The organism is Tsukamurella soli (assembly GCF_039541155.1).
GTDB lineage: Bacteria > Actinomycetota > Actinomycetes > Mycobacteriales > Mycobacteriaceae > Tsukamurella > Tsukamurella soli.
The window spans coordinates 1-56,620 of sequence record NZ_BAABFR010000023.1; the positions used below are offsets into that span (position 1 = coordinate 1).

Here is a 56,620-nt window from a genome sequence, read left to right on the forward strand (position 1 = left end):
GTGGAACCCGACGCCACCCGGCGACACCGGGCCACCACACCATGCCCAACCCGCGCGAACCGCGCCAGAAACAGCAATCCGAAACCGATCAGGCCGACGCGTGCCCCTCACGAAAGATCGAGGCTAGCCGACTGAAGGATCCTCCGGAATACCAGGGGTGGCCCAGTTGAGTTGAGTGTGACCGCTGGTCCGGATAGGTCCGACTGCCATGAGTGCTTGACAACCGCTTCATGTGCATCCTAGGCTGTGTAAGCGGGTAATCGATTACATCGCCCCGCATCCGTTCCATCCTGTGCGCCTGGTCCGCTGTCGGCGGCCTACCGGGCAAGCCTCACCGTCGAGGCTGAACGAAAGAGGGATACGTGAAGAAGCGCATTCTCGCGCCCGGCAGCGCTATCGCAGCTGTGGCGCTCGTCCTGGCCGGGTGCAGCAGCACTCCGTCGTCATCAGCGGTCAATGGGAAATCTGGATCTGCATCCGGCGGAGTTCGCGTGGCGTTCGTGTCGCAGGTGGAGGGTATTCCGTACTTCAACGGCTTCCATGCCGGCGCCTCCAAGGAGGCGGCGAAACTCGGAATCACTTACACGCAGTCGGGTCCGTCCACGTCGGATGCGACCCAGCAGGTGCAGATCCTAAACAACTTCGTGTCGCAGGGCTACAATGCCGTGTCGATTTCACCGCTGGACCCGACGTCGATCAACAACGCGATCGCAAAAGCGCAGGCTGCTGGAACGAAGGTGATCACCGCCGACGCAGACGCGCCGAAGAGTAGTCGCTCCGTATTCGTCTCACAGGCTACTGATATGGCGTTGGGTGCAACCGTGATGGATGAGCTCGCAAAGGCCGCGGGCAACAGTGGCCAGTATGCGATTGTGTCCGGTGGCGCGAACGTGGCCACGTTCAACAACTGGATCGCCGCGGCGAAGTCCGAGGCTGCATCGAAGTTCTCGAATATGACGCTCGTCGGCGGTATCCGATACACAGAAAATACCGCGGACGCGCTTACTCAGGCACAGAACCTGATGACCGCGTTTCCGGATCTGAAGGGGATCATCGCGGTCCCGTCGTTCGCGGTGCCCGGAGTGGCGCAGGCTGTAACGAACGCTGGGAAGATCGGGAAGGTCGCGGTCACCGGGTTCGGTTCCCCGCAGACTGCGGGCCCGTTCTTGAAATCCGGAGCTATGACCTCGACAGTACTGTGGAACGTCGATGATCTCGGCGCACTGACCGTCTGGGCAATGGATCAGGTGGTGCGTGGCAAACCTTTCGAGACGGAGAACACGGTGCCGGGTCTGGCCGGACAGTACTCCTACGATGCCTCGACGAATACCCTTCTTCTCGGCCGCCCCAGTGTCTTCACCAAGGATAACTACGCGAAATACAATTTCTGATCCCTCCCTTGATCTCCCTCTGACCCCAGTGAGCACGATCATGCCAAATACTGATATTTTGACCATTGAAAGATTGACGAAGCACTTTGGCGTCACCAAGGCACTCACCGATGTCGACTTCGCTTTGGCTGCCGGCGAGCGCGTCGCCATCATGGGGGAGAACGGGGCAGGGAAGTCTACCCTCATGAAGCTCATCGCCGGAGTATACGCGCCTGATTCCGGTACGATGACACTCAGTGGATCTCCGTATGCTCCTGGGACGCCGAACGATGCGATCAACGCCGGAGTATCGACGGTCTATCAGGAACCGTCTGGGTTTCCGCATCTCTCCGTGTTAGAGAACCTGTATATGGGACGACAGAGAACCAGGGGCTTCGGTTGGTTGGACAAGAAGACAATGGCGCTGGAAGCCGAGGAATTGCTCGCGCGCCTCCAGCTACCTAGCGGACTACTCAAGCGCAAGATGGGTGCGCTGTCTCTTGCCGATCAGCAGCAGGTCTTGATAGCCCGCGCCGTGGCGAACGACGCGAAGGTGCTGATCCTTGACGAGCCGACCTCGATCTTGACCGACACCGAATCCTCGCGACTGTTCGACCTGGTCGACCAGCTCAGCGCTGTCGGCACTGCCGTGTGCTACATCACACATCGATTCGACGAACTCGAGCGTGTCGCCGACCGGTTCGTCGTCCTCCGCGACGGCCGAAACGCCGGTGAGACCGATGATCCTGACCGAGAGAATCTGCTCAGAATGATGGGGTCTCCGGTGTCGGAAGAGGTGATCGAAGGTGACGCTGTCGCTGCGTCGCACATCGCAGGCGCGGCCGCTGTGTCGGCTACGGCTGGTGAAGTCGACTCGCCGGTGCTTGTCGTCGACCAGCTGACGTCGAAGGGCGACTTTCGAGACATCAGCTTCGAGATCCGTCCCGGACATATCACCGGCCTCTACGGGCTGGTCGGTGCCGGTCGCAGCGAACTCGGGCTAGCGATCAGCGGTGCCCTTCCGATCGATTCGGGAACGCTCACCTACCAGGGGCGTCGATACCAGCCGCAGTCCAGCCGTCACGCGATCAAGCAGGGCATCGCATACCTGCCCGAAGACCGCAAGACCGAAGGCATCTTTCCGCACTTGAGCGTCGGGGAGAATCTCTCTGCTTCCTCCCTCGAAACTGTCAGCCGCGGCGGATTCGTGTGGACCGCCGGGGAACGAGACCTGATATCGAAGTGGACCAAACGTCTCTCCATCAAGGCAGAGAATGCGAACGCCCCCATCACATCTTTATCCGGCGGGAACCAGCAGAAGGTGCTTCTGGCCCGTCTGATGGCGACGAATCCACAGCTGCTGATCCTCGATGAGCCGACACGTGGCATCGATGTCGCGACGAAGCGGGAGATCCATCGCCGTATCCGCGAGCTCGCCGATACGGGCATTGGAGTGCTGCTGATATCCAGCGAGATGGAAGAGCTTCTCGAGCTCTCCGAGACTGTTCACGTCCTTCACGAGGGACGGCTCGTCTGGAGTGCGGATAGACCAGACATAAACCAGGCCGCTATCCTTCGAGCAGCCACTGGAAGCGCAGTATGACCGCAGATACGAAAAATCCCGACCGCGCTCGTCCACTCGCCGAGGACGGCCATTCGACGCGTCACGGTGCCACCCTTCTCGACGTCGTCCACGCCGTGGAGAATTGGTTACTGCCTGGCCTTCTCGTGATCGAGTTCGTCGTATTCGCACTACTGTCGAAGCAGTTCCTCAGCCCTCAAAACCTAGTCAACGTCGCTGTCAACGGTTCTGATCTGGCGCTTATCGCTGCCGGGCTGACCCTCGTGGTCCTCATGGGCGGCATCGACGTCTCCACAGGATTCGCGGTCGGCATGCTCACGTGGGTCGTGGCATCGATGATGAATGCCGACCAGGCCCCGATCGTGGTGCTGGCCGCTGCTCTAGCAGGAGGAGTCGCATTAGGTCTCCTCAACGGCGTTCTCACGGCACGATTCGCTATCCCATCAATCGTCGCCACCCTTGGGACGAGCGCCTTGTTCCAGACCGGGCTCTTCGCGCTCTGGGACAACCACGATCTGTTCTCGGGACCTGTGTTTCCGTTCCTGTCCGGGCAGGAACGTTTCGGCGGCGTTCCGGTTCTCGTTGTCATCGTCGTCGGCATATATGTGATAATGCATGTCATCCTCAGTCACACCACATTCGGGCGGTCCATATACGCGATCGGAAATAATGTGGAGGCGGCGAAGCTCTCGGGCATCAATGTGGCCCGGGTTCGATTGGGCGCATCGGTGATTCTCGGGTTGTTCATCGGCATCGCTGCTTGCACGTATCTTGCGCGTGTCGGTTCAGTCCAGGCGACATCCGGGAACGAGCTGACGCTTCTGGCAGTTGCTTCCGTGGTGGTCGGCGGCACGTCGATCCTCGGCGGGGAGGGTTCTATTCCCCGCACTCTCGGCGGCGTTGCATTCATCGTCATCCTCGACAACGGCACCGTTCTGGCCGGGGTTCCGTCTCTATGGAACGGTGTGATCGTCGGGCTGGTGATCCTCGTCGCTGTTTCCATCAATGGAATCGTCGTAATGCTGAACCGTCGCGAGAAGAGGAGTCTGTAATGATCGTGATCACGCGCATGTTCCGTGACCGCCGCATCGCCTTGATCGCTCTGATCGTGGTCACGTTCATCGTGATGAGCCGGATCTCCCCATACTTCCTACGGGTAAGTAATCTACTCACCTTGGTGCAGTATTCGGCGGTCATCGGCATTCTCGGGCTCGGGCAGACCCTGGTGATCCTCGGGGGAGGAGGTGGAATCGACTTGTCGATCGGCTCCACCATGTCCGTGTGCTCCGTCACGTTTGGGCTCCTCACGGTTCATGGTGGCGCGAATCCATGGGTTGCGGCCGGAATCGCTCTGCTCGTCGGCGCCGCGCTCGGTCTGGTCAACGCGCTGTTCATAACGCTGCTGAGACTGCCGCCCTTGATCGTTACACTCGCGACCTTGTACCTGTATGCTTCGGCTGCGAACGTGCTCTCCAACGGAACCGACATAAACGGATTCGACGGGGACGGATTCAGCGTCATCGGACAGAGCTCCATCGCCGGAATTCCTGTACAGGTGCTCTTGGTGCTGCTGCCGCTATTTGTTGTCGGAAGCTATGTGATGCGTCGGACCGTATTCGGTCGGCACGTCTACACCACCGGCTCGAACGCCGCCGCTGCGACTCTGGCCGGGGTAAACGTACGTCGTATTCGGACCATCCTCTACGTCGTCTCGGGAGTCATGGCGGCCGTCGGAGCAATCGTCACCGCCTCGTGGCTCTCTAACGCTCAGCCCACTTCGGGTACCGGACTGGAATTGCAGTCGATCACCGTCGCCGTTCTAGGCGGCACTGCGATCACCGGCGGCGTGGGAAAGCTCTCCGGTACGTTTCTAGCGCTCTTGTTGGTCGCGATCTTGGACTCTGGACTCCAGTTGGCAGGCGTCGGTAGTACGTATCAAATCGGACTTCTCGGTCTGGTCCTGATCGTATCGATGCTCGTCCGCACTCGTTCCGTGGTCCGCGAGAGCGCAGTTTGACACCGCATCCGAACTGAGAGGAACGACATACTGTGTCGGAAACGACAGATCGCATCGTCCGCGCCGTGGAAGCTCGCGCCGAGGACACCTTGGCGCTGCTGCAGCGGTTGTTGCGCACTCCAAGTGTGAACCCGTGGTTCGGGGACCGCGCGGAGATCTCTGGTGAAGGTGGCGTACAGCAGCTCTACCAACAGCTTCTCACCGAGCTCGACCCTGACGAATTCGACGTGTGGGAGCCAAGCGCCGAAGGCCTGGCTCATCGAGCCGACGGTCCGGGTTATTACCCTGATCACGTCTTCACAGGCCGTCCGAACGTCGTCGCCCGATTCCGGGGCACGGATCCGACTGCTGGCGCTCTGATGATCCAAGGACACTCCGACGTGGTCAGCGTCGGATCCGGGTGGACGGAGGAGCCGTTCGGCGGGGCTAGGAGGAACGGCCGCGTGTATGGCCGCGGATCTGCCGATATGAAAGGTGGCATGGCTGCAGCGCTCGGAGCGATCGGTGCGCTCCGCGATGCCGGCGTCGTGCTCCGCGCGGACCTCCTAGTCGCATCGGTGGTCGATGAAGAGGCCGGCGGCATGGGGACACTCGCCCTTGTGGATCGCGGCCACATCGCCGCTCTCGGCACCATCGTTCCGGAAGCGACGGACTTGAACGTTGCGCCCCTGTGTCGCGGGATCCTGTGGGGCGAAGTCACCGTCCACGGTCGTGCCGGGCACATTGAGCTGAAACGGATGCTCTGGCAGGATGGTGGCGCCGTCGACGCGATCGAGTACGGCCGCCGACTGTTGAACGCATTCGCGGAGCGTTCGTCTGCGTGGGTGGCGGACCCTTTGAAGAATCACGCGCACATCCCGATCCCGTGTGCGATCAAGGTCGCCCAGATCGAAGGTGGTGAATTTCCCACCACGTACGCGTCCAGCTGCAAGATCACGTTCAATGCGCAGTACCTCCCCGCACAGAAAGACGAACACGGCCTCGGTGGGGTTGTCAAGCGAGAGCTCGAACAACTTATCGCGGGTTTCGCACCCGAGGACGAATGGTTGCGCCAGCACCCGCCGACTGTGCGATGGCTCGTCGATGCGGACTGCGGGGAGACGGCTGACGATGATCCCGTCGTCACCCGTACGCTCGCTGCAGCGAAGTCCGTAGGAATCGGCAGTGCGCTGGAGGGGTGCATGTCCCATGTCGACATGGGACTCACGATCGATGCAGGCAGCCCGACCATCTGCTTCGGCCCCGGCCAGATGGCCGTCGCCCATCAGCCCGACGAGTACATCAGCGAGACCGATGTTCTCGCCGCGACGAAAGTACTGGCTCTCACCATCGCTGACCTATGCGGCTGATGTCGCGGGGTAGCGATTCCGACACCACAGATCGAGAAACAAGGAACCTCATGACACGCGTGCTCGTTGCCGGCGAAAGTTGGTCCGTCACTTCTATTCACACCAAGGGCTTCGACTCGTTCACCACCGTCGATTACGCCGAGGGCGGCGCGGCCTTGCTGGGTGCGCTGAGAGCCGGCGGCTACGAAGTGACTTACATGCCCTGCCACGTCGCGGCCGCCGACTTTCCATGGACCATGGAAGAGCTGAACGAATATGACGCCGTACTGCTCTCCGATGTCGGTTCGAACACGTTCCTGCTTCCGGCCGACACCTTCGTCCGAGGCAGGCGAACGTCCAACCGCCTAGAGGTCCTCCGCGACTGGACACACGCTGGCGGTGGCCTTGCGATGATCGGCGGATACCTGTCGTTCCAGGGGATCGAGGCGAAGGCGAACTATCGCAACTCTCCGCTCGCTGACGCCCTTCCGGTGGAACTCGAAGTAGGCGACGATCGGGCGGAGGAACCCGGCGGCGTGGTCGCGCGACTCAGTGATACACACGAGATCACGGACGGGATCGAGCCCACGTTTCCGCTGCTGCTCGGCTACCAGCGGTTGGTGCCGAAGGACTCCGCTCGTGTCCTGGCGAGGTTCGACGACGGTGCGCCCCTACTCGTCGTCGATCAATACGGTCGGGGTCGCACCCTTGCCTACGCCAGCGATATCGGCCCGCACTGGGCTCCCGAAGAATTCACTGACTGGGATGGTTTCGCTGCCCTGTGGCAGCAGGCCGTTGCCTGGCTCGCCGGGAAGTAATCCCATGGGAAGACTCTTCGTCGTCGGGTCGCTGAATGTCGACACGGTCATCCGGGTCCAGAGCCATCCGAAACCCGGCCAGACCGTTCTCGGCGGCGCCCCTACGACAGCGTGGGGTGGAAAGGGCGCGAACCAAGCGATCGCCGCCGCCCGGTCGGCGCCCAAAGGAGTCGGGGTCTCGCTGGTGGGCCGAGTGGGCGACGACCCGGAAGGTACCACTTATCGGGAACGGCTCCGTAGTCTCGGTATCGCGGTGACCGCTGTGCTCCGCACGCCCGACGTCCGTACGGGATCGGCGGTAGTCGTCGTGAACGAGGACGGTGAGAACATGATCATCGTCTCCCCCGCGGCGAACGAATGTCTCGGTGTCGAGGATCTCACCGCGCTTCGTTCGCTCGATAGCACCGATGTGATCGTCACGAATCTCGAGATTCCGACAGCTGTCGTCGAACGAACAGCCGAGTACTGCGTCCGGTCTGGAGCGCGGCTGGTACTCAACCTCTCTCCTTTCGCAGTGGTCAGCCCCGCAGTCCTGCTGTATGCGGACCCTGTGATTGTCAATGAGCACGAGGCTCGCGACCTCGAATCGCGCTACGGGCAGCTACCTTCAGTGCTCATCACCCGCGGTGACAAGGGGTCCGAATGGGGCGCGAACCGAGTGCCCGCGCTGCCGTTGGCCGATGTCGTCGATACCACTGGTGCAGGAGATGCCTACTGCGGAGCGCTTGCGGTCGCTCTCGCCGGTGGCGCGACACCGGTCGGTGCGATGCACCGTGCCACCAGCGCAGCCGCCGAAGCTGTTCGTCGGCACGGCGCGCAATAAAGGTGGGGTCGGCTTCACGGCGAGATCTCTATGATTCCGCGAGCCTGGTTCAACCCGAGTTGGGACATTCGGATTAGGTCATCAACGCGATCGACCTAAGCCGAGAGCATGGCTCACCGGCTTGTGTTCGGTCATTTCTGTTGCTGCGCCCTCCGGCGCCACTCAGGTGAGAAGACCTCGGTACTCTCACGTAGTACGAGTTCGCCGCGCAGGGCGAATCGAGTGGTTGGATGATCCGTTGCACGAATCCTCTCCTGCAATAGTCGCACTGCTTCAGCGGCGATTTGTGACAGCGGCTGCCGTAGCGTGGTCAAGGCCGGTGCGTTCAAGGCCGCGTACTCGATGTCATCGAACCCGGTGACGGCGACGTCCGTTCCGACGCGGACGCCGCGGCTGGTGAGACGGCCGACTAGTCCGATGGCAATGAGATCATCGGAGCATATGATCGCGTCGGGCAGAGTTTCGCGTCTGAGTAACAGGTCCGCTGCCGTTACTCCCCACCGGAGTGTAAACTCGCCGTCGAAGATGAGCTCTTCTGCGAGCTCGAGCCCGAACCGAGCACACGCGACGCGCGCGCTGTCCAAGCGGTCGCGGGCCGACGAGGACCCCATGATCGACGTTACAAAACTCACCGTCCGCGCGCCGAGGCCGGCTACGTGCTCTGCAATCAATGTCATCGCGTGGGTATCATCGAGGCCCACCCAGTCTGTATCGATCCCTGCCACGCAACGATCTAACAGCACTACCGGTGCTATCTCCATCGCCCGCGCTAGCGCGGATTTCGAGTCGACCTCGTCGACAGGGCTTACGAGGATCCCATCGACCGAACCTTGCGTCAGCGACCGTAACCGTCGAGCCTCCACGTCGACGTCACTTTGTGAGTCGCATAAGAAGAGATTGAGGTCGGCGCCCGCGAGCTGATGCTCTACTTGCTCAACGAGTGCTGTGAAGAACGGGTTCGAGATGCTCGGTACCAGCATTCCCACGTTTCCTGTCGAGTTCAATCGCAACGCCTTGGCGATGGAGTTCCCCGAGTACCGCAGCTTCTCGGCTGCTGCGAGTACCAGGTTCGCAGTGGCGGGGGACACCGCCTTAGAACCCGTCAGCACTCTAGACACGGTTGCCGTGGACACGCCGGCTTCGGCTGCCACGGCAGCCACGGTGGCAGCGGATCTAGCCAAAGGGTTCGCCCCCTATTGTGATCAGTGTCCGGCCAGGCAGGTGATCGACGGCCACCTCGTGGACATAATACCCGCTCGAGCCAAGTTTATTTTGATCAGTGAATTGCTTGGCGGTGAGCAGCCGCAGACACCGCGGCGGCCCAGATCATTGCGGGACCGTGCAGCCGCTGACTGAGCTGACTGTGAGGATGGCTTCACCGTCATCCGCGTGGCTGCCGGGTCACCGGTGCCAGCGGTGGTGGGCGGTAGCTGATGGACTGCGAGTGTGACCCTTGGCCTGACTGGCTTCGTACCCTTGAGGCGACTTGTCTACTCGTGGTCCGTCGGCCCCGGCCCGGTGGAGCGACTGGCCTGATCAGGAGCTCGACCGGCGATGTTCGCCGCATCGCCGTGTCCCATCTACAGTCCTGCCGAACCTCCGATCCGGACCGGAACCCTTCGTCCCACCGGAGCTATGGAGGAACGCATGACCAGTCTGACCGATGTCGTGGACATCGTCATCGGGTCGACACGCATGTCGACACCCACACTGCGGCGGTGGTGCACACCGGGACCGGCGCCGCCGCCGACGAGATCACCGTCCCGACCACCCCCGACGGCTACCAGCAACTGATCGAGTTCGCCGACCGGCACACACCACTGCGAGTGTGAGCGATCGAGGGCACCGGCGGCCACGGCGCCGGCCTGACCCGCCACCTCGAACACCACGAGGAACTCGTGGTCGAGCTGGACCGCCCCGAACGCGCCGCCCGCCGCCACGGCGCCGAGTCCGATCCCCTCGACGCCGTCCGCGCAGCGCGGGAAGCATTGTCCCGCAAGAACGTCGGGACACCCTGGGCGGCCGGTGACCGGCAGGCCCTATCCGTTCTCCTGGCCGCCCGCCGCTCCGCCGTCGACGGGCACACCGTCGCTCAGCGGCAGCTGTTCAGCCTCGTCATCGCGGCCCCCGAAGTACTGCGGGCGAAGCTGCGTGGACACACCCTGCCGGAGATGACCGTCATCGCCGCCGCCCTGCGCCCCGCCAAGGGATGGGACGTCGAGACCGCCACCACCGCGACCGTCCTGAAGACCCTCGCCTGCCGCATCCGCGACCTGCAGAAGGAGGCCGACCGACAGGAGAAGGCCATTGCCGCGATCGTCAAACGCTGGCGCCCGGACCTGCTCGCCCAACTCGGCGTCGGACCGATCGTCGCCGCGACCGTCCTGTGCGCCTGGTCGCATCCCGGCCGGATCCGCTCCGAGGCCGCGTTCGCCCGACTCGCGGGCGTCGCACCGATCCCCGCCAACAGCGGCCAGGTCACCACCCGCTACCGCCTCGACCGGCACGGCGACCGGCAACTCAACCGCGCCCTCCACACCGTCTGCCTGTCCCGGCAACGCTACGACGACGCGACCAAGGCCTACACCGCCAGACGCACCGCGCAAGGCAAAACACCACGAGAGATCAAACGCTGCCTCAAACGCTACATCGCCCGCGACCTCTACCGACTACTCGAGCACCCCGAAGGGATTGACAGACCATAGGAGCGTCGCTATGGCCCTGCTCACCCCGGTGCGCTGCGTAGACCGGTCTGCAGGCACGCGAAGATCCGTTGGCGTGCGTGCGTCGAACGGTGTCGCCTTGCGACGTCTGCGCGGGCCGAGGCACACACCGCGGTGCACCGGCGCCCTGTGTCTTCCCGGTCTTCCCGGCCGGCGAATTGGAGAGTGTGGCGATGCCCCCCGAGCTGTGTCAGCGCCCCCGCATCCCGGCGACGCCGTCGATGAACAGGTCGACGCCGGTCGCGAAGTACTCGTCCTGGTCGTCGCAGCGCAGCAACGTGGGTGCGAGGCTCTTGAGGATGGGGAACCGGTCGTCGGGCAACGTGAGGAGGTCGGCCAGCTTGTGTCGGCGCGTCTCGTCGCGTTGTTCCTCCGGGATGGTGAGCTCCGCGCCGGGGACGGTCACCACGAGGGTGACTGCGGCCTGAAGTGCGCTGCGCGCCACCGTCGCCGCCGCTGCGGGTGAGTAGCCGTCGCTGATCAGTCGTGCCAGGACACGCTCGGTGATAGTGCGACCGTTGTCGCACTGGAGGATTCGCGCCGGGACCAGCTCGGCGGCCGCAGGGTGGCGGCGCATCGCGTCGATCAGTGCCGACAGCGTCCGGCGGATGAAGTCCTGCGCCGACGCCGCATCGTCGGGGGCGACGACGGTGTCGATGATGCGGTCCCCGAGCGCCGCGCGCATCTCGTCGCGATTCTTGAAGTGCCAGTAGAGGGCCATGGGCGTGACGTCGAACTCCTGCGCCATGCGCCGGATGCTCACTGCATCGAGCCCTTCTGTGTCGGCTATGACCAAGGCCCGGTCGACTACCGCGTCTCTGTTCAGTCGAGCCCCGTCGGCCTTCTTGCTCGTAGTTCTCCCACTCACACTTGACAACTATACATCGTATGGGGATACGCTATATGACGTACATATACGCAGTACATGTCTCTCGTATAGGAGTACCCGATGTCCGACCGATCCGCTATGACCGCGCGCCAGCGCGGCGCGCTTGTGGCTGTGTCACTGGCCACGTTCATGACCTACCTGGACAACAACATCGTCAACGTCGCGATCCCTGACATACAGCGCGAACTGCACCTGAGCACCGCGGGGCTGGAGTGGGTGGTGAGCGCCTACATCCTCACGTTCTCCGCGCTGATGCTGCTGGGCGGCCGGCTCGCGGATCTCCTGGGCCGGCGCAGGCTGTTGCTCGCCGGTCTGGTCGTGTTCGCCGGATCCTCGCTGATCGCCGGTCTGGCCGGGACCGCCGCCGTCCTGATCGGGGCGCGGGCTGCGCAGGGTGTGGGCGCAGCGATGATCACACCGACAACGCTCGCCATCATCTCGGCCGCCTTCACCGACACGCGCGCGCGGAACGCGGCCATCGCGGTCTGGGGGTCTGTCGGTGCGCTCGCTGTCGCGGCCGGCCCGCTGCTGGGCGGTGTGTTGTCCCAGTACGTTTCGTGGGGGTGGATCTTCTTCGTGAATGTGCCGATCGGGGTGATCACGGTGGCGCTGGTGATCTCGTCGGTCGACGAATCGCGCGCGCCGGCGACCGGCGTGGATCTTCCCGGTCTATCGCTGTCGGCGGTCGGCCTGACCGCGCTGACGTTCGCCCTGATCCAGGGGCACGACCTCGGATGGACCTCATGGCCGATCCTGGCTGCGTTCGCCATTGCCGCGATCGCCGCTGCACTGTTCATCGGCGTCGAACGGCGTGGTCGCGCGCCCATGGTCGACCTGTCCCTCTTCCGTAGCAGAATCTTCACCGGCGGCCTGGTCGCGCTGATGTTGTTCGCGTTCGGGCTGTTCGGGATCTACTTCTTCACCTCGCTGTATATCCAAGGGGTGCTTGGCTTCTCGCCGACCAAGGCGGGGTTGGCCTTCCTGCCCATGGCGATCTGCATGGCGGTCGCAGCAGCCCTGTCCGACCGGATCGCCGAACGCTTCGGGGCTCACCGCGCCGTCGCGGCGGCATTCGTGCTGATGGGGGCCGGTATCGCGTCCGTCTTCCTGCTCGGTGCGCACACCGGATTCGCCGGCCTGATGCCGAGCCTCGTGGTGACGGGTCTCGGTGGGGGACTGACCATCACGTTGACCGCGACCGTTCTCAGCCAGATGCCGCCGGAACGGGCCGGCGTCGGTTCGGGCCTGTTCAATGCGAGCCGGGAGGTGGCCGCACTACTCGGCATCACCGTCCTGGGTGTCGTGCTCACCGGTCGACAGCAGTCATCACTCCGTCTGGGTGTGGCTCCGGCTGAGGCGTTTCTGGACGGGTTCCGGCTCGCGGTGTTGATCGCGGGTGTGCTGGTCGCCTCGGGCGGGGTGGTTGCGTGGTTCGCCCTGCGTCCACGGTCGCTGACGGTCGTCGAGAGCCGGGGCCCTGTCCCACCGGTCCAGACCTCGGCGTCGGTGTGATGCACCGCGTGGTCTCCCGGTCCCGCTCGGTGCGGCGTGATACCTGACCCACGTCGGGCTAGCGTGGACATCATGAAACCCGGAGACAAGGCCCCCGATTTCGAACTGCCCGACCAGGACGGCAGCCCGCGCAGGCTGAGCGATCTGCTCACCACAGGTCCGGTGGCCCTGTTCTTCTATCCCGCAGCGTTCACGCCGGGCTGCACCAGAGAGGCCTGCCACTTCCGCGACCTGGCAGCGGAGTTCGCCGCGGCGGGTGTCCAGCGCGTCGGTATCAGCCGGGACGCGGTGGCCAAGCAGCAGGACTGGACCGCGAAGCACGGGCTCGACTACCCGCTGCTGGCGGACGTCGACGGCACAGTGGCGTCCGCCTTCGGTGTGCGGCGTGACGGGCTGCTCAAGCTGGCCGGGATGCCCACCAAGCGCACCACATTCGCGATCCGCGCCGACGGCACCGTCGCCGACGTGATCTCCTCCGAGGTCAACATGCAGGTCCACGCCGACCGGGCGCTCGCCGCGCTACGCAACTGATGGCAGGTGCCCGGAGCGGCACGCTGTGGGATGAGCCGGTCGATGACTGGGGACGAGCATTCACCGGCCGCTCAGCAATCAAGGCTGGAGCGATAAGGAGCTCATCGGCTCCCTGGGCACGCTCACCGTCGAAGAAGTCGAAACAACCGGCAGCACAGTCACCGTCATCGGTGACTGGCGATCCGACCACGCCAACGGCCGCTCGAGGTTCACCTTCCACGTCGACGGCGACAAGCTCGCGAAGATGTCCATCCGCGAAGGTTGACGAAGTCCTCGCGCTCCTTGCGAGCCGGTCCACGACGGTGTGTGCGTCGGCTCCGGCCCTTTCGCCGTGTAGGCGATCAGTCGACGATCGGGGGTATGGCAGAGGAGAAGTGGTCCCAGGACGTTACCGAGCATTCCGACGCTCTCGACCTCGACGAAGGGGTCTTCACCTGGTCGGATCCCACGGAGATCGCGCGATCTCTGCTCCGTTCTGCGCAGACCTCGACGCGGCGCAGGGCCACCTCGCCCTATCGGTCGGCCATGTCCATGCTGACCTTCTACATCAGCTCGACGCTCCGCGCGCTTCACGCCGCGCCGTGCCGGACCAGCCAGTCGAGGAGCGGGGTCGCCTCTCGCCAATGCGCGCGGACCTGCTCGACCAACTCCGGCGAGCCGATGATGTCGCCGAAGCCGTAGTCACGGCCGACGGTGAGCGACTTGTGTCGCAGCAGGGCGATCCGCGGGTGGTCGACGTCCCAGCCCCGTGGCGCGGTCTTGAGGGTCTCGCCGCCGAGCTCCCAGCCCTTGCGCTCCAGTCTCGCGACGATCTTCTCCAGCTCGCCGCCACGGCGATCGTCGTCGATCGCCTGACGGAGGGCCGCGAGCCGCTCGGCGCTCGCCTCGTAGAACCCGGCTCCCACCCGGACGCCCGGCGCGCCGAGCTGCACGTAGTACCCGGTCGCAGGCCCGACCGGGACGAACGCGCCCTGATGCGTCTTGTACGGGGTCTTGTCTTTGGAGAACCGCACGTCGCGGTACGGCCGGAAGATCTTCGCGGGGCCGAACTCGCTCGCCAGATCGTCGGTCAGTGCCGCCATCGGCGCGGCCACCGCCGTGCGATAGACCTGCTTGTGCGCATCCCAGAAGGTCTTCGAGTTGTCGACCTCGAGGTCGTCGTAGAAGTCGAGCGCAGCCTCGGGGAATCCGGTGAAGCCCATGCGCCGAGGTTACCGACCGGGCGCCGAGGCCCGGATTCGCAGCATCGGATATCGGAGGTGGCCGAGTCGGTCGATGGGGTGGACACTGGGTTGTAATGGTCGACCGAGGCGAAGGAGCCCCATATGGCACAGAACGACGGCCCGTTCGGGTTCGGCTCCGGTGACTTCGACGACATCGCCCGCGAGGCCCGCGACATGCTGGGGCGGTTCGTGGCGAATGCCGGTGGCCGCGAGGCGTGGTCCGGATTGTTCGATGATGCCCGGCGGAGTCCGCGTCGCGAGCCGGAGACGACCGGCGAGACGGGCGACGGAGTGTGGGCGATCGTCGCGACCGACGATGACGGTGGCGCCAGGGTCGAGCAGGTCTTCGCGACCGAGCTCGACGCGCTACGCGTTCATCAGCACAACACCGATGTGCATCGGCGAGTGCGTTTCCTGCCGTACGGCATCGCGGTAAGTGCCCTCGACGATTGACTTCGGTGCCTCGCCGCAGTTGCAGCATGGAAGCGGGTATGCGGACGCGCTACGCAGACTGACGCCCGGCACCGTGTCGTCGACCACCGAGCGGACGGGCGTCGGGATCCGCATCGTGCTGGACACCGGCGCGGTCGTGATCCACCCGCGGATCGAGGAGGTCTACGTCGAGATCGCCGAGATCATGGGATTCGCCGACCTTGCCCGGATGGTCTGGTATCCCGGCGAGTCCAGCTTCGAGGACGTCGTGTGACGGGGCCGGCCGAACACGGCCCCGGGGGCGCGTCGCCTCACGACGAGCGCAGCCTGCGGGAGATCGCGTTGCTCGGCGATGCGGTTCTCGACGAGATGCGGTTCATCAATCACTTCCGCGGCCTCGGTGTGCCCGACGATGCGTTGGAGAGTCTGGCCGAGGCCGTCACCAGCCGCATCGACTATGCGTTCGCGGTCACCTGGTCGCCCGATTGGGTTCCATCCGGCCGACCCCACACGTGGCGAGACGAGGTCGGTTGGCACGCTCGCTGCACCGAGTGTCTCGCGGAGAGCGCGGCAGTGGGGGGCGAGGACGGGGCTCTCGCGTGGTTCGACGACCACGCGGGCCGGAAGCACTCTCAGTCGTGAGAAGATGCCTATCCCTGCGTCCGCGCGGCACCTCACCCGCCGACGCGGATGGCGCCGAGGCTACGCGCCGGCCCGCAGCCTGGCGACGGTGGCGACGTACTTGTCTTTGGCGTCGTCGGCGGGGGTTCCGGCGAGCGCCGCCCACGCATCGAACTTCGCGCGCCCGACGAAGTCCAGCCGGCCCGGCCGCTTGCCCACCGCGTCGCCCTTGGTGGCCTGCTTGAACGTTGCATACAGCGCCAGCAGGTCTTCGTTGGACGGCTTGGTCGTCAGCTTCTTCACGTCCTCCTGAGCGAACGCGAACTTGTCATCGAGCTCGGACATCGACACTCCTTCGTGTGGTCGTCACTACCGCGCCCACCGTACCGGCGCGGGCGGCGGGGTGGGCTCAGCGGAGGTGCGCGACCTCCGAGGTGTCGACGTGCACGGCGCGGCCGTCGTCCAGTCGCACGGCGACGGTGTCGCCGGTCGGGACGGACCAGACGGTCCCGTACGTGTCGGACTCGTGGAGGAGTTTGACGCGGTCGCCTGGGAAAATGACGGACTCCATTCGGCCAGATAAATACCTTGGTTCACTATTGCACATGGTGTGCCGTAGCACCACCCGTCCGCGTGCGGTCACTCGTCGGTCACGTGATAGCCGTTACGGCCCCGCCGCTTCGCCTCGTAGAGCGCCTGGTCCGCGCGGTCGACGGCGGCGGGGAAGCCGTCGTCTGCGAGCGCGGACACTCCGATGCTGACGGTGCCGGACAGCGTCCCGCCGCCGGGCACGTCGACCGTCTCCGCGGCGTACGCGACGCAGATCCGCTCGGCGACCGTCGCCACCGCCTGGGGGGTCATCCCGGGCACCAGGGCACAGAACTCCTCCCCGCCCCATCGCGCGAGCGCCGCCCCGGGTGGTAGGCAGCGGCGCGCGACGTCGGCGAACGCCACCAGTAGGCGGTCTCCGGCGGCGTGGCCGTGGCGGTCGTTCGTGTCCTTGAAGCGATCGAGGTCCATCATCAGCACCACGGCCGCGCGAGGCCGCTCACGGATGACGCGCTCCGCGGTCGCCATCATTCCCTGCCGATTCAAGGTTCCGGTATGCGCATCCGACGCGGATGCCTCGATGAGGTTGCGGGCGAGACGCTCGTTCACCATCAGTACCAGGGTGACCCCGGTGGCGCCGGTGAGTCCCAGGATGAGCGCCGTGACCGCGGCATTCGTCTGGTCCGGGTAGAACAGGTCGCACCGGTCGCGGTCCGCGACGCACCGGATCGGGCGACCCAACAGGGGGATCAGCCACAGGGTGCACAACCCGAGGAGGATCCAGCGTTGTAGCAGGGGCTCGCGCCGTTGATCGCGAGCCCCGTCGACGATGATCGCGATCGCGAACCAGGTACCGGTCAGGGCCACGATCAGGGTCCGAATCGTGGGATCCTGGGCGACCCACGGCACCGTCTCGAACGCCAGGGCGACGACGATCGGCGGCGCGACCGCGACAGCCGGCGGAGGCGGTTGCCGGGAGAAGGTGCGCATCCCGAGCCACAACGCCACCCAATACACGGTGATGAGGGCGTTCGCGACCGGGTAGCCGAGCACCTCCGGCAGGCTGTCGCGGAAGGCGAAGAGGCCGGATCCGGCTCCGCCGATCAGACAGCTCGAGCCCCACACCAGGAGCGCGCGTTCGGTGTGTCGACCGAACCACACGACGAGTTGGGCGATCCCGCACACGGCGCAGATCACTGAGGTGGACAGCCAGAGGGTTCGCGCATCCGGGACGAGCGTTACACCCGCGGACGCGACAGACATGAATCGACTCTACTGAGCGACGCGGCACCGCGACCGCGGCCACGCCGATCGGCGGGTCATTGTTTGCGGCAAGGTTATTCGTGACTTCCGCGAAGGATGTGTGCGGTGGTCAGCACGGGTTGGACTCGCTGTTCTTGACGACGGAGAGGATCGCGTCGCCCTCGCCGAACGGAGTGCCGGCAGCGGGCGTCTGGGCGACGACGATCCAGTCCCGATCCAGGATCTGATGTCGTCCCCTCCCGGTGGCATCGGTCGAGCGGGAGAAGAACACCCCGGCCTGGTGGATGCGGTTCTGGGCGGCCTGCAGATTCATGCAGACGACGTCCGGCATGACGGAGGCGACACGCACGGGCGTCTGGGTCGTGGTCGTCGTATCGGTCGCCTCTCCTACGGTGCCCGACGCAGCAGGCGCAGGCGGGACCGTCACCGTCGCCTCCATGGTCGGTACGGTCGTGACCGCCGCCGGCGCTTCTGTCGACGTGGACGTCGTTCCGCCGCAGGCCCCCACCGCCAGGATCGCCGTCGCCACCGCTGTCATCGTGATCACCCGACCAGACCTCATCGCAGCCTCCTTCGTCCTGCTGAAGCGTAGTGCCCGGCATGCCCGATGTGTGCGTTTTGTGTCGGGCGATGGTCTGTTCGCACCAGGTGTGCTGCGTGGTGTGGAATGCGTGGCGGTCGCACGCACCGCGCGGGTCCGGCTCGGCGCGGATGAGATGTCCGACGAAAGGCTCGCGCTTGCAAGCGAACTCGGTGCGAAGCACGACGATGTCCAGCGCGTCATCGCCGACCTCTGACCAGGCGTCGGGCTGCGAACGGACCGCGTGCCGTGGCGGACCGTGCCGTCGGCCGTGCGCCGCAGGAGGCCGTAAACCGATGTGCGGTGGGGCGAGGGAGTCCGCTCGGTGACCGAGGAGTCGTCGGCGACATGCGTCGACACCCCGCCCGGTCATGCGTACGTTGGGAAGAAGACCGAGACCGGAGTCGATCCGAGGAGGTCCTATGCACGCTCACTGGTCCGACGTCGTGGCCGAGGCCGCCCGAATCCGACACGACGGGCGCGCCGCCACCCTGCTGGCCGTAGCCCGCTGGCCCAAGGTGCATGAGGCCGCGCTGCCGGGCCCGGTCACCCTGCTGTTCCAACCCGCGGAGGAGGGCGGGCACGGCGCGCGCGAGCTGATCGGCGGCGGTTGCCTCACGGGTCCGCCCCACGGTCGGGCGGTGGATGTCGTGTTCGGCCGGCACGATCGGCCGGGCCTGCCGTTGGGCCGCGCGACGTGTCCGGGTGAGTCTGCGGGGTCGGGGCGGACACGCCTCGGAGCCCGAATCGACCCGCGACTCGGTGCTGGCCGAGTCCGCAGCCACCGTCACGCCCGACGATGCCGAGCTCGCCGCCACCGTCCGGGTAGGCGATGCGGAAGCCCGGGACCACGTCTTCGAGTTGATCGAGCAGATCGCCGCCGCCACAGCGGCGGCGCACGATGTGACCACCACCGTCGAGAGGACCCCGCGCCACGGCGCCACGGTGAATCACCCTGGGCCGGCGGCAGGGTTGCGCGGCCGGCTCGCGGCGGAACTCGGCGGCGGCTGGGCGCGGCACGCCGGCCGAACGCCCGTGATGGCCGCGGAGGACTTCAGCTATCACCTGCAACGGATTCCGGGGGCCTTCGCCCCGATCGGGGGCGCCATGCCCGGCGCGGATCCGGCGCCCCTGCACAGCGCTCGTTACGGACCTCATCGACCCGGCCGCTCGCGTCCGCATCGGCCTGGCTGGCGCCCCACGACCCCCTGGTGGTTCGAAAGAGAAAGAGTGTCAACATATCCAACGAGGAGGATGACCCGATGAACACCGCTGCGTTCGAACAATGGGAGTCGGAGGTCCGCGCATACAGTCGCGCATTCCCCACGGTGTTCCGGTCTGCGTCCAACGCCAGACAGGTCGATGAGCAGGGCCGGTCGTACATCGACTTCTTCGCCGGCGCAGGTGTTCTCAACTTCGGGCACAACAATCCGCGCATGAAGCGCGCGATGATCGACTTCCTCGAGGCCGACGGGATCGCCCACGGCCTGGACATGTACACCACCACCAAGCGCGACTTCCTCACGAAGTTCCATGATGTGATCCTGGCGCCGCGCGGGATGGACCACCGGATGCAGTTCACCGGTCCCACCGGCACGAACGCCGTGGAGGCGGCACTCAAGCTGGCGCGGCTCGTGACAGGCCGCCGCGAGGTGGTGGCCTTCAGTCACGGCTTCCACGGGATGACTCTCGGAGCGCTCGCCGCCACCGCCAACGAGGCCTTCCGGAAGTGGGCCGGCGTGCCACTGCGGGACGTGGTGCGGCTGCCGTACGAGACCGCACCGGGCGGCAAGACCGCACTCGCCGACTATGCGGCGGCGCTCTCCGACGCATCCAGCGGAGTGACCGCGCCCGCGGCGTTCCTGGTCGAGGTGGTGCAGGCCGAGGGCGGCGTGAACGTCGCCGGCGCGCAGTGGCTTCGGGATGTGCAGGCGCTGGCCCGCGACGTCGGAGCGCTGTTCATCGTGGATGACATCCAGGCGGGGTGCGGACGCACCGGAAGCTATTTCAGCTTCGACGGTTTCGGTCTGGACCCGGATGTGGTCACGCTGGCGAAGGGGTTGGGCGGATACGGCACCCCGATCGCGATGAACCTGAACAAGCCCGAGGTGGATAGGCATTGGTCTCCGGGCGCCCACACGGGCACGTTCCGCGGGCAGGGACTCTCCCTGGTCGCCGGGGCGGTCGCGCTGGACTATTTCACCGACGACGCGCTGATGACCGCGGTCGCGGCGAAGGGGGAGCTGATGCGGGAGCGGCTCGCCACCGTCGCCGCCGACCACCGAGAGCGGGACTGGGAGGTGCGTGGCCGGGGCATGATGCAGGCACTCGATGTGGGCGACGGTGCGCTCGCCAAGCGCGTGCAGTCGCTGGCGTTCGAGAAGGGCCTGCTGATCGGGCCGTGCGGCACCGACGGCCGGGTGCTCAAACTGATTCCGCCACTCACCATTCCCGACGACGATCTGAACGAAGGGCTGGAGATCCTGGGGGCGGCGGTCGCGGAGGCGGTGCGAGTCGGGGCGGGACGATGAGGGTCCGCGAGGATATGACGTTCCCCATCGCCGAATACGAGCGGCGACTCGGTGAGCTGCGACAGCGGATGGAGCGGCGGCGGCTCGACGCGGTGGTGATCACCGATCCCGAGAACCTGATGTACCTCACCGATTACCAGACCACGGGCTACTCGTTCTTCCAGGCGTTGGTGGTACCGCTCGACGACGAGCCGGTCATGATCACTCGGGCCATGGAGGAGTCCAACGTGATCGCCCGCACCTGGGTGGAGCGGACGAGACCGTACCCGGACACGGGTGACGCCATCCAGGCACTGGTACTCACCCTCAACCAGTCCGGTCTGGGCACCAAACATATAGGCTACGAACGCAACAGCTACTTCTTCCCCGCATATCAGCAGGACCGCGTGCACACCTCGTTCCAACACGGTGCGCTCATGGACTGTTTCGGCATCGTGGAGGCCGGGCGGTCGACGAAGTCCGACGTCGAGATCGAGGTGATGCGCAAGGCGGCCCGGGCCGCGGAGGCCGGGATGGCGGCGGGCCTCGCGGCCGCGGTGCCCGGTAACACCGAGAACGAGGTGGCAGCCGAGATCAGCGCGGCGATGTTCCGTGCGGGCGGCGAGTTCCCGGCGGTGATGCCGTACGTGACGTCGGGTCCGCGCACCATGATCGGTCACGCCACCTGGGAGGGGCGCACCATCGAACCCGGCGAGCACGTCTTCCTCGAGGTGGCCGGCTGTTACCGGCGCTACCACGCAGCGATGATGCGCACGATCGTCAACGGCGAGCTCACCGACTCCATGCGGCACGCGCAGGAACGGATGAAGCTCGCGCTGGCGGAGCTGAAGTCGCTCATGCGGCCGGGGATGACGGTGTCGGACGCGGACTCCATTGTGCGGCAGGTGATCTCGGACAACACGGTGGGGGCGCGCCTGGTCACGCGCTCGGGCTACTCCATCGGGATCGCGTTCCCGCCGTCCTGGGACGAGGGCTACATCATCAGCCTCAATCCGGGCGACTTCACCGCGCTCGAGCCGGGCATGACCTTCCATGTGATTCCGTGGATGTGGGGCGTCGACGGGGACAAGACCGTCGGCATCTCGGACACCATCCGGGTCACCGACGAGGGATGCGAGTCGTTCTTCACGCTCGGCGAGGACTTCACCGTGCACGACGCCGGAGCGCCGCTCGCCCCGGTGTCGTCGGCCGGAACAGACACGGAGGTGACGCAGTGACCGTCCTGGCCGCGACAGATCCCACCACCGGCCGCGTGGTGTGCGAGGCCACCGCCGCCACCGCGGCTGAGATACACGAAATCGTCGATCGCGCGGAGAACGCCTGTAGTGGTTGGCGCAGAGCCTCATTCGCGGATCGCGGCGGGCTTCTCCGCGCCGTCGCCGAGCGGCTGCGGGCGGGCGTCGACCATCTCTCGGGCGAGGTGATCGCGTCGGATGCCACCCGCAGCTACGTGCAGTACCTGCCGCTCGGTCCGGTGCTCGGCGTGCTGCCCTGGAACGCCCCGTTCTGGTTGGCCTTCCGGTTCTGCGCGCCCGCGCTGATGGCCGGCAACACCTGCGTGATGAAACACGATCCGCACGTGGCGGGGTGCGCAGCCGCGATCCACCGCGTCTTCCAGGAGGCCGGAGCGCCCGACGGTGAGCGAGATCAAACCTTCGGTGATGGAGCTGGGCGGCTCCGACCCGTGCCTGGTTCTGGCCGACGCAGACCTGGAACAGGCGGCGGAGGTGGTCGCCCTGTTGCGGATCATCAACGCCGGGCAGTCGTGCATCGCATGGCGGCCTGCGCCGAGGAGACCTTCGGGCCGGTCGCGGCGGTGATGGCGGCCGTCGATGCCGACCATGCGGTCGACCTCGCCGACTCCACCCCGTACGGGCTGGCCGCCAGCGTGTGGAGCACCCCGGAACGCGGTGAGCGGCCGGCGCGGGAGATCGTCGCCGGGCAGGTCGCGGTGAACGGCATCGTCACGACCGACCCGCGGCTGCCCAGCGGCGGCGTCAAACGTTCCGGCTATGGTCGCGAGCTGGGCAGGGCCGGCATCCACGGGTTCGTCGACGCGCAGCAGGTCTGGATCGGCCCGAAGCGCGAGTGAGGCGCTGAGCCGCGCCGCCCGCACGTCCGATCAGTCTTCGCTTGACCGTATGAACTACGGTGTCCCACTGTCGAACCCGTCGAGAAACCGGCGCTTGACGTCAAGATAGTCGCCGGTGACGATCGACTCCCGGATGCGGGCCAGCAGTGCGACGAGGAACTCGTCGTTGTGGGCTGTGCACAGCGCGACCGCAAGCCGCCGTCGAGCTGTGAACAGGTGGTGGACGTAGGCCCGTGTGTAGCGCGAGACGCCGCTCGCGGACTCCGGGGCCAGCGGCGTGAAGTCGTCGTGGTATCGAGGATCGGTGACGGTCAGGGGGCCGTCGACCGTGTATACGATCCCGGTTGCGGCGACCCGCGCGGCCGCGGCTCCGCCGAACGAGTCCACGCCCGACTCCACCAGCCCGAACACCTCCCGCGGGTCCTCGAGGTCCGACAGATGTATCGGCCGGGCGTCGCCGAGTTCCTCGAGGACGCATTGCGCCGGGTGAGTCGCGTGAGCCATCCCGCCGGGCTGCGTTCCCTTCGTGCGGACGATGTCGGGTGCGGCGATCATGAAGCCGCCGAAGCCGAGTCCCCCGGCGGCGACATCCTCTTCGTGCACCTCCCGGAGCGCTCGGGCCGCCCGCCTGCCGGAGGGGCCGGACGGCCAGTCCGGAACCGACGCCCAGAGTGATACGGGGTGCCGTCCCTGGGCCGCGAGCCAGTCGTGTTCGGCGAGGCTTCGGTGCACCCACCGGGCGGTGTCGCGTGCCTCCACCGGATGCGGCGGAGGCGGCGCGACCGCGATGTCGGGCGCCAGCCGATGTTGCAGCCGCACCCATGACTCCGGGCCGGGCTCGGCGTCCACGTCACCGAGCAGCTCGGCCGTCTCCGGCGACTCCGTCCCCGTGGCGGTGATCGTCACCCCCGGGTAGTTCATGAACGCGCCTATCCCACCGGCGTTCTCGATGACCTCGACGCCGGGCTGGAGACACAGCCGGGCGGCGTCCGCGAACACGGCCGGCGTTCCGATCCCGCCCATCGCGCCCGGCAACAGACCGCTCACAGCCGCGTCCGGCGCAGCCGGGATGTACGCGGGCGTCGCCACCTCGCCGTGCGGGGTGCACAGCAGGGCGGCACGACCGCGCGATCCTCCCTCGAGACGGGCTTCGACGACGAACCGCGTCGGGTCCGTGATGCCTGCGCGCTGCAAGCGGCCGCGGCCGGCGACCGTGCGGTAGCCCACCCGCAGGTCGGCCAGCTCGGCCGCCAACACCCGGTTGGTGGCGCGCAATTCGCTGATCTCCGCGGGTGTGACCCGCGGGACCGAGGCGATGGGAGCGGGGGGCGTGTCGGCGGGTGTCGCCGGGGTGGGTGACGACTCGGCGATCGGTGCGTCCGACGATGCGTCCGACGGTGTGGACACGGGTGGCTCGTAGCGGAGCAGGAACGGGGTGGCGGCGAGGAAGCCCACGGCGATGATGATCGCGAACCAGAGCAGTACGTCCCGTGTGTTCGCGTGCTGCAGGGCGATGCCGACCGCGATGACCGGTACCGAGATGCCGACGTAGCCGGACAGGAAGAAGCCGGCGAGCGACTCGGCGAGCCGGCCCGGCGGCGAGACGCCGATGACCACGGACAGGCTGCCCTTGAACATCGCGCTGCCGCCGGCGCCGATGAGAGCCCCACCGACGAGGAACAGTGTGAGGCTCGGCTGATCCAGCCAGGCGGAGACCACGAGTGCGGCGAGGCCGGCGAGCGTGAACCCGATGCCGACGATCAGCACGCCGCGCGGCTTCCACGCGGAGACCACCGTGGTCACAGCGACGCCGACCGCGAACAGCAGGAAGATCGCCGCGCCCGCGAGCGCCAGGGACGCGTGATGCAGGACCACCACCAGGAACGTCCCGGCGAGGCCGATGAACACACCGAAGACTGCGAACGCCAGGCATATCCCGACCAGTGCCGAGAAGAACTCGGTGCGTGCGTGCGGCGGCGCGGACGCGCGTTGCGGCCGGTACCGCGGCACGGGGTCCAGACGTGGGCGGGTCTCCGCCGCGAAGGCGATGCCGATCGCTGACACCACGAAGGCGGCGAGCAGGATCAGGTACGGCACCGTCAGCGGATGGGCCACGTACTGCGCGAGCAGACCCACCGCGAGGGCCCCGATCCCGAGGCCGCCGAGCGTGACCGTCGAGATCAGCAGCTGTGCTCGATGGATCGACTCCGGCGGCCGGTGCGCGAGGTACAACTCGCTGAGGTAGGCGGTGGCTGTCGAGGACGTGACGCCCACGGCCAGACCGCACAGCACCCGGGCTACGTACAGGCCCGCCAGGTCTGGCCAGACGATGAACACCGCCGCACTCACGATGTCCAGCCCGAGGGCGATCAACAGGAACGGTCTTCGGCCGTGATGATCGGACAGGTGCCCGGCGAAGATCAGGCTCACCACTACGCCCGCGGCGTATGCGGCGTAGATCAGCGTGATGGTCAGCGATGAGAAGCCGTCGCGTCGTGCATAGAGGCCGTACAGCGGACTCGGTGCCGTCATGAACGCCTGCAGGACGAGGAACGTGAACGCGGTGATCCAGTAGCTGAACCGATACCGGCCGCGGCTGAAGGACTGGGCGGCGTGGAGCATAGTCATGTAGGTAACCCTAACTCATTTAGTATCCAATGGTCACCAAAAACGTCGGAGTCGTGGATCACGTGGTCGGCGGCGCCCGTAGAATCGCGCTGTGCCCACCGATGCCCAGCCCGTCGCCACCGGTCGTGCGGACGGACGCGGGAAGCGCGGGCGGCCGGCGCAGCTGAGTCGAGATCAGATCGTCGCGGCCGCGCTGGAGTGCAACCTCGACACGCTGACGGTGCGCGAGCTGGCGGCCCGACTGGGGGTGACGCACGGCGCGTTGTATCGCTGGGTGCCGAGTAGTGATGCGCTGCTCGACCTCGTCAGCGACGTGATCGTGGACCGGATCATGCCCGCCGATGCGCCGAGACCGGGAGAGTGGCTCGCCTGGCTGCGACAGCTGGCCTGGTCGATGCACGACGAGTTCCTCGCCGTGCCGGGCTACGCCAGTCGCACCGCCCGCCCGCATCGGCACAACCCCGAGTCCTTCGGTCGGCTGCGTGACGGTGTGATCGCGGCCTTCATCGCCGCGGGAGCCGAACCCGCTCTGGCTGAGCAGAGTTGGTACATCTTCGGCACGTCCGTGGTGAGCTGGCTCGCCGCCGCGGAGAACTCGCTCGAACTCGGTGATGCCGAACCGCGATTCGATCTGTTCATCGACGCCCTGTTGCGCGGTCTGCCGGCGCGCGAACCCGCGACCGCCCGGCCGTCGCGTGCGCGCGCCGCCCGTCCGGCCGACCAGGCCGGGAGGCTCTGACCGCGGTGCCGTGACCGCGATCGTCCGGATCGGCTCACCAGATCGTCGTTCCTCGCCGCCGGATCCTCACCGCGTTCGGGTCAGCCGTGAGTGACCTGCGAATAGATCAGGTCGGGTCGCGCGCGGGCGATGCGGATCGCGTACCGCCCGCCCCACCACCACGCGCCGGCGCCGAGCACGGCGGCAACGGCGATCCCGACCACCGCGAGCGCACCGGGCAGAAGTGCGAGCAGCGCGCCGGGGAGTACTGCCACGGCGAGCACCGGGACGAACAGCAGCGCCAGGCCGACGGCCCCGCCGCTGGCGCGGTTGCGCGATCCCAGCGAGATGCTCTTCACCGCCTCGGGCACGGGGTAGGCCGCCTTCACCGACGTCACCATCGTGTACCCCGCGCCGGTGCCGAGCGCCGCGACGGTCACCGCGATCGGGACAGCCACATGGTGCAGCGGGTCGGCACCGAAGACGCGGACCACGACCGCGGCGGCGATCGCGAACGGCGCCGTCACCAGCACCCATGCGAGCTGACGCCCGCGGACGTCGGCACCGGCGGCGGTGGGGATCATCGCGAGGTGCCAGAACGATCGCCCGTCGTAACCGAACGAGTTCGACGCCGCCGATACCGCCAGGTACAGCACCATCCACGCGCCGTACTTCGCGGAGAACGGGATCGAGCTCACCAGCAGCGGCCCGACGCCGCTCACCAGAGCGAACACCGCCACCATCAGCAGTTGTGAACGTCGCCGTGTATCGCCCCGCCACAGTGTCAGCTCTCGGGTGACCACGGCACCCAGAGCCGATGTCCGCCAACCCTTCCCGGTATCGCGACCCGAACGCCTACGCTGCCCGGCGCTCGCGCCCGCCGACGGGGACACCCGGCCGCCCAGTTGCCGGGCCACCAACCGGTGCCACGTCACGAGGCAGACCGCGGACAGCGCGGCCGATCCGGCGAGGGTGAGGACGGCGACCGCCCAGTCCCCGGACGCGGCCGCGTCGACCGCGGTCACGCCCCAGCCGAACGGGATGGCGTGGGAAACCGTCAGCGGCCACGTCACGTGGTTCGTCAGTACCGTGCCCAGACTCTGGCTGACCAGTGACTGTCCGACGTACACCAGCGCGGCGAGGCCGCCGAACAGGAGGAAGGCCAACTCCCGACTGCGCCGGCTCTGCAGCAGTTGGGACAGGCCCAGCGCGGCGATCCGCGAGACCGACACGACCAGCAGCACCGTCAGCGGCCACGCGACGATAGCGATCGGCAGCGCCGCGGGCGCGTGCACCGCGGCATAGGGCACGACCGCGAAGCACATCGCGGCGGTCACCGGCACAGTTAGGCCGAGCAGCGACGCCGCGAACAAGCCACGCGCCAGGGGGCCGGGCCGCACGGGGAGCAGCTGGAAGTGCCGGGGATGCAACGTATCGTCCGAGAACCCGGAGAGTACGGGGAAGATCAGCCAGGCCACCCCCAACCCGGACACCGCGAGCGCCAGCCACCCGCCGACGATGGCGTGGCCGGGGCCGGCCCCGAGCGCTCGGTCGTCACCGACGGCGACGGAACACAGCCCGACCGCCGCTACCAGCCCCATGATCGCCGCGATGACGTTCGCCGCGCGGCGCCCGCCGGTCGCCCGTCGCTTGTACAGTGCCCAGTGCATCGCGGCGAGGGTCCATGCTAGCGAACGGTCCTCGCCCGCGGGCGCCGTCAGCGGCCCAGCCATGACAACCCCTCCGGCCCCGGCCTCGGGCCGCCCACGAGGCGGACGAACGCCTCGTCCAGCGTGCCGCCTGCGCGGATCTGATCGACGGTGCCTGCGGCGACGACACGACCCGCCGTGATCACGCCGACGTGGGTGCACAACTGCTCGACGAGCGCCATCACGTGGCTGGAGAGGACCACCGTGCCACCGCTCTGGACGAACCGCACGAGGATGGTCCGGATCGCGGCGCTCGAGATGGGATCGACGGCCTCGAAGGGCTCATCGAGGATCAGCAGCCGTGGGCCGTGCAGCAGTGCGGCGGCCAGCCCGATCTTCTTGGTCATGCCCGCCGAGTAGTCCGCGATCACCGTCCCGCCCGCGCCGGCCAGGTCGAGCACGGTCAGCAGTTCATCACGGCGCTGCGCGATCAGCGGCTCGGGCATCTGCCGGATCCGACCCAGATAGGTGAGCAGCTCGTGACCGGTGAACTGCGCGGGCAGCGACAGCCCGTCCGGCAGGACGCCGATCTGCTGCTTCGCGGTGACCGGGTCGACCCACACGTCGGTGCCGAACACCAGGGCCCGGCCACGCATGGGGCGCAGCAGGCCGACCGCCATCGACAGCGCCGTCGTCTTGCCGGCGCCGTTCGGCCCGACCAGCCCGAAGAGGGATCCGGGCGGCACGGCGAGGGAGACCCCGTCGACCGCGACCTTCCGGCCGAATGCGAGGTGGAGGTCCTGCATGAGCAGGGCGGGGACGGGCGCCGCCGCGAAAGGCTGGTCCATGTGCAGAGGGTAGCGAAACTCCGACGCTGGGAAGGCGCCCGCGGTGTAACACCTGCCGTCTCAGATCGTGGGATGGCCCGGCGTGTCCGTCCCGCGCTCGACGTACCCTCGCGCGGGTAGGCCCGTGGGGCGCTCGGCCCGAGCGGGGGACCAGCGAAGGGATCCGACCATGACCGAGGAGACTCCCCAGTTCGACGGCAAGTGCGCGTTCGGCGTGGGCCTGATGGGCTCGGGCAAGGCACCTGTGGGCGACCCGAAGCACAGCGTGGTGAAGGACGGCAAGACGTACCTGTTCAGCGGTGTCGTCCCGAAGTTGCTGTTCGAGCTTGTTCCCGGCTCGGCCGGCCGGGCCGAGGCGAAGTGGGCCAAGCGGGGTTGAGCCACACGGTATTGAGCGGTAACCCGTCGGGCACCAGATCGACGCCGGTCCCGTAGGCGTTCATCGCCTCGGTGGCTTCCCGGAAATAGCGTGAGATCCGCTCGGCCGCAGCGGTATCGATCACGACGCCGACGCCGGCGCGGTCGAACAGGCGCAGACACGCCTCATCGAGCTCCCGGTGAACGCCGCTGCCCGCGTGCATTCGCCGCACGGACGACTCGTCGCCGTATCCCGCGGTGAACAGCGGTGGCCCGCCGAACGCCTCCGCCAGGTACGCCGCCAACCGCTCATCGTGTCGGGGATGCTGACCCGAGTGCGAGAACGGATGTGCGGCAATCGGGTCCACGAGACACAGCTCGTGCCAGCGGCGACACAGCGGGAGCACTACGTCGAATCCGCCAGCCTCGTCGTAGCGGGTCATACCTCCGAGCATGACACCCCCGGCGGCGGCAGCGCCCGCAGGAATCGGCACGAGACCCGCCGCCTCAGGGACGTCCCGTGATCCGCGCGAGGTAGTCCCGCGCCGCGTCACCGTCGCCGGACACGCCGGCGAAGCCGATGTAACCGTCGGGACGCACCACGAACAGCCCGTCGCTCCCGTATGCCTGCCGGGCGTGCCCGGCAGCGTCGGTCAGGTCACCGTCGGGACCGCCGACGGTGACGACAGGCACCCCCGTGTCGCTCAGCCCGACACCGTCGGCGGCCGCGTCCCCGAGCGCGACGACGGTGGCGTGTGGCCCCCGGTAGGCGTCGAACAGACGCGTCGCGGCACCGTCGGGCCCGCGCAGCGGTGCGTCCGGCGCCCGATCACCCGCGCGCGCAGGGGAACCCGTACGCGCAGCGAATCCAGGTGTCTCGCTCGACAGCGAGCTCCACCGGTAGCCGAGACCGAGTTGCTGGCCGTCTTCGTGTGGCGTCATCAGGCGCGTGGCAGCGGGGTCCGTGACGGCCTGGGACATGTCCTCGAGCCCACGATTGCTCATGCCCAGCGTCCACTGCGCCACGGGGATCCGCTCCTCGGCGTAGGTGTCGAGCAGCGCGGCGTCCGCGTCGCCGCCCAGCACCGCCGCCAGCTTCCAGCCGAGGTTGTAGGCGTCCTGGATGCCGGTGTTCATCCCGAGACCGCCGGCGGGGGAGTGGACGTGCGCAGCGTCGCCGGCGAGGAACACGCGACCCCGGCGGAACCGGTCCGCGAGACGGACATTGACCCGCCACCGCGACATCCAGGTGGGGTCGGACAGACGTATCGAGGTGGATCCGGTCACCTGGTCGACGGTCCGCTGCACCCGTTCGAGTGTCGGCTCGGGCAGCCCACCGAAATCGACGTAGTCCTGGAACAACAGGCCCTGGAACTGCCATCTATCGGTGGTCCGGAACGGACACAGCGCGGCGAACCCCGTCTCCGGTACGGTCCACTGGTACCAGCGATCCGGGGTCAGGCCCGCGACCCGGACGTCGGCGATCAGCAGCGCCTGAGGTCCCCCGTGGCCCTCGAACGTCGCCCCCACCCAGCCACGGCTCGTGCTGTGTCCGCCGTCGCAGCCGATGACGTACCGGGCGGTCACCGCCGCGTCGCCGTCACCCTCGATCGCGACCCTCGCGTGGTCGCCGCGATCGTCGACCGATGTCGCGGTGAGTCCATACTCCACGTGGACTCCGTACTCGCCGAGCCGGTCCCGAAGGATCTGCTCGGTGCGCCATTGCGGCAGCAGTAGTCCTGACTCGTACGGGCGGTCCGGGGTGGGAACAGCGGCTGCGGCCGGGTCGGCGTCGAAACGCACGTCGCCACCCACCGATACGCGCATCGGGAGGTGCCGGAACCCCGCCTCCTGCAACGGCTCGACGATGCCGAGGTCGTCGAAGACCTCCTGTGTACGGGCGGTGACGCCCTTGCCGCGCGACCCGTCGAACGGGCCGGAGGCGGCGTCGACGATCCGCACCGCGTGGCCGCGGCGGGCGAGTTCGAGTGCGGCGGTGAGTCCGGTCGGGCCGGCGCCGACGATCATGACGTCGATCACGTGGGCCAGCGTACGGACGCCGGTGGGACTCGGTCAGGTCGACGGCGACCGGGTCAGCGCGGCGGGAGGAGCGCGCTGATCGCCGGCATGTCGACGGACAGGTTCACGTTCAGCACCGGGCCCGACGGAGTGCCCGGCATCGCGCGGCGCACGTTGTCGATCAGCCGCGAGAGCTGCAGACCAGTGGTGGTTCCGTCCGGGAAGACGTCCAGGATCGCCTGCAGCGGGGCGCGGACGGCCGGGGCGGCCTCCGCCAACCCGGCCACCGCCGCCGGGGAGAGGATCTGCTGCAGTCGGTCGGTGAGGCTGCCGCTACCGGGGCCGCCGTTGATGGACACGGCTGTGGCAACCATGCCGTCGCCGGTCACCTGGTTGCGGAAGGGTGGATAGTCCCACTGCCGGTCGAGCGCGCCCAGGATCGCGGCCGTGGTGCCCGTCGATGCCCGCAGGGTGGCGGCGAGCTTCGGGAACGTCCGCGACGTCGGCAGGCGCTGGGTGTCGTGCACCGCCTGGCTGATCGTGCCGAGCGCGGTCAGCAGCGGCGTCATCGCCTGTGTGGTGTCGTCGACCTGCGCCAGGATCTCACCGGCGTGCGGACGGATGGCGTCGGTGTTGACATCGCCTAGCGTGCTGATCATGTCGGCGACGGTGTTGTCGGTGATCGGCCGCTGCGGGGTGAGTATCGCGCCGCGCGTGATGCGGCTGCCGCCGGCGTGCGGGATGAGCTCGACCTGGGATACGCCGAACAGGTTGCCCGCCGAGAACGCGAACTCGACCCGGTCGGTCAGCCCCGCTGCCACGGCATCGGTGAGCCGCAGCGTGACACCGGCCTGGCCGCCCGGAAGGAGCTCGATGCCGTCGACGGATCCGACGCTGACGCCGTCGAGATCGACCCGCGAGCCGCGGATGATCCCGGCTGCGACGTCCGGCGTGCGGAGCGTCAGGAGGAACCCGGGGCGCGGCCGGAAGTGCTGGATCGCGACGACGACGATCACCGCGATCAGCACCATGGCGACCGCGATCGCCCCGCGGCGGCGCAGGGTCTCCCGCGAGAACGGGAAGCCGGGGGGACTCATCTCCACAGTTATTGAACGATAGTCAATAAAGCGTGGTCGATCATCATCGTGAATGGGTGAGTTCGGGCACGCGCGGGGTGCGATGTGTTCGGGCCCACCTGCGATGCGGCCTGCTGCAGGTCGTAGGCGTCCTACCCGGATATCCGGTGCCGGTACGCGGGCGCGGCGTCGGACCCGCAATATTCGGACCCGCGGTTCCACCGGCTGCGCACCCGGCGTGACGTCGCCGACCCGCTCGAGTCCGTCACGGGTCCGCACGACTGACGAGCCGCTGGTGCTCGGCGGGCCGAGGCTAGCATCGGCGTCGGGCACCGCCGCCACGCCGACTTCGAGGAGACCCATGAGCCAGTACCGGGCACTGACCGCAGACCTGACGGACGACGTCGTCACATCGAGGGTCGAGAACCGCGACCCGGCGCTGCTGCAACCGGGCGAGGTCCGGATCGCGGTCGAGTACTCGAGCATCAACTTCAAGGACGCGCTCGCGTTCACGCCCGGCGGTGGCGTGGTGCGCAACTACCCGATCGTGCCCGGCATCGACGCGGCCGGCACCGTCGTCGAGTCCGCCGCGGACGACTTCGCCGCCGGCGACCGGGTGATCGCGCACGGCTACGACATCGGCACCGCCCGCGACGGCGGCTATGCCGAGCAACTGGTGGTGCCGGCGGATCAGGTGGTCAGGCTCGACACCCTCAGCACACACGACGCCGCGGCCATAGGTACCGCCGGCTTCACCGCCGTGATGAGTGTCGCCGCGCTTCAGGACCGCGGAATCACGCCCGACCACGGGCAGATCGTCGTGACCGGCGCGACCGGCGGCGTCGGCTCCGCGGCCATCGACCTACTCGCCGGGCTCGGCTTCGCGGTGGTCGCCTCCTCCGGCAAGCCCGATGCGGCCGAGCACCTGCGTGCACTCGGCGCGGCCGAGGTGATCGGGCGGCTGCCGCTCGACCCCGACGCCAAGCCGCGCCCGCTCGGCAGGGGCAGGTGGGCTGCGGCGGTCGACTGCGTGGGCGGGAAGGCCCTCGCCGACATCCTCAGCACACTGCAGTACGGGGGCGTCGTCGCGGCGAGCGGGCTGACCGGCGGTGCGGCGCTGCACACCACCGTCATGCCGTTCATCCTGCGCGGCGTCGACCTCGTCGGGATCGACTCCGTCCAGCTGCCGATCGAGCGGCGCCGCACCCTGTGGCAGCGGATCGAGGGCGACCTACGGCCCCGCGGCCTGGACCGCATCGGGAACGACATCGCGATCGACGAGCTCCCCGGCGTGATTGCCGCGCTCCGAGCGGGCGAGTACACCGGCCGCGCGGTCGTCGACCTCGGTCGCGGCTGGTGAGCGACTCGCTGCATGAGCGGCACCTGGACCGGGAGCGCGCGGGGTCCTTCGGGTCCGCCGCCGAGCGCTACGACCGGTACCGGCTGCGGTTCCCCGCCGCGCTGATCGAGTACCTCGCGACGGGCGGACTGGACGTCCTCGACGTGGGTGCTGGGACGGGCATCGCGTCCGAGCAGCTCGCCGCCGCCGGTGCCCGGGTGCTGGCGGTCGAGCCCGACGCCCGGATGGCGGAGCTCGCCCGCAGCAAGGGGGTGACCGTCGAACCTGCGACCTTCGAGGACTGGGAGCCGGCCGGGCGACGGTTCGACCTGGTGACCTTCGCCCGCTCCTTCCACTGGGTCGAGCCCGTCGCGGCCGTGGCGAAGGTCGCGAGCGTCCTGCGCCCCGGCGGTCGGATCGCGATCCTGGGCAACCACGCCTTTCCGGTGGCACCCAGCGCCGCGGAGTTCCGCCGGGTGCACGCCGAGTTCCGGGAGCTGCAGGGCGGCGAGCAGGAGGCCCGAGCGTGGGTCGAGTCGACCAGAAAAATACTGCGCGACAACGGATTCGATGTAGACGAGCGCGAGTTCGACGCGCCCCTGCACGTCGATACCGACGACTGGGTGAACGCCGAGTTCACCTACTCCCACAACCTCACGCTCCCGCCCGAGGCGCAGGGCCGGCTGCGTACTGCGCTCGCCGACCTGATCGGGCCCGACGGTGTCGAGGCCCGGGACCGCGGCTTCGTCCAGCTGGGCACGCTGGGGCGGTAAGCCCTGGAACCACCGCCCCAGCGGCGCGGCCCCTGCGAAATCGGCAGGGTGCGCCGCTGAGGTGGTGACTTCAGGCGGCGACGCCGAAAGAAGTTCTGAACACCCCTTGCATTCGATGCACTCGCGATATATCGTGAGTGCATCAGTTAAGCGAGGCGGAGGGATCCACGAGATCACCGGCCGTCCAGACACGAGAGGAGTGCCACCATGCGTAGGCACCAGTTCAATGATTTCCAGCAGTTCGACGACCGCTTCGGTGGCCGTCACGGCGGCGGGCGCGGCTGTGGCCGTGATGCAGGCCGCACCGGCGGCTTCCCGGAGGGGCCCGAGGAGGGGCCCGGTCCGCAGGCGTTCGGCCGCGGCGGCCCCCGGGGCCGCGGACGGGGCGGTTTCGGCCCCGGTTTCCCCGGCGGTCCCGCCGGCTTCGGTCCCGGCTTCGGTCCCGGCGGACCGGGTTTCGGTCCCGGCGGACGTGGGCCGCGTGGGCCGCGTGGCCGGGGTAGGGGCCGGCGAGGCGTGCAGCGCGGTGACGTCCGCGTCGCGGTGCTACAGCTGCTCGCGGCCTCACCGATGCACGGCTACCAGATCGTGCAGGCGGTCGAGGAGCGCACCGGCGGTGCGTGGCGGCCGAGTCCCGGCGCGATCTACCCGACGCTGAGCCAGCTCGAAGACGAGGGCCTGATCACCATCGCGCAGGAGCAGGGCCGCAAGGTCGCCACCCTGACGGATGCGGGCCGTGCGTACCTCGAGAGTGAGGCCGCCGGGATCGACCCCTTCGCGGCGTTCGAGGCGCAACGTGGCGAGCAGGCAGACCTGCGGTCCACCGTGCAGGAACTCGTCGAGGTCACCCGCCGCGTGGCCCGCAACGGCGACGCGACGCAGATCGCGGAGGTCGACAAGATCCTCGGCGACGCTGTCCGGCAGGTCTACCTGCTGCTCGCCACCGCCGACCGCGGGCCCCGGCCCGCCGAGTCGGCCGAGCCCGACGTCGATCCCGAGGACGGCGGCGCGGCAGCCGAAGCCGAGTAACCGGCGATCCTGAACCTGCGGCCTGGCGCACCCGAGCGGTGCGCCAGGCCGCAGACTCGTCTCGGTCCCGCGAACGCAGGCGCTATGTGGCGCTGCGCAGGCGCGCCACTGCGGAGCGGACTGCCTGGATGCCGGCGTCGATGGTCTCCGTCGACGTGGCGTACGAGAGCCGGAAGAACCCGTCGAGCCCGTAGGCGGAGCCCTGGATGACTGCCACGTGCGCCTCGTCGAGCAGGTACAGCGTGACGTCGAGGTCGGTCTCCAGCGTCGCCCCCGCCGGAGTGGTGCGGCCGAGCAGCCCCCGGCAGTCCACGAACAGATAGAACGCCCCGTCGGGCTCGATCGGCACGAGGCCCTCGATCCCGGCGAACCCCGCGAGGGCCCGGTCGCGCCGCGCCCGGTACACGGCCACGGTCTCGTCGATGAACGACTGGTCCCCGGTGAGCGCGGCCGTGGCGGCCGCCTGGGTGATCGACGACGGGCACGAGCTGGTCTGCGACTGGAGCAGGTTGATCGCCCGCACCACCGCCGGGTCGCCCACGGCGTAGCCGAGCCGCCAGCCCGTCATCGCATAGCTCTTCGAGACGCCGTTCACGGTGAGCACGCGGTCTCGGATCGACGGCGCGGCGGCCGCGAGACCGACGGATCCCGCGTCGCCGAAGGTGATCTCGTCGTAGATCTCGTCGGTGAGTACCCGGACGTGGGGATGCGCCGCGAGTACAGCGGCGAGCGCTAGGAGTTCGTCCCGGCTGTAGGTGACTCCCGTGGGGTTGCTCGGCGCGTTCAGTACCAGCCAGCGGGTGCGGTCGGTGATCGCGTCTGTCAGCTGCTGCGGAGTCAGCTTGTACCGGTCGGCAGCGGTGGTAGTGACGATGACGGGGGTGCCATCGTTCGCGAGCACCATATCCGGATACGACACCCAGTACGGTGCAGGGATGATCACCTCGTCACCGGGGTCGAGCGACGCCGTGAACGCAAGGTAGATCACCTGTTTGCCGCCCCCGCCGACGGTGATCTGCGAATCCTGGTACTCGACGCCGGTGGCCCGCAGCATCCGCTCGCGGATGGCGGCTCGCAGCTCCGGCGTGCCGTTGACGGGCGTGTACTTCGTCTCCCCGGCCTCGATCGCTGCGATCGCAGCGTCCTTGACGTTCCGCGGCGTGTCGAAGTCGGGCTCGCCGACCGTGAGGTCGATGACGGTGATGCCGGCCGCTACGAGCTCGCGCACCCGCGCGGCGGCCGCGGAACTCGGGGACTCACGGATCCGGCGTACCCGAGCGGCGGGCACGAACGGCACGCTCGTTCCGGTCTGCGCAGCCGTCATCGCCGCGGTCCCAGCCCGTGGTCGGGGTCGATGTCGTCGAGATCGGTGGTGATGCCCTTGGCGCGCAACACGTCGTGCAGGTTGCAGAGGTCGATCGTCGTCCCGCCGGCGCGGTACTGCTCGATGAGCGCGGCCTCGTTGTCGAACCGCGCCTTGGAGAGGCCGGTCACGATCTCGATCTCCTCGCGGCGCACGACCACGACACCGTCGGCGTCGCCGACCAGTGCGTCACCGGGGTACACCAGCTGCCCGCCGAACACGAGGGGCTGGTTGACCGGGCCCAGCGTCTCCTTCACGGTACCGGTGATGGACACGCTGCCCGAGAACACAGGAAGTCCCAGCGCGCGGAGGTCCTGCGTGTCGCGCACGCTGCTGTCGGTGACGACCGCGGCGATCCCCTTCGCCTTGCATGCGTTGCCGAGCACATCGCCGAAGATGCCGGCCTGCGCCAGCTCGCCGGCCGAGACCAGCAGGACGTCGCCGGGCTGCGCGTAGTGGATGGCCACCTGCAGCATGAGGTTGTCGCGGGGCGCGCAAACGACGGTGAACGCCGAGCCCACGAATCGCATGTCGCGATCGATCGGCTTGATGTGCGAGGCGATGGCGCCGCGACGTCCCTGCGCCTCGTGGATCGTGGCGCTCGAGAACTCGCCGAGCGCCGCGAGCGCCGCGCGGTCGGCGCGTTCGATGCGTGTGGTGACGTGCGGGGGGAAGGTGAGGGTGCGGTTGGTGTTGACGCTGCTGGTCATTCGCTTCTCCTGTCGAATGTCAGGCCGCCGGGGACCTGGAAGGTGGGCATGATCTCGATGAGGCCGATGTTGGCGTGGCGCGGCGCCTCGATCGCGAACTCGATGGAGCCCACGATGTCGTCGGTCGTGAGCGATTCGTAGCCTTCGTAGAAGGTCTCCCACGCCTGTTTCATCGCCTCGGGGGTGCCGCCCAGGTTGCGGCCGAAGATCTCGGTCTCCACCCGGCCGGGGCAGATCTCCGTGACCCGGATCCGCTTGCCGACGGTGTCGTTGCGGATCTGGCGCGAGATCTGGTGCACCGCAGCCTTGGTCGCGTGGTAGGCGGTGTGCCCGAAGAAGTTGTACAGGCCGGCGATGGACGAGATGTTGACGATGTGGCCGAGGTCTCGCTCGACCATCCCCGGTAGGAGGATGCGGGTGAGCTGTAGTACGGCGCGCAGGTTCACGTCCACCATGTCGTCGAGATCCGCTGCGGTCGCGGACAGTACGTTGCCCTGTCGGCTCACCCCGGCGTTGTTGACCAGTACGTCGATCGGCAGTCCCGCGAGCTCGGTCTCGACCGCCGCGGTGTCGCGCAGGTCGACGGCGTGCGGAATCGCGCCGGTCTTCTCGGCGAGCGCAGCGAGGCGGTCGGCGTTGCGCGCGACGGCGTGCACGGTGAGGCCGCGTTCGGTGAATCGCTGCACCGTGGCCTCCCCCATGCCGGTGGAGGCTCCCGTCACCAAGGCGGTTCTGTAGTCGGAGTAGGGCATTCGAGCCCTCCTTTCTGTTCGAGGATCTGAGGCGGACGGCCGGTGTGCGGCTGGTCCGCGGGTTTACTCGTTGCGGAGTGGCAGGTGCGCACTGTCGGTCACCGTCAGGACCGCGGCCAGGGTGCAGGCCGCCGTGATCACGGCGTAGAAGGCGGGCATGTACACGTTCCCGGTGGCGCTGATCAGCCAGGTCATCAGCAGCGGTGCGGTACCGCCGAACAGGGCCGACGAGATGTTGTAGCCGAGACCATAGGCGCTGTACCGGATCCGGGTGGGGAAGAGCTCGACGATCAGGATGTGCAGCACCGCGGTGTGACCGGCGAAGACGACAGCCATGATGCACGCACCGAGGATGGCGAGGTGCTCTCTGCCGGTGACCAGCAGGGCATAACAGGGGATGGCGGCGACTATCATGGCGACCGCAGACCACGCGATGACCCGCTTCCGACCGATCCGGTCGGAGAGCGCACCCATGATCGGGATGGCGATGCAGATGGCGACGAGGCTGCTTGCAGTGACCACCAGCGCCGTGCCCAGCGTGAAGCCGATCTTCTTGCCGTGCAGGAAGGTCGGCATGTACGTGAACAACACGTAGTATCCCGATCCGTTCATCATCGGGACGAACAGGGCGAGCAGCATCGCCCGTCGATGTCGGGAGCTCGAAAAGGCTTCCTTGAGCGGGTTCTTCGCGAGTCCGCCCTCCTGCTTCAGCTTCTGGAAGTTGGGGGTGTCGTCGAGAGAGCGGCGGATATACCAGCCGATCAGACCGAACGGCAGTGCCACCAGGAACGGGATCCGCCACGCCCACGTGCCGAACCCGCCGGCGTGGATCCTGGCTGCGGTGAGCCACGGAGACATCGCGTAGGCGAGCAGGGTGCCGACGAGGAGCGCCGCGAAGGAGGCGATCTGTGCGAGGCTGGTGTTGAATCCGCGACGACCCTCGGGGGAGTGCTCGGCGAGGAACGTCATCGCGCCGGCGGCCTCGCCACCCACCGAGAATCCCTGTACCACGCGGAGCAGGATCAGGAGGATGGGCGCGGCCACGCTGATCGCGGAGTAGGGCGGCAGGGCACCGACTCCCGCCGTGGCGATGCTGATCAGCAGGATCACGGCGACCAGCATCCGTTGTCGACCGTAGCGGTCACCGAGGACGCCGAATACCACCGCGCCGAAGGGCCGTACGAAGAACGAGATCGCGTAGCCGGAGAACACGAAGATCAGGGAACCGGTGCCCCCGTTCCCGGGTACGAACACGATGGCCAGCGCGGTGGCCATGAACCCGAAGATCCCGTTGTCGTACAGCTCGACGAAGATCCCGATACAGCCGGCGGTGAGGATCCGGATCTTGCTGGGAGCCGGTCTAGCCAGCGAATGGCGCTCTGCTACTGTGGGACACACGATTGTGACCTTTCGGATGTGGACGCAGAACGGTCGCCGGCTGCCAGGCACGAGAAGACCGTTGTGACATGAGTGCGGAGGGTGTCGAGCGCCGCGCGTCGAGCACGAGCGGCATTGCTCGCGTCGTGGAGGTCGACCTGTCGGAAGACCACCGTCTGGCCCGGGCGGACCTGCCCCAGGGTGTCGAGTGCGCATGATGTCGCCACGCCGAGCACGGGATAGCCGGCGGTGACGCCGCGGCCGCGGTGGAGGATCAGTAGTTCGTCGCCCGGGGGTACCTCGACGGCTCCGACGGGCACGCCTCGGGAGATCATCTCGGTGGATCGCACGCGTTCCGGCAGGTCGCCGGTCATCCGCAACCCGATGTGGTTGCTGTGCGGCGTCACCTGGAACCGGCCGTCGAACAGACGGTGGGCTGTTCCCTCGAAATCGGCGTCGTCCGGTCCGAGGATGACGTCGACCACCGCGGTCCCCGCCACCGACGGGCGTTTCGCCCGGAGGCGGACGACGTGACTCGCGAGGAACGGATTGGCGGCCAACCGCATGGCTCGGGGCGACGCCACCGTCGTACCCGGCGCGAGGAATGTGCCGAAGCCGATGACGGTGTCGGGAGCGCAGCTGCCGTACAGCCGCGGAACCTCGAGTCCGCCGTGTACGGCGATGTAGCAGCGGACCCCGGCGGTCATCGCCGACAGTCGCACCGTCTGGCCGGCCGAGACCGGAACAGGTTGCCATGCCGGACGTTCCAGGCCGTCGACGGTGATCCGGGTATCTGCTCCGGTGATCGCGATCACGGTGTCGGCGTCGACGTCGAACTCGAAGCCGAACGCGGTGACCTCGATGAGCGGGGTGTTGTCGGCGTTGCCGACCAGGATGTTCGCAGCGCGGGCCGAGTACTGGTCGAGGGCACCGTTGACGGGCAGCCCGGCCTGCGGACCGCGTACCCGCCCGAGGTCGGTGACCGCCGCCATCGATGCCTGCCGAATCGTCAGTCGGGTGCCCGTCATGTCTCCGCCTCGGCGGTGAGCGGCCGCCCACTGAGTGCTGCGAAGGTGTCGTCGTCGATCGGCTCGAACGACAGCGTGTCGCCCGGCGTGTACGGCACCATCGGCTCGCGGGTCATGTCGAGCAGGACCAACGGCGTGCGGCCGATGACACACCATCCGCCGGGCGCGGACGCGGGCGCGACGGTGGCCTGCCGACCGGCGAGCGACACGGCTCCCTGTCGAACGCTCGTACGGGGGCTGCGCAGGCGAGGCACACCGACCAGTGGGGCCGGGCAGTCGAGCATCGGCGACCCGCCGGGGGCACCGAGACAGCGAACGGTGTAGGGCTGCCGCGAGTGTGTGGCGACGACCTCCTCGACCGACAGCCCGGTGGTGCGCGCGACGTCCTCGAGGTCGGGGCCTACCTCGCCGCCGTACCGGACCGGGACCCGGAAGTGTTTGGGGCTCCGGCTGAGCGGGGCTGTGAGGTCGATCGTGGGCAGCAGAGCCGCGACGACCGCGGTCATCGCCTCGTCGCTCGTGACAGTGGGGTCCAACTCGATCAGAAGCGACTCGTAGGTGGGTACGGTGGTGACCAGGCCGTCGATTCCGGCGTCCCGCAGACGGCGCGAGAGATGGTGGACCAGAACCCAATCCGTCTCGCTGTCGCCCGTCGTGGCGATGACGCGTAGCGCGGACTCGCCGGTGCCGGCGATAGTGGCCCGGGGTGCGGTCGCTGCGTTCACGGACGGAGCTCGTCCGGGTCGAGCGGGGCGATGGTCACGCCGGCGTCCTCGAGGCGGGAGCGGATGAGACGGGACAGCTGTACCGCGGCCGGGTTGTCCCCGTGCAGCAGCACCGTGTCGGCCTCGATCGGGATCGCCACGCCGCCCATGCTCTCGATGACGCCCTCCCTCACCATCCGCACCGTCCGCGCGGCGATCTCGTCGGCGTCGTGGATGACCGCGCCAGGCTCGCTGCGGGGCACGAGGGTCCCGTCGTCCTGGTAGGCGCGGTCGGCGATGCCGACGATCGCCACGGCGAGCCCGGCGGCCCGCGCAGCATTCGCGAGCTCGCCGTCCTGGGCGAGCACGATGAGTCGAGGATCGATCCGTGAGACGGCGTCGACCACGGCCTCGGCGTAGTCGGCGCGGACCGCGACGAGGTTGCCCAGTCGGCCGTGCGGCGCGATGTGCGAGACCCGCGTCCCGTGGTACGCGGCGAACGCCGACAGTGCCCCGACCTGGTAGGCGATGTCGGTGCGCACCTCATGCGGCGTGAGATCCATTGCCCGGCGCCCGAATCCGACGAGATCGGGGAAGCTGGGGTGGGCGCCGACCGACACGCCGCGGCGGACGCAGCCGGCAACGGTGCGGTCCATGATCCGTGGGTCGCCCGCGTGGAAGCCGCATGCGACGTTCGCTGATGTCAGGACGTCCAGGAGCGCGTCGTCGTCACCCATCCGCCAGTCGCCGAAGCCCTCGCCCAAGTCGGCGACCAGGTCGATCCGTCGGGTCATCAGGTTCCTCTTTCTCGCCGATCGCTCGCGTACCGTGGCGATGTTGATATGAAATCGTAAGAGCGCAGTGACGGGATGCGCAGAGCTGGCAGAACATGTTGCCAAATCTGTGCCGCAATCGTGATATCTATGCTGTTCAAGCGCTATGATGTGTGCTCAGGCGAACGGCATATCGGCAATATTTTTGCCGTCCGGACGCCGGAGAAGAGGGTCTGTGGCGATTCCGGAGCGGCGGTCGAGGCGCCGCGTGACCATCACCGAGATCGCTGCCGCGTGCGGCGTCGCCCCCTCCACCGCCTCCCGCGCGCTGTCCAATCCCAACCGGGTCAGCGCGGAGATGTACGAGCGCATCTCGCGCAAGGCCACGGAGATGGGCTACGCGTCGGCGATGCTGCCGGTCACGCCGAAGGGGAGGGCACGCGGCACCATCGCGCTGGTCCTGCCGAACCTGACGAATCCGTACAACCTCGACCTCATCCGCGGCAGCCATGCCCAGGCGCGGGCCGCGGACTACCTGCATGTGCTGGTGAGTTCCGACGAGTCGGTGCACGCCGAAGGGGTCTGGCTGCGGGAACTCGCGCGCACCGTCGACGGCATCGTGATCTCGTCGCCGCGGTGCGACGACGCGGTCCTGCAGGCGGCCGCGGACACGGTGCCGATCGTGGTGGTCAACCGCGACGTACCGGGGCTGTCGGGGGTCGTGGTCGACACCGCCGCCGGGATGGCACAGGCCCTCGACTACCTCGTGTCGCTCGGGCACCGGTCGATCGCCTACGTCCGCGGGCCGGTCGGGTCCTGGACCGACCGCGCACGATTCGCCGCGCTCACCGAGGCGGCCGAGCGGCACGGCGTCGAACTGATCGCGGTGGGGGCCTACCTGCCGACGTTGTCCGCGGGTGCTGCCGCTTCCGACGCGGTGGTGCTGACCGGCGCCACCTCTGCGATCTTCTTCAACGACACCCTGGCGGTCGGCGCACTCGCGCGATTCCGCCAGCTCGGCGTCGACGTGCCCGAGCAGCTCAGCGTCGTCGGGTGTGACGACATCTTCGGCGCGTCCTTCTCGAACCCGCCGCTCACCACCGTGACCTCACCAGGGGAGCGCGCGGGGCACGACGCGACCGACCTGTTGATGAGCCGGTTCTCGTCACGGGACCGCTCCCGCCGCCTCGATCGCCTCGCGGCGCATCTGTCGGTCCGCGAGTCGACCGGCCCTGCACCCGGTTCGCGGTGAGGTCGGCCGACCGGACCTGTGCCGCCGGATCGGTACTGCCGAGTACGCCGAGCGAAAGCTAGGCTGATCGGGTCTATTCCCCGGGACGTACGAAGGGTGTCTTTGATGAGTGCTGTCGCGAACATCGGTGTCGTCGGTCTGGCGGTGATGGGGTCCAACCTGGCCCGCAACCTCGCCTCCCGCGAGGGCAACACCGTCGCCGTCTACAACCGCACGTACGCGCGGACGCAGGAGTTGCTCGAAGAGCACCCCGAGGCGGGGTTCGTCGCCAGTACGACCATCGACGACTTCGTCGCCTCACTCGCCAAGCCCCGCACCGCCATCATCATGGTGCAGGCGGGCAAGGGCACCGATGCGGTGATCGAGCAGCTCCGGGAGCGCTTCGAGCCGGGCGACATCATCGTCGACGGTGGCAACGCCAACTTCCACGACACCATCGAGCGCGAGGCGCGCATCGCACCGTCGGGCATCCACTTCGTCGGCACCGGTATCTCCGGCGGCGAGGAGGGGGCCCTCGACGGCCCGTCGATCATGCCCGGCGGCACCGCCGAGTCGTACGAGACCCTCGGCCCGATCCTCGCGTCCATCGCCGCTGTCGCCGAGGGTGAGCCGTGCGTGACGCACGTGGGCACCGACGGTGCCGGCCACTTCGTCAAGATGATCCACAACGGCATCGAGTACGCCGATATGGAGCTGATCGGCGAGGCGTACGACCTGCTGCGGCGCGTGGGTGGGCTGGAGCCGGCCGGGATCGCCGACGTCTTCACCGCGTGGAACGACGGGCCCCTGCAGAGCTATCTCATCGAGATCACCGCAGAGGTGTTGCGGCACACCGACGCCAAGACGGGCAAGCCGTTCATCGACATCGTCGTCGACGAGGCCGGCAGCAAGGGCACCGGCGTGTGGACCGTGCAGAACTCCCTCGACCTCGGCGTGCCCGTGGGCGGCGTCGCCGAGGCCGTGTTCGCGCGTGCGGTCTCGGGCAAGCGTGCGCAGCGCGACGCCGTGCGCGGTCTCGGGCTGGCGCGCCCGACAGCGACGGCCGCCCCGGAGGGGTTCGTCGACGACGTGGCGAAGGCGCTCTACGCGTCCAAGGTGGTCGCGTACGCGCAGGGCTTCGACGCGATCATCGCCGGTGCCGAGAAGTACGGGTGGAACATCGACAAGGGTGCGGTAGCCAAGATCTGGCGCGGCGGCTGCATCATCCGCGCGCAGTTCCTCAACGTGCTCGCCGACGCCTACGCCGCCAACCCGAACCTCGCGACCCTGCTGGAGGCGCCGTACTTCGCGCAGGCGATCGCCGACGGGCAGGAGGCGTGGCGCCGGGTGGTCGTGACCGCGACGCAGGCCGGCGTCCCGATCCCCGGGTTCTCGGCTGCGCTCAGCTACTTCGACTCCCTGTCGGCCGAGCGCCTGCCGGCCGCGCTCGTGCAGGGCCAGCGCGACTTCTTCGGCGCGCACACCTACCGCCGCGTCGACACCCCCGGACCCTTCCACACGCTGTGGTCGGGCGATCGCTCGGAGATCCAGACCGCCTGACCGGGCACGCCCCAACGAATGAAACAAGCTGTCCCCCATGGTTATCCATGGGGGACAGTGGTTTCTGTAGGGGATTCGACCCGCCGAACGGGGCTACGATATCGTTCCGGACGCGGCTGAGGCGGCGGTGACGGTGTCGCGCAGCCAGCGCTGGGCCGGATCGGCGTCGAGCCGGCTGTGCCAGCGAAGCCGGATCTCCACCTCGGGTAGGTCGGCCGCGATGGGGAACCAGCGCAGTCCCAGGGTGCGGTGGTAACGCTCGGCGAGCCGCTGTGGCACCAGGCCGACGATGTCGCTCGACGCGACGAGCAGTGCGGCCGAGGCGAAGTCGGGCACCACTGCCACGACCCGGCGGCGTAGCCCGGCCGCGGTGAGTGCATCGTCGAGGGGCCCGCGCGTGCGTCCCCGCCGGGAGGCCGACACGTGGGGGTGTCGACACAGCTGTGCCAGGGTGGGTCGGCGGTGTCGTCCCAATGGGCTGCCGGCCCGGACGATCCCGACGATGCGCTCGCGGTACAGGGGCGCCGTTCGGATATCGGGCGACGAGGCGTCGCCGGCGCCGACGTCCAGATCGACCGAGCCGTCGCGCAGTGCCTCCGCGCTCTCGGCGCCCTCCGGCACGAAGCGCAGCACGACACGGGGCGCGGCCGCCGCGGCCGCCTGTACCGCGGCGGCCGAGAGCGTCGCTGCGACACCGTCGTTGATGCGGATGGTGAAGGTCCGTTCGAGCGCCTCGACATCGAGCTCTCGGTCCGCCGTGATCAGGGCGGATGCCTCGTCGAGCAGCGACCGCACCCGCGGCGCGGTCCGCAGCGCGAACGGTGTCGGCGTCATCCCGCGACCGGCGCGGACGAGGATCGGGTCCCCCATGGCACGGCGGAGCCGGCCCAGGGCCCGGCTGGTCGCCGGGATGGAGAGGTGCAGCCGCTCGGACGCGGCGGTCACGCTGCCCTCCACCAGGAGTGCGTCGAACACCCGCAACAGGTTCAGGTCCAACTGGTCGGCCATGATTGCAGCGTACGCAATTATTTATTGTCGAAGTTGCGTGGCACGGCGGTCACCTACCGGCCTAGCGTCGAATCCATGCCTTTGAGAACACCATTCCTGTCCCGCGTGTCGGGCGCCGAGCCACGACCATCCGGGCCCCCGCACGACCTCCTCGCGGTCATGTGTGCGTGTGTCGTGCTCGTCGTGGGGATGGTCGCGGCCGTCAACCTCGCTGTCCCACTGCTGGCCTCCGACGCGCTCCGTCCCTCGTCGTCGGGGCTGGTCTGGATCGTCGACACCTACGTGATCGTTTTCGCCTGCCTCGTGATTCCGGGCGGCGGAGCGGGAGACCGGTTCGGCCGTAAGGGGGTGCTCCTCGGCGGGCTGGTGCTGTTCGCGATCGGCGCGCTCCTGTCCGCGGTGGCACCGAACATGGCCGTCCTGCTTGCCGCCCGTGCGCTCACCGGCATCGGCGCCGCGGCAGTGCTCCCCAACACCCTGGCCGTGCTCATCCACGCTGTGCCCGCCGAGCGGCGCGGCCCGGCCATCGCGACGTGGGCGTCGATGACGGGTATCGGCGGGGTGCTCGGAAACGTCGGCGGCGGTGTGGTTCTGGCCGCCGGCTCGTGGCGATGGTTGTTCGCCGCCGCGGCGCCACTGGCCTTGGGGCTTGCCGCTGTGGTCGCTCGCTGTGCCCCCGTGTCGGGCCGCGACGACCGGCGGATAGACGTCGCGGGCACCGTGTTGCTGGTCGGTGCCTCGATCGCGCTGCTGCTCGGCATCGTGCAGGGGCCCGATACGGGCTGGGGCAGTGCGGTGGTGATCGGCGGCTTCGTCTGCGCGGCGGTCTTGTTCGCGGCATGGGTCGTCGTCGAGACACTGACCGCGCAGCCGCTGCTCGACCCGCGCCTGTTCCGGATCCCGGCGCTGCGCGCAGCGTGCGTGGGGATGACCGCGATCTTCTTCGGGATGTTCGCGCTGTTCTATGTCAACGCGTCGTTCCTCCAGTACGCGAAGGGATTCGGGGTCCTCGAGACCGGCATCGGCATCATCCCGCTCACCGTGCCGATCATCGTGGGCGGACGAGACGTCGGCCGGGTCATCGGCCGGATCGGAGTCGACGCCACCGTCGCGCTGGCGTTCGGCTTCGTGGGGGTCGGGCTGCTGGGACTGTCGTGGAGCGGGACATCCACCCCGTACATCGGGTACGCGGCCTGGCTGCTCGTGACCGGTATCGGCGTGACCCTGGCGCTTCCGACGTTGTCGGCGACCATCTCCGGATCGCTGCCGCCGGCGCAGGCCGGTGTCGGCGCCGGGTTGCAGGCCACCACCCGCGAATTCGGCAGCGCTCTCGGTGTCGCGGTGATCGGTACCGTGCTCACCGCGCGCTTCGTCGCCGCGCTTCCGCCGGACGTCCGCGGCACGCACGCTCCGCACACCGTCGCCGGCGCACTGGCCGCCACGCCGGGGCATAGCACGGAGATCGTCGCCGCCTTCGTCACGGGCGCCGATGCGGGGCTGCGGGTGATCGCCGCCGCCGTGCTGGTGCTGGGCGCCCTGGCCACCGCGCGCGCCGTGGCGCGCCTGCGCAGGCCGGTGAGGTGACGCCCCGCAGCGGCCCGGGTCGACGTCGCCGACTGGCGGTGCTGCGCCCACCCCGACTGTGCTGCGGTCGGTGCGGAGGTCCGACGGGGCTACGTCGTCTCGCCTGGGGTTACGTCGTCTCGCCCCGGCCGAGTCGGTGGGGCGGCCAGCGTCCGGCATGTCGCGGCGACGGCCTCGGCGCCCACCGGGGCGGCGCGGTCGCCGTCGACCTCGGCGCGTGCGGCGGCCTGAGTCAATGGGCGATCATCTGTACGGTCCGATTCTGGTTCCTGTTGGATTCGGGCGCTCGTGCTCTCGCGTCGAGCGGTCGGGCGCTAGGGTGGATGCCATGGCGAGGTTCAGCCCCCTCGATTGGCCGGTGTTGCGACAGGTGCGGTCCGGCGACCTTCTGGGTCGCGGCCCGGCGGTGACGTCTGCGCATACCCGCGCGATGACGCCGCGCACCGCCACGGCCGACCGCGTCGTGCAGAGCGTGTGTCCCTTCTGTGCCGTCGGCTGCGGACAGAAGGTGTATGTCTCCGGCGAGCGCGTCGTCCAGATCGAGGGCGACCCGGACTCCCCGATCTCGCGCGGCCGGCTCTGCCCCAAGGGGGCCTCCAGCGAGCAACTCGTCAACAACCCGTTGCGGCAGACCAAGATCCGGTACCGCGCGCCCCACGCCACCGAGTGGCAGGACCTCGACCGCGACACCGCGATCGACATGATCGCGGACCGGTTCGTCGAGGCCCGGCGCAACGCCTGGCAGGACTGTGACTCGAAGGGGCGCATCCTGCGGCGCACGATGGGTATCGCGTCGCTGGGCGGCGCCACGCTGGACAACGAAGAGAACTACGTCATCAAGAAGCTGTTCACCGCTGCGGGTGCCATCCAGATCGAGAACCAGGCGCGTATATGACACTCCGCCACGGTTCCCAGTCTGGGAGCCTCCTTCGGTCGCGGCGGGGCGACGCAATCCCTCCAGGACATGGCGAATGCGGACTGCATAGTGCTCATGGGCGGCAACATGGCCGAGGCGCACCCCGTCGGGTTCCAATGGGTCGCTGAGGCGAAGCTGCGCGGCGCGCGGGTGATCCACGTCGACCCGCGGTTCACGCGGACGTCGGCGGTGGCCGACCGGCACATCCCGATCCGCGTCGGCTCCGATGTGGTGTTGCTCGGTGGCCTGATCAACTACGTGCTGAGCAACGACCTGGACTTCCGGGAGTACGTCGTCGCGTACACGAACGCGGCGACGCTGATCAACGAGGGCTATCGGGACACCGAGGATCTCGGCGGGCTGTTCTCCGGTTTCGATCCGGAGACCGGCCACTACGACCCGGCGACTTGGGCGTACGAGCATCCCGAGGGTGGCGCGGTCGATCCGCCCGGGGGCGCCGAACACGGGAGTAGTGCGTCGGCGCGCGCAGCGGGCGATGAACACGGTTCAGGTGGTCCGGTTCTGGACGCGTCCGAGACGGTGCGTGATGAGACGCTGCAGCACCCCCGCACGGTGTTTCAGATCCTCAAACGGCATTTCGCTCGGTACACCCCGGAGATGGTGCGGGAGATGTGCGGCATCGGACTCGACGATTTCGAGTACTTGGCGAGATCGATCACCGAGAACTCGGGCCGCGAACGGACGACGTGCTTCGGGTACGCCACTGGCTGGACCCAGCACACGCTCGGTGCGCAGTTCATCCGGACCTCCGCGATTCTGCAGCTGCTGCTGGGCAACGTCGGCCGTCCCGGCAGCGGGATCATGGCGCTGCGCGGACACGCCAGTATCCAGGGCTCGACCGATATCCCGACGCTGTTCAACCTGCTGCCGGGCTATCTGCCGATGCCGTCCGTCGGCCGCCACGACACGCTGGCCGACTATCTCGCCGCCGTGGGATCGAAGAAGCAGAAGGGGTACTGGGCGTACGCCGACGCGTACATGGTGAGCCTGCTCAAGGCATGGTTCGGTGATGCGGCGACGGCCGAGAACGACTACTGCTACGACTACCTGCCGCGACTCGACGGCCCGGCTGGGACGTACCAGACCACCGTGGACATGCTCGACGGCAAGGTCGCAGGCTACTTCGTCCTCGGCCAGAACCCCGCCGTGGGTTCCGCCAACGGGCGCCAGCAACGCCTGGCCATGTCCAAGCTGAAGTGGCTCGTGGTGCGCGACCTCAACATGATCGAGTCGGCGACCTGGTGGAAGGAGGGACCCGAGATCGAGTCGGGCGAGTTGCGCACCGAGGACATCGGCACCGAGGTCTTCTTCATGCCGGCCGCCACGCATGTGGAGAAGGCGGGATCGTTCACGCAGACCCAGCGCATGGTCCAGTGGCGGCACCAGGCTGTGGCACCACCGGGACAGGCGCAGAGCGAACTCGACTTCTTCTACGAACTGGGCAAGCGGATCCGGGAGCGGCTCGCCGATTCGACCGACGAGCGCGACCGGCCGCTCCTCGACATGACGTGGGACTACCCGCCCGATGCACACGGCAACCCCGACCCCGAGGCCGTGCTGTCCGAGATCAATGGGTACTACGTGACCGGGCCCGACGCGGGTCGGAACCTCACGTCGTACACGCAGATGAAGGCCGACGGCTCCACCGCCGGCGGCTGCTGGATCTACACGGGCGTCTACGCAGGCGCCGTCAACCAGGCCGCGCGGCGTACCCCGCAGGGCGGTCCCGGGCTCACCCAGTCGGATTGGGGCTGGGTGTGGCCGGCGGACCGGCGCATCCTGTACAACCGCGCCTCCGCGGACCCGGAGGGCAGGCCCTGGAGCGAGCGCAAGAAGTACATGTGGTGGGACGAGACCGCGGGGCGTTGGGCGGGGCCGGACGTGCCCGACTTCCCGGTCGACCGGGCACCGTCGGCGCGCCCGGATCCCAAGCTGGGCGGCGCCGAGGCGCTCGCGGGTGACGACCCGTTCATCATGCAGTCGGACGGGAAGGCCTGGTTGTTCGCGCCGTCGGGCCTCGTGGACGGCCCGCTGCCGGCCCACTACGAGGCGCAGGAGTCCCCGGTGGCCAATGCGCTGTACCCGCAGCAGCAGGCGCCGGCGCGGGTGATGTTCGCGCGTGAGGACAATCTCGACGCGCCGAGCGCGGGCCAGCCCGGAGCCGACGTCTACCCGTACGTCTTCACGACCTACCGCCTCACCGAGCACCACACCGCGGGTGGCATGAGCCGGTGGTCGCCGTACCTCGCCGAGCTGCAGCCCGAGATGTTCTGTGAGGTCTCGCGCGAGCTGGCCGCAGCACGGGGGCTGGAGAACGAGGGGTGGGCCACCATCGTGTCGCCGCGCGCCGCGATCGAGGCCCGGGTGTTGGTGACCGACCGCTTGAAGACACTGCGGATCAACGGCCGCGACGTGCATCAGGTGGGACTGCCGTACCACTGGGGCCAGGGCACCGATGCGGTGGTGAGCGGCGACGCGGTGAACGACCTGATCGGCGTGACGCTGGACCCGAACACCCAGATCCAGGAGTCCAAGGTCGGATCGTGCGACGTGATCGCGGGCCGTCGGCCGCAGGGCGCGGCCCTCCTCGACCTCGTCCGTGCGTACCAGGAGCGGTCGGGTGCGACGATCGAGACGGACAACATCCGGATCACCGACCCGGGTAGGGAGGGCATCGAGCCGGACCCGGCGAAGGACGATCCCGGCGGCGAGGGTTTCACGCGATGGTGAGCCGGTAGCAACGAACCGGTAGGAATGGATCACGAGGAATGAGCGCGATGAGCACGAGGAGGTATCGATGGGCCAGCTGACCGGTCCGACCGATCCGAGCGCCGACGCGCACTGGGAGGTCCACCGCCACCGCAAGGGCTTCTTCACCGACACGTCGATCTGCATCGGCTGCAAGGCGTGCGAGGTCGCGTGCAAGGAGTGGAACCAGAACCCGCGGGACGGCGACCTCGAGCTCACCGGGATGTCGTATGACAACACCGTCGCGCTCGGCGCCAGCACCTGGCGGCACGTGGCGTTCATCGAGCAGGACCGCGAGCGGATCGAGGAGGCCCGCGAGTCCGGGCGGAGGCTGGTCGGGCTCGGCATGCCGGCGGTGGGTGCGCCGGCCCGCACGCCGTCGTCCGTCCCCGCGGCGCCCGTCCCCGCGGCGGTAGGCGGCGAGGCCGGCCCGGCACCGTCGGCACCGGATCCGCTCGCCTACCCGCGCAACGGGGCGGCGTCGGGTGCGATAGGTCCCGACACCACCCCGCCGGACACTCCGGAGTTCCGGTGGCTGATGTCGTCCGACGTATGCAAGCACTGCACCCACGCAGGCTGCCTGGACGTGTGCCCGACCGGAGCGATGATGCGGACGGAGTTCGGCACCGTCGTCGTGCAGGCCGACGTGTGCAACGGATGTGGAACGTGCGTGGCGGGCTGCCCGTTCGGGGTGGTCCAGCGGCGCAGCGACGGAACGGCCGCACCCACAGTCCGTGCTGGGCAGCGCAAGGGCGAGCAGCCGCCGATCACGAAACGTGGTGTGGCACAGAAGTGCACGCTCTGCTACGACCGGCTCGTGGACGACGAGACACCGGCCTGCGCCAAGACCTGCCCCACCACGTCGATCAAGTTCGGCGACCACGACGACCTGGTGGTGTCTGCGCAGGAGCGGGTGGCCCTGCTGCACGCGCAGGGCATGACCGAGGCGCGGCTCTATGGGGCCAACTCCAACGACGGTGTCGGCGGGACCGGCTCTGTGTTCCTGCTGCTGGACGAGCCCGAGGTGTACGGGCTGCCGCCCGACCCCCGGGTGTGCACCGCCGACCTGATGACGATGTACAAGCGTGCGGGCGTCGCCGCAGCGGGAATGGTTGCGGCGGCGGCGGTCTCGTTCATCGGAACCTCGTTCCGCCGGGGCCGACGGTGACCGGCGCGCACGGGGTGGACGGGAGGCTCGCGTGACGCACTCCGATTTCGACGAGGTCCGGCCTCCCGAGCCGCCGCGCCGGCGACGGTGGCGGAAGAACGCACCGCAGCGCCGCCCGGGCAGCGGTGGGCGCGAGGAACTGATGGTGCCCGAGGCGGAGTTCGTCTCGTACTACGGCCGGCCGATAGTCAAGCCGCCGCCGTGGGAGTGGCCCGTCGCTGCGTACCTGTTCCTCGGCGGTGTGGCCGGCGGCTCGGGCCTGCTGGCGGCGGGAGCGCAGCTGACCGGACGGAAGACGTTGCGGCGCAACACCCGTCTGGCTGCGCTCGGCGCCGTGGGGCTGGGCGCGGTAGCGCTCGTGATCGACCTCGGCAAACCGGAGCGCTTCATCAACATGATGCGGGTGTTCAAGGTGACCTCGCCGATGAGCATGGGCTCGTGGATCCTGTCGGCCTACAGCGGCGGGATCGGCATCGCCGCCGCCGCCGAGGTCGACCGACTGCTCGGCGAGCGCCTACCGCTCGGCCCGCTTCGCAAGGTGCTGCACCTCGTCGAGGGCCCGGCGGGGCTGGGCGGGGCCGTGTTCGCGGCGCCGCTCGCGGTGTACACGGCGGTCCTGCTGTCGGACACCGCCGTCCCCACCTGGAACGGCGCGCACCGGGACCTGCCGTTCGTGTTCGTCTGCTCGGCGTCGCTGGCGTCGGGCGGATTGGCGATGGTCACCACCCCGACGTCGGAGACCGGGCCGGCGCGGGTGTTCGCGGTGGCCGGGGTGATGGGCGACCTCGCGGCCGTGAAGTACATGGAGTCGCGGATGGACCCCACGCTGGTGGAGCCGCTGCACCACGGCACCGCCGGCAAGCTGCTCGAGTGGAGCGAGCGACTCGCCGTCGTGGGCGGGCTCGGCGCGCTGCTGGGCGGGCGTCACCGGCCGGTTGCGATCGCCTCCGGTCTGTCGCTGCTGACCGCGTCCGCCTTCACCCGGTTCGGCGTGTTCGAGGCCGGTCTGGAATCCACGAAGGACCCGAAGTACGTCGTCGAGCCGCAGAAGCGCCGCCTGGCCGCGCGCCGCGCCGCCGGGATCACCGGGGACTCGATCACGACCGGCCCCGACGCCTGAACATGTGCACCCTTCCGTCGCCGCCGCCCCCGACCCCAACATGTGCACCGTTCCGTCGCCGCAGGTCAGAGCGCTGGTCGACGGAAGGGTGCACATGGTGGGGCGACGGAACGGTGCACATGTTCAGCGGATGGTGACGGTGCCGGGATCGTCCGTCGGGAGAGCCGTGAGGTGGCCGATCACCGGATAGCCGGGCACCTCACCCGCCACCAGCAGGCCGCCGGAGGTCTGAGCGTCGGCGAGCAGCAGCAGGATGTCCTCGCCGACACCGTCGGCGGGGCGCAGGTGCGGCGCCACCCAGTCCAGGTTGCGCCGTGTCCCCCCGGAGACGAAGCCGTCGCGCAGCGCCTCGAGCGCACCGTCGACGACGGGGACGGCGGCCGCGTCCAGCACCGCGCCCACCCCGGATGCGCGGCACATCTTGTACAGGTGCCCGAGCAGCCCGAAACCGGTGACGTCGGTGGCGGCGCGCGCGCCCGCGGCGAGCGCGGCCTCAGCGGCGTCGCGGTTGAGCCGGGTCATGGTGTCGATCGCGGCGGGGAACACCTCGCCGGTGCTCTTATGTCGGTTGTTCAGCAACCCGACGCCGATCGGCTTCGTCAGCGTGATCGGCAGTCCGGCGGCCGCAGAATCGTTGCGCAGCAACCGATCCGGGTGTGCGATGCCGGTCACGGCCATGCCGTACTTGGGCTCGGGATCGTCGATCGAGTGGCCGCCGATCACCGGACAGCCCGCCTCGCTCGCCACGGCCAGTCCGCCGCGTAGCACCTCGGTCATCAGCTCCATCGGCAGCGTGTCGCGGGGCCAGCCGACCAGGTTGATCGCCACGACGGGGCGGCCGCCCATCGCGTACACGTCGGACAGCGCGTTGGCCGCGGCGATCCGACCCCAGTCGTAGGCGTCGTCCACCACCGGGGTGAAGAAGTCGGCGGTGGACAGCACGGCGATCTCATCGGTGAGCCGGATCGCGGCGGCGTCGTCACCGTCGTCCAGCCCCACCAGCACGTCCGGTCCGGCCTGACCCGTGAGTCCGCGCACGGCCTCCTCGAGCTCGCCCGGCGGGATCTTGCAGGCACAGCCGCCGCCGTGCGCGTAGCCCGTGAGGCGGATGCTTCCCATCGTGTCGGTCACCCGACTGAGCGTAGCCCCGACCAGGCGCAGGCGGCAGTCACGCCGGTCGCCACATGGCCCAGAGCGGCGGGCCGCCGTCGATGGTGATCTCGCCGGTCACCGCGAAACCGACCCGTTCGTACAGCGGTATGTTCGCGCGGTTGCTGCTCTCCAGGTAGGCGGGGCCGTCGATGCGGTCGAGACCGTGGCGCAGCAGGGCGGTACCCACACCGCGGCCGTGCACGGCGGCGCCGATGGTGGACAGATACCAGTGCGGCTCGGCCGGCCGAGCCGCCTCGATCGCTGTGATCAGCCTGATTCCGCGGCCGATTCCCGTCCGCACCGTCACGCCGAGGCGCGGTAACGCGGTGAGCTGCTGCGCGACGGGTGGGGTGAAGCCGGGCGGGTCCCAGAACGCGGCGCCCACAGCGACACCGTCGTCGCGCAGGCGATGTGCCGTACCGGGCACGCCGTGCAGGGCGGAATAGAGGCCGCGGAACAGGATCGTGTCGCCTCGTACGGCGCCGCGTGGCCGTATCCAGCGCAGTACGGGGTCGTCGGCGAAGGCGCGAGCGACCACACGGCACGCCTCGTTCAGCGTCGCCCGGTTGACGTCGTGGATGATCCGCTGCGGTCCCACGGCACCGAGGCTACCCGCGGCGGCCGGGTTCCGATGCCGTGTCGCCCGCCCGTCGACTCGGGAGAGCCGCTAGGTTGGCACTCGGAGGTGTCTGGGTTCCTGGTGGGCCCCCCGGTCTTCAAAACCGGTGAGGTCGAGTATCTCGGCCTGGCGGGTTCGATTCCCGTCCACCTCCGCCATACGACGCGGCTGCCGGAGGAGGGCGGATGACGGACCCGAGGCGCGCGATCCCGCGCACCGACCGGCTGCTGGCGCTGCCCGCCGTCGAGCGCGCGCGGGAGCGGCTGGCGGAGAACGTGATCCGCGTGGTGATCGCCGAGGCGCAGGGCGCCGCGCGGCGCGGCGAGCTGGAGCCCGACGGTGTCGCCGCCCGGGTCGCCGCCGACCTGGCGACCCGTGGGTCGTCGACGCTGCGGCCGGTGCTCAACGCCACCGGCGTCGTCGTGCACACCAACCTCGGTCGCGCGCCCCTCTCGGCGGCGGCCGTCGACGCGCTGCTCGCCGCCTCCGGCTACGTGGACGTCGAGCTGGACCTGCGGACCGGCACCCGCTCGAAGCGCGGGCTGGGCGCTCGCGCCGCGCTGCTGGCGGCGTGCCCGGCGGCCGACGAGGCCCTCGTCGTCAACAACGGCGCCGCCGCGCTGGTACTGGCGACCACGGCGCTCGCGGCCGGGCGCGAGGTGGTCGTGAGCCGCGGCGAGCTGATCGAGATCGGCGCCGGTTTCCGACTGCCAGACCTGATCGCCTCGACCGGTGCGCGCCTGCGCGAGGTGGGCACCACCAACCGCACCCACCTGCGCGACTACGCCGATGCGATCGGCCCGGACACCGGGTGTCTGCTCAAGGTGCACCCCAGCAACTTCCGCGTCGAGGGCTTCACCTCCGGGGTGTCCGTCGCAGAACTCGCTCCGCTCGCCGCGGAGCGCGGTGTACCGCTGATCGTGGACCTCGGCAGCGGGTTGCTCGCGCCCGATCCGCTGCTACCCGACGAGCCCGACGCCGCGACCACGCTCGCCGCCGGCGCCGACGCGGTGACCGCCAGTGGCGACAAGCTGCTCGGCGGTCCGCAGGCGGGGATCCTGTTGGGGCGCAGCGAGATCGTGACGCGCCTCGCCCGGCACCCACTCGCCCGCGCTGTCCGCGCGGACAAGCTGGCGCTCGCCGCGCTGGAGGCCACCGTCACCGGCGCCGCGCCGCCGGTAACGGTGGCGCTGCATGCCGATCCGGCGCGGCTGCGGGAGCGCGTCGAGCGCCTCGCCGAGGCCGTGGACGGCACAGTCGTGGCCCACGACGGACGCGTCGGCGGCGGCGGGGCGCCCGGGGTTCCGTTGCCCGGCTGGGCCGTTCGACTTCCCGCCGCAGCGGCACCGCTGCTGCGGTCCGGCCACCCCGCGGTGCTGCCACGGGTGCACGACGGTGTCTGTCTCGTGGACCCGCGGTGCGTTCCCGAGTCGGAGGACGGGCGCCTGACGGCGGCGGTGGTGGCG

Annotated in this window: 52 protein-coding genes, 1 tRNA gene and 1 pseudogene (1 of these 54 cut by a window edge); 31 read left to right on the forward strand and 23 right to left on the reverse strand. The window is 68.6% G+C overall.

What is annotated here, in order from left to right; all coding sequences use genetic code 11:
- Nucleotides 1-362: 362 nt before the first annotated feature.
- From ABD908_RS09350 to ABD908_RS09380, 7 genes are read left to right on the forward strand one after another with little or no spacing between them, the layout of a single operon-like run.
- Nucleotides 363-1,391: an autoinducer 2 ABC transporter substrate-binding protein gene (locus ABD908_RS09350; protein WP_344994197.1), complete on the forward strand. Its 1,029-nt coding sequence runs from the start codon at nucleotides 363-365 to the stop codon at nucleotides 1,389-1,391.
- A 28-nt stretch (nucleotides 1,392-1,419) separates the two neighbouring features.
- The gene (locus tag ABD908_RS09355) at nucleotides 1,420-2,973 is read left to right on the forward strand and encodes a sugar ABC transporter ATP-binding protein (RefSeq protein ID WP_344994200.1); all 1,554 of its coding nucleotides are present in this window, start codon (nucleotides 1,420-1,422) and stop codon (nucleotides 2,971-2,973) included.
- Nucleotides 2,970-4,004, forward strand: a complete 1,035-nt coding sequence (locus ABD908_RS09360) for an ABC transporter permease (RefSeq protein ID WP_344994203.1) — start codon at nucleotides 2,970-2,972, stop codon at nucleotides 4,002-4,004. Before ABD908_RS09355 ends, ABD908_RS09360 begins: the two co-directional genes overlap by 4 nt.
- On the forward strand, nucleotides 4,004-4,969 hold the full coding sequence (locus tag ABD908_RS09365; protein ID WP_344994206.1) for an ABC transporter permease: 966 nt from the start codon (nucleotides 4,004-4,006) through the stop codon (nucleotides 4,967-4,969). The genes ABD908_RS09360 and ABD908_RS09365 overlap by 1 nt, the downstream gene beginning before the upstream one ends.
- 32 nt (nucleotides 4,970-5,001) lie before the next feature.
- The gene (locus ABD908_RS09370) at nucleotides 5,002-6,318 is read left to right on the forward strand and encodes a M20/M25/M40 family metallo-hydrolase (protein ID WP_344994209.1); all 1,317 of its coding nucleotides are present in this window, start codon (nucleotides 5,002-5,004) and stop codon (nucleotides 6,316-6,318) included.
- Between the two features lie 50 nt (nucleotides 6,319-6,368).
- Nucleotides 6,369-7,115, forward strand: a complete 747-nt coding sequence (locus ABD908_RS09375) for a glutamine amidotransferase (RefSeq protein ID WP_344994212.1) — start codon at nucleotides 6,369-6,371, stop codon at nucleotides 7,113-7,115.
- A complete protein-coding gene (locus ABD908_RS09380) occupies nucleotides 7,063-7,938 on the forward strand; it encodes a ribokinase (protein WP_344994215.1) in 876 nt (291 codons plus the stop codon). The genes ABD908_RS09375 and ABD908_RS09380 overlap by 53 nt, the downstream gene beginning before the upstream one ends.
- Nucleotides 7,939-8,069: 131 nt before the next feature.
- Here ABD908_RS09380 and ABD908_RS09385 read toward each other — a convergent pair whose 3' ends face one another.
- Complete coding sequence (locus ABD908_RS09385; protein WP_344994218.1) at nucleotides 8,070-9,089, reverse strand: LacI family DNA-binding transcriptional regulator; 1,020 nt, start codon at nucleotides 9,087-9,089, stop codon at nucleotides 8,070-8,072.
- Nucleotides 9,090-10,292: 1,203 nt separating this feature from the next.
- On the opposite strand from ABD908_RS09385, the pseudogene ABD908_RS27620 reads away from it, so the two are divergent.
- Nucleotides 10,293-10,485 (forward strand): annotated as a pseudogene (locus tag ABD908_RS27620) (transposase); the annotation flags it as partial.
- Between the two features lie 366 nt (nucleotides 10,486-10,851).
- Here ABD908_RS27620 and ABD908_RS09395 read toward each other — a convergent pair.
- Nucleotides 10,852-11,529: a TetR family transcriptional regulator gene (locus tag ABD908_RS09395; RefSeq protein WP_344994224.1), complete on the reverse strand. Its 678-nt coding sequence runs from the start codon at nucleotides 11,527-11,529 to the stop codon at nucleotides 10,852-10,854.
- Nucleotides 11,530-11,610: 81 nt separating this feature from the next.
- On the opposite strand from ABD908_RS09395, the gene ABD908_RS09400 reads away from it, so the two are divergent.
- From ABD908_RS09400 to ABD908_RS09410, 3 genes are all read left to right on the forward strand, one after another.
- Nucleotides 11,611-13,062 carry an MFS transporter gene (locus tag ABD908_RS09400; RefSeq protein ID WP_344994227.1) on the forward strand — a complete coding sequence of 484 codons (1,452 nt, stop codon included), beginning with the start codon at nucleotides 11,611-11,613 and terminating at the stop codon, nucleotides 13,060-13,062.
- 72 nt (nucleotides 13,063-13,134) lie between these two features.
- Nucleotides 13,135-13,593, forward strand: coding sequence for a peroxiredoxin (locus ABD908_RS09405; RefSeq protein ID WP_344994230.1), 459 nt, complete (start codon nucleotides 13,135-13,137; stop codon nucleotides 13,591-13,593).
- A gap of 360 nt (nucleotides 13,594-13,953) precedes the next feature.
- Nucleotides 13,954-14,274, forward strand: coding sequence for a DUF3175 domain-containing protein (locus ABD908_RS09410; RefSeq protein ID WP_344994233.1), 321 nt, complete (start codon nucleotides 13,954-13,956; stop codon nucleotides 14,272-14,274).
- Here the strand turns inward: ABD908_RS09410 and ABD908_RS09415 are convergent.
- The gene (locus ABD908_RS09415; protein ID WP_344994236.1) at nucleotides 14,163-14,795 is read right to left on the reverse strand and encodes a DUF2461 domain-containing protein; all 633 of its coding nucleotides are present in this window, start codon (nucleotides 14,793-14,795) and stop codon (nucleotides 14,163-14,165) included. The two genes, ABD908_RS09410 and ABD908_RS09415, sit on opposite strands and share 112 nt — an antisense overlap.
- Before the next feature lie 123 nt (nucleotides 14,796-14,918).
- On the opposite strand from ABD908_RS09415, the gene ABD908_RS09420 reads away from it, so the two are divergent.
- Genes ABD908_RS09420 through ABD908_RS09430 form a run of 3 tightly spaced genes read left to right on the forward strand, consistent with a single transcriptional unit; the run spans nucleotide 14,919 to nucleotide 15,890 of the window.
- The gene (locus ABD908_RS09420; protein ID WP_344994239.1) at nucleotides 14,919-15,269 is read left to right on the forward strand and encodes a hypothetical protein; all 351 of its coding nucleotides are present in this window, start codon (nucleotides 14,919-14,921) and stop codon (nucleotides 15,267-15,269) included.
- On the forward strand, nucleotides 15,253-15,522 hold the full coding sequence (locus ABD908_RS09425; RefSeq protein ID WP_344994242.1) for a hypothetical protein: 270 nt from the start codon (nucleotides 15,253-15,255) through the stop codon (nucleotides 15,520-15,522). Before ABD908_RS09420 ends, ABD908_RS09425 begins: the two co-directional genes overlap by 17 nt.
- On the forward strand, nucleotides 15,519-15,890 hold the full coding sequence (locus ABD908_RS09430; protein ID WP_344994244.1) for a hypothetical protein: 372 nt from the start codon (nucleotides 15,519-15,521) through the stop codon (nucleotides 15,888-15,890). Before ABD908_RS09425 ends, ABD908_RS09430 begins: the two co-directional genes overlap by 4 nt.
- A gap of 60 nt (nucleotides 15,891-15,950) precedes the next feature.
- On the opposite strand, the gene ABD908_RS09435 is transcribed toward ABD908_RS09430, so the two are convergent.
- The 4 genes from ABD908_RS09435 to ABD908_RS09450 form a co-directional block, all read right to left on the reverse strand.
- On the reverse strand, nucleotides 15,951-16,214 hold the full coding sequence (locus ABD908_RS09435; protein WP_344994246.1) for an acyl-CoA-binding protein: 264 nt from the start codon (nucleotides 16,212-16,214) through the stop codon (nucleotides 15,951-15,953).
- A gap of 64 nt (nucleotides 16,215-16,278) precedes the next feature.
- The gene (locus tag ABD908_RS09440; RefSeq protein WP_344994249.1) at nucleotides 16,279-16,440 is read right to left on the reverse strand and encodes a hypothetical protein; all 162 of its coding nucleotides are present in this window, start codon (nucleotides 16,438-16,440) and stop codon (nucleotides 16,279-16,281) included.
- 68 nt (nucleotides 16,441-16,508) lie between these two features.
- A complete protein-coding gene (locus tag ABD908_RS09445; protein ID WP_344994251.1) occupies nucleotides 16,509-17,681 on the reverse strand; it encodes a GGDEF domain-containing protein in 1,173 nt (390 codons plus the stop codon).
- A gap of 109 nt (nucleotides 17,682-17,790) precedes the next feature.
- Complete coding sequence (locus ABD908_RS09450; protein WP_344994255.1) at nucleotides 17,791-18,108, reverse strand: PASTA domain-containing protein; 318 nt, start codon at nucleotides 18,106-18,108, stop codon at nucleotides 17,791-17,793.
- Nucleotides 18,109-18,118: 10 nt separating this feature from the next.
- Here ABD908_RS09450 and ABD908_RS09455 point away from each other — a divergent pair, with 10 nt between their 5' ends.
- The 4 genes from ABD908_RS09455 (at nucleotide 18,119) to ABD908_RS27625 (ending at nucleotide 22,884) form a co-directional block, all read left to right on the forward strand.
- A complete protein-coding gene (locus ABD908_RS09455) occupies nucleotides 18,119-18,478 on the forward strand; it encodes a hypothetical protein (RefSeq protein WP_344994258.1) in 360 nt (119 codons plus the stop codon).
- Between the two features lie 205 nt (nucleotides 18,479-18,683).
- Complete coding sequence (locus ABD908_RS09460) at nucleotides 18,684-20,792, forward strand: aspartate aminotransferase family protein (protein ID WP_344994261.1); 2,109 nt, start codon at nucleotides 18,684-18,686, stop codon at nucleotides 20,790-20,792.
- A gap of 14 nt (nucleotides 20,793-20,806) precedes the next feature.
- Nucleotides 20,807-22,009, forward strand: a complete 1,203-nt coding sequence (doeA, locus tag ABD908_RS09465; protein WP_344994264.1) for an ectoine hydrolase — start codon at nucleotides 20,807-20,809, stop codon at nucleotides 22,007-22,009.
- Entirely contained in the window at nucleotides 22,006-22,884 is an 879-nt protein-coding gene (locus ABD908_RS27625) for an aldehyde dehydrogenase family protein (RefSeq protein WP_425584364.1), read from the forward strand. Before doeA ends, ABD908_RS27625 begins: the two co-directional genes overlap by 4 nt.
- Nucleotides 22,885-22,938: 54 nt before the next feature.
- Here ABD908_RS27625 and ABD908_RS09485 read toward each other — a convergent pair whose 3' ends face one another.
- On the reverse strand, nucleotides 22,939-25,512 hold the full coding sequence (locus ABD908_RS09485) for an MFS transporter (RefSeq protein ID WP_344994267.1): 2,574 nt from the start codon (nucleotides 25,510-25,512) through the stop codon (nucleotides 22,939-22,941).
- 91 nt (nucleotides 25,513-25,603) lie between these two features.
- On the opposite strand from ABD908_RS09485, the gene ABD908_RS09490 reads away from it, so the two are divergent.
- Entirely contained in the window at nucleotides 25,604-26,251 is a 648-nt protein-coding gene (locus ABD908_RS09490; protein ID WP_344994270.1) for a TetR/AcrR family transcriptional regulator, read from the forward strand.
- Between the two features lie 80 nt (nucleotides 26,252-26,331).
- On the opposite strand, the gene ABD908_RS09495 is transcribed toward ABD908_RS09490, so the two are convergent.
- Entirely contained in the window at nucleotides 26,332-27,963 is a 1,632-nt protein-coding gene (locus ABD908_RS09495) for an ABC transporter permease (RefSeq protein WP_344994273.1), read from the reverse strand.
- On the reverse strand, nucleotides 27,948-28,727 hold the full coding sequence (locus tag ABD908_RS09500; RefSeq protein ID WP_344994275.1) for an ABC transporter ATP-binding protein: 780 nt from the start codon (nucleotides 28,725-28,727) through the stop codon (nucleotides 27,948-27,950). Before ABD908_RS09500 ends, ABD908_RS09495 begins: the two co-directional genes overlap by 16 nt.
- 169 nt (nucleotides 28,728-28,896) lie before the next feature.
- Here ABD908_RS09500 and ABD908_RS09505 point away from each other — a divergent pair, with 169 nt between their 5' ends.
- Complete coding sequence (locus ABD908_RS09505; RefSeq protein WP_344994277.1) at nucleotides 28,897-29,106, forward strand: hypothetical protein; 210 nt, start codon at nucleotides 28,897-28,899, stop codon at nucleotides 29,104-29,106.
- Here ABD908_RS09505 and ABD908_RS09510 read toward each other — a convergent pair.
- The 3 genes from ABD908_RS09510 to ABD908_RS09520 are packed head-to-tail and all read right to left on the reverse strand — an operon-like array spanning nucleotide 29,021 to nucleotide 32,200.
- Nucleotides 29,021-29,539: a globin domain-containing protein gene (locus ABD908_RS09510; RefSeq protein ID WP_344994352.1), complete on the reverse strand. Its 519-nt coding sequence runs from the start codon at nucleotides 29,537-29,539 to the stop codon at nucleotides 29,021-29,023. The two genes, ABD908_RS09505 and ABD908_RS09510, sit on opposite strands and share 86 nt — an antisense overlap.
- Before the next feature lie 52 nt (nucleotides 29,540-29,591).
- Nucleotides 29,592-31,124: an FAD-dependent oxidoreductase gene (locus ABD908_RS09515; RefSeq protein WP_344994279.1), complete on the reverse strand. Its 1,533-nt coding sequence runs from the start codon at nucleotides 31,122-31,124 to the stop codon at nucleotides 29,592-29,594.
- 53 nt (nucleotides 31,125-31,177) lie between these two features.
- The gene (locus tag ABD908_RS09520; RefSeq protein WP_344994355.1) at nucleotides 31,178-32,200 is read right to left on the reverse strand and encodes an MlaD family protein; all 1,023 of its coding nucleotides are present in this window, start codon (nucleotides 32,198-32,200) and stop codon (nucleotides 31,178-31,180) included.
- 340 nt (nucleotides 32,201-32,540) lie between these two features.
- Between ABD908_RS09520 and ABD908_RS09525 the strand changes: the two genes are divergently transcribed.
- The 3 genes from ABD908_RS09525 to ABD908_RS09535 all read left to right on the forward strand — a co-directional run bounded on the left by ABD908_RS09525 (nucleotide 32,541) and on the right by ABD908_RS09535 (nucleotide 35,320).
- Nucleotides 32,541-33,539 carry an acrylyl-CoA reductase family protein gene (locus tag ABD908_RS09525; protein ID WP_344994282.1) on the forward strand — a complete coding sequence of 333 codons (999 nt, stop codon included), beginning with the start codon at nucleotides 32,541-32,543 and terminating at the stop codon, nucleotides 33,537-33,539.
- Complete coding sequence (locus ABD908_RS09530) at nucleotides 33,536-34,291, forward strand: class I SAM-dependent methyltransferase (protein ID WP_344994285.1); 756 nt, start codon at nucleotides 33,536-33,538, stop codon at nucleotides 34,289-34,291. The genes ABD908_RS09525 and ABD908_RS09530 overlap by 4 nt, the downstream gene beginning before the upstream one ends.
- Nucleotides 34,292-34,498: 207 nt before the next feature.
- Nucleotides 34,499-35,320: a PadR family transcriptional regulator gene (locus tag ABD908_RS09535; protein WP_344994288.1), complete on the forward strand. Its 822-nt coding sequence runs from the start codon at nucleotides 34,499-34,501 to the stop codon at nucleotides 35,318-35,320.
- An 82-nt stretch (nucleotides 35,321-35,402) separates the two neighbouring features.
- On the opposite strand, the gene ABD908_RS09540 is transcribed toward ABD908_RS09535, so the two are convergent.
- The 7 genes from ABD908_RS09540 to ABD908_RS09570 form a co-directional block, all read right to left on the reverse strand.
- Nucleotides 35,403-36,644 (reverse strand): aspartate transaminase, encoded by a 1,242-nt coding sequence (locus ABD908_RS09540; protein ID WP_344994291.1) that lies wholly within the window; start codon nucleotides 36,642-36,644, stop codon nucleotides 35,403-35,405.
- Nucleotides 36,641-37,393, reverse strand: a complete 753-nt coding sequence (locus tag ABD908_RS09545) for a 4-carboxy-4-hydroxy-2-oxoadipate aldolase/oxaloacetate decarboxylase (protein WP_344994294.1) — start codon at nucleotides 37,391-37,393, stop codon at nucleotides 36,641-36,643. The genes ABD908_RS09540 and ABD908_RS09545 overlap by 4 nt, the downstream gene beginning before the upstream one ends.
- Nucleotides 37,390-38,145, reverse strand: a complete 756-nt coding sequence (locus tag ABD908_RS09550; RefSeq protein WP_344994297.1) for an SDR family oxidoreductase — start codon at nucleotides 38,143-38,145, stop codon at nucleotides 37,390-37,392. Before ABD908_RS09550 ends, ABD908_RS09545 begins: the two co-directional genes overlap by 4 nt.
- A 63-nt stretch (nucleotides 38,146-38,208) precedes the next feature.
- The gene (locus ABD908_RS09555) at nucleotides 38,209-39,543 is read right to left on the reverse strand and encodes an MFS transporter (RefSeq protein ID WP_344994300.1); all 1,335 of its coding nucleotides are present in this window, start codon (nucleotides 39,541-39,543) and stop codon (nucleotides 38,209-38,211) included.
- Complete coding sequence (locus ABD908_RS09560) at nucleotides 39,528-40,550, reverse strand: 5-oxoprolinase subunit C family protein (protein WP_344994303.1); 1,023 nt, start codon at nucleotides 40,548-40,550, stop codon at nucleotides 39,528-39,530. Before ABD908_RS09560 ends, ABD908_RS09555 begins: the two co-directional genes overlap by 16 nt.
- Nucleotides 40,547-41,275, reverse strand: a complete 729-nt coding sequence (locus ABD908_RS09565) for a 5-oxoprolinase subunit B family protein (RefSeq protein ID WP_344994306.1) — start codon at nucleotides 41,273-41,275, stop codon at nucleotides 40,547-40,549. Before ABD908_RS09565 ends, ABD908_RS09560 begins: the two co-directional genes overlap by 4 nt.
- Nucleotides 41,272-42,048, reverse strand: a complete 777-nt coding sequence (locus ABD908_RS09570; protein ID WP_344994309.1) for a LamB/YcsF family protein — start codon at nucleotides 42,046-42,048, stop codon at nucleotides 41,272-41,274. Before ABD908_RS09570 ends, ABD908_RS09565 begins: the two co-directional genes overlap by 4 nt.
- 247 nt (nucleotides 42,049-42,295) lie before the next feature.
- On the opposite strand from ABD908_RS09570, the gene ABD908_RS09575 reads away from it, so the two are divergent.
- A complete protein-coding gene (locus ABD908_RS09575; RefSeq protein ID WP_344994312.1) occupies nucleotides 42,296-43,279 on the forward strand; it encodes a LacI family DNA-binding transcriptional regulator in 984 nt (327 codons plus the stop codon).
- Between the two features lie 105 nt (nucleotides 43,280-43,384).
- Nucleotides 43,385-44,818: an NADP-dependent phosphogluconate dehydrogenase gene (gene gndA, locus ABD908_RS09580; protein WP_344994314.1), complete on the forward strand. Its 1,434-nt coding sequence runs from the start codon at nucleotides 43,385-43,387 to the stop codon at nucleotides 44,816-44,818.
- Nucleotides 44,819-44,911: 93 nt separating this feature from the next.
- Here the strand turns inward: gndA and ABD908_RS09585 are convergent, their stop codons facing one another.
- Nucleotides 44,912-45,826 (reverse strand): LysR family transcriptional regulator, encoded by a 915-nt coding sequence (locus ABD908_RS09585; protein WP_344994317.1) that lies wholly within the window; start codon nucleotides 45,824-45,826, stop codon nucleotides 44,912-44,914.
- A gap of 75 nt (nucleotides 45,827-45,901) precedes the next feature.
- Here ABD908_RS09585 and ABD908_RS09590 point away from each other — a divergent pair, with 75 nt between their 5' ends.
- The 4 genes from ABD908_RS09590 to nrfD all read left to right on the forward strand — a co-directional run bounded on the left by ABD908_RS09590 (nucleotide 45,902) and on the right by nrfD (nucleotide 53,383).
- Nucleotides 45,902-47,410, forward strand: a complete 1,509-nt coding sequence (locus ABD908_RS09590) for an MFS transporter (RefSeq protein WP_344994320.1) — start codon at nucleotides 45,902-45,904, stop codon at nucleotides 47,408-47,410.
- A 328-nt stretch (nucleotides 47,411-47,738) separates the two neighbouring features.
- A complete protein-coding gene (gene fdh / locus ABD908_RS09595; protein WP_344994323.1) occupies nucleotides 47,739-51,077 on the forward strand; it encodes a formate dehydrogenase in 3,339 nt (1,112 codons plus the stop codon).
- A 67-nt stretch (nucleotides 51,078-51,144) separates the two neighbouring features.
- The gene (locus ABD908_RS09600; RefSeq protein WP_344994326.1) at nucleotides 51,145-52,263 is read left to right on the forward strand and encodes a 4Fe-4S dicluster domain-containing protein; all 1,119 of its coding nucleotides are present in this window, start codon (nucleotides 51,145-51,147) and stop codon (nucleotides 52,261-52,263) included.
- A gap of 31 nt (nucleotides 52,264-52,294) precedes the next feature.
- Entirely contained in the window at nucleotides 52,295-53,383 is a 1,089-nt protein-coding gene (gene nrfD, locus ABD908_RS09605) for an NrfD/PsrC family molybdoenzyme membrane anchor subunit (protein ID WP_344994329.1), read from the forward strand.
- Between the two features lie 123 nt (nucleotides 53,384-53,506).
- Here the strand turns inward: nrfD and selD are convergent, their stop codons facing one another.
- Nucleotides 53,507-54,502 carry a selenide, water dikinase SelD gene (selD, locus tag ABD908_RS09610; RefSeq protein WP_344994358.1) on the reverse strand — a complete coding sequence of 332 codons (996 nt, stop codon included), beginning with the start codon at nucleotides 54,500-54,502 and terminating at the stop codon, nucleotides 53,507-53,509.
- Nucleotides 54,503-54,551: 49 nt separating this feature from the next.
- Entirely contained in the window at nucleotides 54,552-55,133 is a 582-nt protein-coding gene (locus ABD908_RS09615; protein ID WP_344994332.1) for a GNAT family N-acetyltransferase, read from the reverse strand.
- 83 nt (nucleotides 55,134-55,216) lie between these two features.
- Between ABD908_RS09615 and ABD908_RS09620 the strand changes: the two genes are divergently transcribed.
- Together ABD908_RS09620 and selA are read left to right on the forward strand one after the other, a co-directional pair.
- Nucleotides 55,217-55,312 (forward strand) — tRNA-Sec (locus ABD908_RS09620).
- 27 nt (nucleotides 55,313-55,339) lie between these two features.
- Nucleotides 55,340-56,620, forward strand: the 5' portion of a protein-coding gene (selA, locus tag ABD908_RS09625; protein ID WP_344994335.1) for an L-seryl-tRNA(Sec) selenium transferase. Its footprint extends 18 nt past the window's final position; 1,281 of the gene's 1,299 nt are visible here — the first part of the coding sequence; it begins with the start codon at nucleotides 55,340-55,342; its stop codon lies off the right edge, out of view.

Excerpts from the sequence above, each read along its gene's own strand:
- ABD908_RS09520 (WP_344994355.1), bottom strand. The coding sequence starts at position 32,200 with ATGAGTCCCCCCGGCTTCCCGTTCTCGCGGGAGACCCTGCGCCGCCGC.
- ABD908_RS09585 (WP_344994317.1), bottom strand. The coding sequence starts at position 45,826 with ATGGCCGACCAGTTGGACCTGAACCTGTTGCGGGTGTTCGACGCACTC.
- ABD908_RS09380 (WP_344994215.1), top strand. The coding sequence starts at position 7,063 with ATGGTTTCGCTGCCCTGTGGCAGCAGGCCGTTGCCTGGCTCGCCGGGA.
- ABD908_RS09540 (WP_344994291.1), bottom strand. The coding sequence starts at position 36,644 with ATGACGGCTGCGCAGACCGGAACGAGCGTGCCGTTCGTGCCCGCCGCT.
- doeA (WP_344994264.1), top strand. The coding sequence starts at position 20,807 with ATGACGTTCCCCATCGCCGAATACGAGCGGCGACTCGGTGAGCTGCGA.
- ABD908_RS09505 (WP_344994277.1), top strand. The coding sequence starts at position 28,897 with ATGACCGAGGAGACTCCCCAGTTCGACGGCAAGTGCGCGTTCGGCGTG.
- ABD908_RS09365 (WP_344994206.1), top strand. The coding sequence starts at position 4,004 with ATGATCGTGATCACGCGCATGTTCCGTGACCGCCGCATCGCCTTGATC.
- ABD908_RS09435 (WP_344994246.1), bottom strand. The coding sequence starts at position 16,214 with ATGTCCGAGCTCGATGACAAGTTCGCGTTCGCTCAGGAGGACGTGAAG.
- selD (WP_344994358.1), bottom strand. The coding sequence starts at position 54,502 with ATGGGAAGCATCCGCCTCACGGGCTACGCGCACGGCGGCGGCTGTGCC.
- ABD908_RS09405 (WP_344994230.1), top strand. The coding sequence starts at position 13,135 with ATGAAACCCGGAGACAAGGCCCCCGATTTCGAACTGCCCGACCAGGAC.
- ABD908_RS09590 (WP_344994320.1), top strand. The coding sequence starts at position 45,902 with ATGCCTTTGAGAACACCATTCCTGTCCCGCGTGTCGGGCGCCGAGCCA.
- ABD908_RS09415 (WP_344994236.1), bottom strand. The coding sequence starts at position 14,795 with ATGGGCTTCACCGGATTCCCCGAGGCTGCGCTCGACTTCTACGACGAC.
- ABD908_RS09550 (WP_344994297.1), bottom strand. The coding sequence starts at position 38,145 with ATGCCCTACTCCGACTACAGAACCGCCTTGGTGACGGGAGCCTCCACC.
- ABD908_RS09560 (WP_344994303.1), bottom strand. The coding sequence starts at position 40,550 with ATGACGGGCACCCGACTGACGATTCGGCAGGCATCGATGGCGGCGGTC.
- ABD908_RS09440 (WP_344994249.1), bottom strand. The coding sequence starts at position 16,440 with ATGGAGTCCGTCATTTTCCCAGGCGACCGCGTCAAACTCCTCCACGAG.
- ABD908_RS09455 (WP_344994258.1), top strand. The coding sequence starts at position 18,119 with ATGGTCGGTACGGTCGTGACCGCCGCCGGCGCTTCTGTCGACGTGGAC.
- ABD908_RS09500 (WP_344994275.1), bottom strand. The coding sequence starts at position 28,727 with ATGGACCAGCCTTTCGCGGCGGCGCCCGTCCCCGCCCTGCTCATGCAG.
- ABD908_RS09525 (WP_344994282.1), top strand. The coding sequence starts at position 32,541 with ATGAGCCAGTACCGGGCACTGACCGCAGACCTGACGGACGACGTCGTC.
- ABD908_RS09485 (WP_344994267.1), bottom strand. The coding sequence starts at position 25,512 with ATGACTATGCTCCACGCCGCCCAGTCCTTCAGCCGCGGCCGGTATCGG.
- ABD908_RS09460 (WP_344994261.1), top strand. The coding sequence starts at position 18,684 with ATGCACGCTCACTGGTCCGACGTCGTGGCCGAGGCCGCCCGAATCCGA.
- ABD908_RS09360 (WP_344994203.1), top strand. The coding sequence starts at position 2,970 with ATGACCGCAGATACGAAAAATCCCGACCGCGCTCGTCCACTCGCCGAG.
- ABD908_RS09570 (WP_344994309.1), bottom strand. The coding sequence starts at position 42,048 with ATGACCCGACGGATCGACCTGGTCGCCGACTTGGGCGAGGGCTTCGGC.
- ABD908_RS09410 (WP_344994233.1), top strand. The coding sequence starts at position 13,954 with ATGGCAGAGGAGAAGTGGTCCCAGGACGTTACCGAGCATTCCGACGCT.
- ABD908_RS09535 (WP_344994288.1), top strand. The coding sequence starts at position 34,499 with ATGCGTAGGCACCAGTTCAATGATTTCCAGCAGTTCGACGACCGCTTC.
- ABD908_RS09545 (WP_344994294.1), bottom strand. The coding sequence starts at position 37,393 with ATGACCAGCAGCGTCAACACCAACCGCACCCTCACCTTCCCCCCGCAC.
- ABD908_RS09420 (WP_344994239.1), top strand. The coding sequence starts at position 14,919 with ATGGCACAGAACGACGGCCCGTTCGGGTTCGGCTCCGGTGACTTCGAC.
- ABD908_RS09600 (WP_344994326.1), top strand. The coding sequence starts at position 51,145 with ATGGGCCAGCTGACCGGTCCGACCGATCCGAGCGCCGACGCGCACTGG.
- ABD908_RS09375 (WP_344994212.1), top strand. The coding sequence starts at position 6,369 with ATGACACGCGTGCTCGTTGCCGGCGAAAGTTGGTCCGTCACTTCTATT.
- ABD908_RS09510 (WP_344994352.1), bottom strand. The coding sequence starts at position 29,539 with ATGCTCGGAGGTATGACCCGCTACGACGAGGCTGGCGGATTCGACGTA.
- ABD908_RS09400 (WP_344994227.1), top strand. The coding sequence starts at position 11,611 with ATGTCCGACCGATCCGCTATGACCGCGCGCCAGCGCGGCGCGCTTGTG.
- gndA (WP_344994314.1), top strand. The coding sequence starts at position 43,385 with ATGAGTGCTGTCGCGAACATCGGTGTCGTCGGTCTGGCGGTGATGGGG.
- ABD908_RS09445 (WP_344994251.1), bottom strand. The coding sequence starts at position 17,681 with ATGTCTGTCGCGTCCGCGGGTGTAACGCTCGTCCCGGATGCGCGAACC.
- ABD908_RS09495 (WP_344994273.1), bottom strand. The coding sequence starts at position 27,963 with ATGGCTGGGCCGCTGACGGCGCCCGCGGGCGAGGACCGTTCGCTAGCA.